We start from the raw sequence: 55,894 nt of genomic DNA, 5'->3' as shown, positions 1-55,894 counted from the left end.
AAAGCTGTTGTCTGCGTCGGTGGATGGGTGAGGTCTCAGGTAGGTGGTTTAACGACCAAGAAAAACCGGAGATCTACCGGAGACTTCCCAATGGAGTTGTCAAGCTAGGGCAGGCTGCTGCTGTGCCGGGTGGGCCGGTTGGTAGGGCCGGTTGTCGCGGATGAGCGCCGTTGAGGGCCGCGGCTTCCCTCGCCAAATCGGCGATCATGGTGGCGGTGAGAGCCTCGCGGGGCAGGCTGATGTGCTGTGGGTGGGCAGTAGCCGCAGCTGCGGCGGCGATCTTGTCGGCGTTGCGGATTTTCCTTGCGCGCAACCAGTATTGGAGTCGGGTGGCGCCGCTAGAATCGGACTTCCGACCTTCGGTGACTGTGCTTCGGGAGTGGGAATGGACGTCGAACCGCTGTCCGGGCATCGCCTGTTCCGCACCAATGACGCGGAGGAGGCGCGGGTGCGGATGGGCCGAATTCTGCGGGATCATCGGCTCGATCCGGGGCCCGGCACCATGGACGCGCGGTGCGATTTCATCGGCTTCGGGGACATCGGCCTGGCCTATCTCGGGTACGGGGTCCAGGTTCGGATCAGATCCGAGCCGACAGAGAGCTTTTGTATCGTCCAGATCCCACTGGCCGGCCGGGTCCGAGTTCGCACAGGTGCTATGGATATTGCCTCCGACACCACTGTCGCGTCGGTCCCCGATCCGGATGCGCCGCTGGATATGAACGCGCACGACCGCAGCCGGCATCTGCTCGTCCGGATCGACCGGGACGCGCTCGATACGCACCTGCGGCGGGTACTCGGCCGGTCGCCGGATCGCCCGCTGCGGATGTCGCCGACGATGCAGTTGCGCTCACCCGCTGTCCGGTCCTGGCTCGAAACGCTGCGCATGCTGCACCTGGACGCCGCAGGTCCGGGCCTGCTCCGCGACTCGCGGTTGCGGCCGCAGTTCGAACAGTTGATCATGTCGCAACTCCTGCTGGCCCAACCGAACAGCTGCTCGGAGCTGCTGTTCGGCGGTAGCGTCGCGAACTCAACTCCGCGGCCCATCCGCCGAGCCGAACAATTGATCGCCGACCAGGCGCGGGATATGCCTTCCGTCGCCGATATTGCCGCGGCAGTGGGGATTTCGGTGCGAAGCCTGCAAGAAGGGTTCCGGCGGTATCTGGACACCACCCCGACCGAGCGGTTACGCGAAGCCCGGCTCGTCGGGGTGCACGCCGAACTCGCCGCAGCGGACCCCACCACGACCACGATCGCGGCAATCGCCGCCGACTGGGGTTTCTGGCACCTCGGGCGGTTCTCGGCCCTGTATCGCAAGCGCTGGGGTGTGAGCCCGTCCACGACCCTGCGCAGCTGAGACGGATCCGCTCGCGTCCAGCGGACATAACTCGCGCGGCGAGGATAGTCACGGCGTACCCGAGCCGCTGATCATGAGGAGGCCGGACTGCGAGGCAGGCTCTGGAGTTTGCCGGTTCAGCCCGGGACGACCGGCTCCGAAGGGACACTCATGTTTTCACGCTCACTGCCTCGCCGTTCCGCGATCGCGGCGACAGCCGCGCTCGCGGCCGTCGCGTGCGGCACGGTCATCTCAGCTGCTCCGGCCTCGGCGGCTTATGACTGCCCGGGAGGAACATTCTGCGGCTTCGACCACCGCGATGGCACCGGCATGTTCGTCCAGATCGACGCGAACTGTCTGCTCCACGACATCGGCAACGGCGGTGTCGGCGATCGTTTGACCTCATATTGGAACCGCACCGGAAAGACCGTCGGGGTCTACAACTGGAACGGTCAGCAGTGGCAACTGCTCGCCTCCGTTCCCGACAACGGCCGGGGCAATATGCCGGCCGGTGGCGACAACCAGGCCGACGCATTGAAGGTCTGCGACTAGGAATGCTCGCCGACGAGCAACATCGAAGTGGCGTGCCCGGATATGTGTCACAGCACGAGATCCCCTGCGCCACCGGAATAATGGGGAGATCTCCATGTTTTCTCGCACCGCACACGCCCTTCGACTGGGCGCTCTCACCATCGGTATCACCGCCGCCATCAAACGTATCCTGCCCGCTTGGCTTTTCGTGCTCGGCGCGACTGCCGCTCTCACCATCGCCGGTACCGTGCCCGCATCAGCTGTGCCACCCAGCTCGGTGGATCTGCAGACCGATTGGGGTGTGCATCAGCGCCTGTCCGGTACGGACGATAACCCGATCGGATTCAAAGTCAAGGTCACCTGGCGTGAGACCAACGCGGCAAACACGATCATGTCGTTCAACGGAGTCGCCAACACCCTTACCTTCTCCGGTGAGGTCGTGGACGGCCGGATCCAGGGACGATTGATCAGATTCACCATCCGCTGGTCCGATGGGAAAACCGGTGTCTACCAAGGAACCTGGTTCGACGATGGCTACCTGCGCGGTAACGCCCAAGAGATCGGCACGGGCCGGACCGCCGAGTGGTGGAGCCAGTACAACAACTGGAGACTGACCCCAGCCGCCTAGGTGGCGCACATGGATTGCATGACGCCCTTCACGATCGGCGTGCCGTAGGTCGTCGGCGCGAAGGCGAGAGTTTGGGCGAGGGACAGCGGGGTGGTGACCGGCGATGCCACGCCGGTCCAGCCGAGCGCGGTGTTGCCGACGCTGAGCAGCAGGCTGGTGATGTCGAGGGCGAGGGTGGCCAGGTCGAAGGCGTGTTCGACGCGGACGTCGGCGAGGGCGACGGTGTCGAGCGCGGTGCCTTCGTAGAGGTCGAACCCGAAATTGGTGAGGAAGGTCAGCACGCCGTGATCGATGGCGTCGACCAGCGGGCCGAGTTCTTCGGTGCGCCGCATGAGGGCGATCTTGGCGACGCGGTTGTCGCGCAGGAACGTCTGCACGGCTTCGGCGGTGCTGTCGACCGCGATGTGGTCGAGCGGCTGCGTTTCCAGGTAGGAACGGGTGCGCTCGACCAGCGTGGACATGGTCAGTTCGGCGACCGGCGTGCAGCCGCCGTCGGCGCGCATGAGCGTGTTGGCGAGGTCGATGATCGGCGCGGGCAGCGCCACCCGCTCGGTGACCGGCTCCTCCAGCGTCAGCCGCGGATACCGGTTCGGTGCGGCGCAGGTGGCGGCGATGTGGTCCTGGACCTCGCGCGCCAACGTCTTGACCCCGTTGAACGCCGCGCCCACCAACGGTTTGAGCACGATCCCGACCGTGGGCACCAGGCTCGCGGCCAACTGCGCGGGAATCTTCACGATCCGGGTCGCGAGAATGAAGGTTTCGATCGCGTCGTTGACGGTGAGCTGGGACACCGACACGGTCTGGTCGATCCGCCCGGTGCGGACGGCGTCGAGGCTGTTGACGAGGTAGGTGACGATCGGATCGTCCAGGAATTCTGTTCGCGGATTGACCGTCTCGGGATGCACCGGCAGCCCGTCTCGGTGCACGCGGACGGCGGCCAGTGTGTTCCGGAATTCGGCGACCCGCTGGTCGAAGACCGTGATCTGGTCGGCCGGCATGGCGGTGCGCAGGGCGGTGGCCGCGGCCCCGACGATGTCGTCGAAGGTGGGCGCGCCGACACCGCACGGCGCGTCCGTCACCGGCGTGGCGGCGAGTGAGTCGGTCTCGGCCCGCGCGTCGGCGGGGACGGCGGTGGTGAGAACGGTGGTCAGGGCGAGCGCACCGATCAGTGGCGCGAGGAGTCGCGGCATCCGCATGGCGAGCTACTCCGTCGGTCGGTCGGCCGTTGGTGCGGCGACGAACCAACGCGAAACATTGAACTGGACAAACGTTCAGTTCGGTGTCTTCATGGAACCGGTCGTGGTTTTCGGTCGGTGATCGATTCGACATACGGCACGCGAACACCCGATGACTTCACCGCGCCCGGCGCTCAGTTGGTTCCATGCCGACAGCCCCGATCGAACTGACCACCGCCTCTTGACATAAACGGGAGCCATGACCGGACGTTCCGCGCGGACGGCAACGGCCCGAGATAGCCTCGGGCCGTTGCTCTTCGGACTGTCGTGTCTGGCCGCCGGCGGGGGTGCCGACAGCCTTCGAATACGCCGCTACTTGACCGCGTTGGCCAACTGATCGGCATATGGCGCAGTGAGTTTTCCGACGATGGGAAGCTCTGCGCGGACACCGCCGGTGTTGTTCGCCTGGACCATGGCCATGATCCAGACGACGACTGCGAAGACCGCGACTGCGAGTCCGGCGAGGCTGAAGATGATCCCCAGGACTCCGAGGAGCGAGCCGACGATGCTCAGAACAATATTGACCACCGAGACCGCCCCGAAGAAGACGATCGATTGCGAGGCATGGAATTTCACATCGGGATCGTTCTTTCCCACGAATAGGAAGATGATTCCGGTGAGCCACCCCAGTGCGTACGACAGGATCGCGCTGGTCTTTTTGTCCAAGCCGGCGGACTGCGGTTGGTTCGTAGGAGGTTGTGAAGATGTCATGCGATAAGTAGACGCCGCGCACGCCACCTACCGATCCCAGGTTTCAGCACGAACCCACAGGTCGCCGGCCAGCCGGCGACCGGAATCCTCACTGAAGGTCGCCTGCCCGCGCCAGCCAGTTCGATCAGCGCGCTATGCGGCAGAAGCGGATGTTCGTGCTGATCGCTGGCGGATCCGTGCGAAGGTGCCACGTTCTCGACTACTCAGTCGAGACAGAACTCGTTGCCCTCGATGTCCTGCATCACCAGGCACGACTCGTTGACTCCATCGGCGCGCAGCAGTCGCACGCGTACCGCGCCGAGCGCGACCAGTCGTGCGCATTCGGACTCGAGTGCAGCCACGCGCTCGTCACCCACGAGCCCGGTGCCGACCCGCACGTCGAGATGCAGCCGATTCTTCACGACCTTCCCCTCGGGCACACGCTGGAAGTACAGGCGCGGGCCCGCACCTGAGGGATCAATACATGCTGAGCCCCGGTGCTCGTACCCCAATACCTCAGACCAGAAACGAGCGACGCGCTCAGGTTCCGCGCAGTCGAAGGTGACTTGGATCTGTCTAACCGACGCCATCGGTCCACCATAGAGGCGGAGTCTTCCGTCGTCTCCACTTCGAATCGTCACGCTCACTATGCGACACACTGACCGGGCCCGTCGTGATCACCCTGGCGCGACCGTCCAGCGGGGGCTAGGAGAACGAAACCAACACCCTTGCGAGACAGCCCGGATGGGTTGTCCAGCAGGGCAGCGCCTCAACTCAGCGGGGCCATCCACGGGACCGCGTTGTGAGCAAAGCTCTGCTTGACCGGCACCAGGTCGGCATGATCATCCAAGGCCGTGATCGTGACCCCCACCAAGCCGGCTTCATCTCCCTTGGACGCGACCGAGGAACCGCACTTCGGACAGAACCCGCGGCGGATCTGCGGGAAGGTCTCGAACCAGGTCGGTTCCCCACCCGGACCGGTCCACGCGAATCCTTCCTCCGGGAAAGACACCCACGACATCACAGGGGCACCTGAAAGCCTCTGGCAGTGCTCGCACGAGCACAGATGAGGGAAGTCCGGGTCGCCGGTCGCGGAGAACCGGATATTGCCGCAGAGACAGCCGCCGTTCACATCGCTCCTTTGCTGGACACCATGTCGTTTCATCCAATGGCGCGCGTTGTTGATCGCCACGAGTCGGGCGGCACACGCCCACTGATCCAGCCACACCGTCGATCGGCTCGAGGTTAGTTCAGAGAAGCATGTGTGCGATGCCCATTCTGCGGCTGGACCCGATGCAGGTGCCACGTCCGGAAGACCGGGGCAACCTCAAACCGGCCACACTGTGAGCCGATCGAGCGGGGACGGCTATTGTTCGCGAGCTACTCCGCGCGAGCGGTCCTGTCCATGCCCGGTGCCGCCTCGCACAACACCCGGGACATGACCAGGCGGCTGCCGGACTGCCGCTTGCGGGTGCTGCGCCTGCCCCAACCACAACAGTCTTTCCACCTCCGACAGACGCCCCTTTTCGTCCAACTCCCTGAACGCCGCGTTCCGCGCCTTGTTCAGGTCCTGCAAGGCAGCCTCACGCTCCTTCTCCGCTGCCGCGCGGGCCTCGGCTGCTGCACGCTCCACGCCGGCAGCGTCGGCCGCCTCTCGGGCCGCTTGTTCCCCAGCATCGGCGGCCTCCCGCTGCGAGTACTGGTCGGGCACCGGGAATTCCCGCGCCACCCGTTCGGCGGCCTCCCGTTCCACCCGTGCCCGCTCGTTCTCCGGCGTTCGGTGTGCTTGCCTGGCACGCTCGGCTTCCTCTCTGGCCTGCCGGTCGCGTTCGACCTGCCGCGGAGCCTCCGCCCGACCACACGCAGCGGCTTCGCGGAACTGCTGCATCTTCCGGAACTTCTCGGCTCGCTCACGCGCCTTCGCCAGCTCTGCGATTTTCTCCTGCCGCTTCGCCTTCTCCTGCTGCCGCTGCTGCCGCGCCTTCTCGCCGACACCGGGCAATTCGAGCTGCTGAACCAGCTCCAGGCTCTTACCCAAGTCGATGGCCTGCACAGCCAATTCTTGCGATACCTCAATGTGCTGGAATCGGCCCTTGAAATCCCGCTCCATCTGCTGAAGCAAAGCACGGATTTCCTGCGGGATATGCTTTCCCTGGACCGTTACCCAAGCGCCGGAATTATATCTTCCCGTCTCGAGTAGATGCCGGTCTATGGCGATTTGCTTGCGCGTCTCTTGCGTGTCATCGACACGACCGGACTTATATTCGGTGAAAGCACGTTCTCCACGCTCGGTATACACGCGCGCCTGGTCGATACGGCGGTTCCCTTCCGTGGTGTATTCTCTGCGCTCGCGAACCCACCCGTTTTCGCGGGTCTCGCCGCGCATCTGCGCCATACCCCGATGAAACCGCTCCCCCTTCTGGGGATTGTCCCGGCCACGCTGTCTGCTCTGCGCCTCTTGTCGGCGGAATCTCTCGCGGTTTTCCTCCCGGCGTCTAGCATCGTCGTCGGACATAGGTCGGCCACCCCCGTGGAGCAGAAGTCAGGTGAGAGATGTTGTGGTATACGCCATCACCGGCGAGAGTGGGTTTTCCAGTCGTCCCAGTCCAGGCCCATGCTGTGAGCTTCCATCGTTACGTCCGAGCAACCTTCCTCGATCGCCCACTGCACGAGATAGAGCGCACCGAAAACGCTATCGGTGTAGCCGAAACGCAGACTCGGGCCGATCACCTCGTATATCGGAGCGCTGGTGCCAGGAGCATCGAACCATTCCGCACCCGCCTGCCGGACGAAATACTCACCAAGGAAACGAGCGTACTGATCGACGGTATCGGCATTCTCGGGCGACAGTGTAGTTAGTGCGTCGAGAAAAACGGCGTCGGCCGCTTCTTCGATATGGGACAGAAATGGACGCTCCCACCATGGGCACGGTGACAATTCCGGGTGCACATCCGGAAGCGTGTCCGTAAGGAATTTCTGTATCTGCGATTCCATACGCTCCGGCGCAATCCACGCGGCCCATTCCTGCCGCTGCCGCACCAGCTTTTCGTCTACCTCGATTTCCACACCGAGGTCCATAATCATCTGCTCGTCATTCTCCACATTCACTCCCTCTCGTTGTGGTCCGAACAGGTCAGTCTCGCGCCCGCACGGACACCGGGCAAGCGGCGGGTGGAGGTGGGTGTCACATCATCGCTCTACATACAGCCGTTCCTCGGGCAACCTCGGTAGGCAGTCGGGTGCGTCACCAGCGACGGATACGCCGTCTGTGCGGTGCCGTACCCCTTCGTCCTGGACGAAGATCAAAGCGGCAGTGAAGCATGCCGCGTAGTGCAAGTGGTAGCCGCGCAGCCGCACGATCAGGTGCACATCCGGTTCGTTCGGTAGCGGGGATGTCATCACATACCCCGCTTTCTGGCGGGAGTGCGCATAGGCGGACCTTCCGTACAAGGGCGTCGCATCAGAGCGAAGACTGTTGTCGCTCAGTAGATTCGAGTCGGTTCGGGGAAGAATGGCGGCGGGTTCGGTTGGGCACATCGATGTGGAGTCCCGCCCGCGCATCCTTCCCCCTTTTGGGTGCCCCGGCACGGGCGTGCTGCCCCTGCGGTGCAAAGGGCAGACCAGGGGACACGCGGGTGTGCCGGGGCGGTCTGGGTGGGTCAAGTGCGGTTGATGTGCTGGCCGATGATCGCGGGGATCAACAGGTCCAGAAAGGTCAGGTCCTCGGCGGCGGGAATGTTCTCGATGATCGGATCGAGTACCGGGGCGGCATACAGCCGTCCGGTGTGCGGACCGGCAGCAGTGCGGGCACTGCTGATCAGCTCCAAGACCACCATCGCCATCACACGCACGCGGGTGGTGTCGGTCATCCCGTCCCGCACGGCGTCCGTGGTGGCGGCAACGAGGGTGCCGATAACGTCGGTGAGGACGTCGAGTTCGGCGTCGGCGCGCTCGGCGTCGCGGTCCCCGATCATCGACCGGCCTGCGGCGGCTGCGTTGGTGACGGCGCGGACTGGGCGGCGAGGTCCGGGTATCGGGCGGCGAATACGACGCGGATACCGATCCACGGGCATTTCTGGCCTCCGAGTGCAATGTCCAACGGGGAATCGTGGTCGGCCATACGGCCGTGGACGACCTTCACCATCTGCCCGAAACAGTTCATCGACGGGCACCTCACCGACAACACCTCACCGGTCTCATGGTGGAAGGTGAACAGGCCGCATTGTTCGACGGTGATCCACGGCCCACACGCCGGGCCGCACCCGTGCGGCACTGCGGCCGTGCTGCTGTGGTCAGGCATACGCCATCCCCCGCCGTCGCTGCCGCACATGCTGGGCGGCGCATCCCCGGATCGCTTCGACCACCACCCGCCCCGATGGCCGGTAGGAATCGCGGGGCGGGTGCACCCAGGCCCGGAACAAGCCGGGGCGCTGCCCGGGACCAGGCAGCGCGATCTCTCCGGCACGCAGGATCGACACACCCAAACGCGACATCTCCGCGAACAACCGAATGTCCTCCGGCAAGTCCGGGCCGGTGAGGAACGTCCAGCGCTGCGAACGCGGGTGCGTCAGTACCGGCCCGACCTGCTGGCCATGCTGGCGCATCCACGTTTTGACCTCCGAGCCGATGAACGCGGGCATCATCACCCCGCACACCCGGCCCACGCGGAGCGTGATGCGGCCCAGATGCGGCGGGCGAACTTCGGCGGGCAGGTCACACACCCGCCGGTAGAAGTGACACACCGACAACGGTGTGTGCCCAGGCTGTTTCGATGAATTCACGAACGACTCCCCTGCTCGATGCGTTGGTGTGCGCCCGACGCCGAGGCCGAACCGCCGGCTGCCCGTCATCGGACGACCAGCAGGGCCGGGATGAGAACCCGGTGCACCCGGCGTCGGGGCTGAATCGAGGGTGGCGGAGATTGTCGGCCGGAACTCGCACAAAATCGGCACACTGCCGAGTTTGGTTGACGTGGGGGTTCTCCGCATTGGACGCTGGGCATATGACCGGCGAGTCGAGAACAGCCATCGGTGTGCGGATTGCCGAGGTACGCAAGACGCATGGCGTCACTCAAGTGTCGCTGGCACGGCGGGCGCGTGTGTCGTCATCGTTACTGCAAAAGGTGGAGCGTGGTACCCGGCCAGCTAGCCCGTCGCTGATCGCCGCGGTTGCGGCGGCGTTGGGTGTCAGTGTGATCGACCTGACGGAGCAGCCGTACTGGTCGCGTAATGCTGCACCGGACTCAGAGCAGTCGGGTGTTCCCGGGCTTCGGCAGGCGTTAGTAGAAGGTGACGATCCGGACATCGATACCGCTGTTCGGGGGCTGGTCGAGCTTCGAGCGGCGGTCGCTGAGATCAAGGAGTTCGACCGCCGAACAAAGCATGCGGAAGCAGTGCGGGCCTTGCCCGACGTGTTACGCCACCTGCATCGGGCCAGTCATGATGTAGCCGCGTCGGATCGCCCTGAAGTGTTCGAATTGCTCTCTGCTGCCTACTCTTACGCTGTAGTGGCCCTGTACCGGCTTGGGCATCTCGATTTAGCGCACCTGGCGGATGAGCGGGCGAGGCGGGCGGCATCGCTGGGCGGAGATCCGCTGCGCGCGGCCGTAAGTGAGTGGAACCATGCTCTGATCCTTCTCTTCGATGGGTCGTACAACGCAGGATTGCGGAGCATCGACCGGGCGGCGGCGCTCGTCGACCTGGCGCCGACGGACTCGAGTTCATCAGCGGTCCGCGGCGCTCTGCACCTACGGGCTTCGGTGTTGGCGGCGCGAAGTGGCGACGGCGAACTTGCCGACGAGCACTTGCGCGCGGCTGGTGATCTGGCGATGCCGTCACATGAGGCAGCGAACCCTTACGGGACGAAGTTCGGTGCCGCGAACGTCGATATTCATCGTGTAGCGGTGCCGGTCGAACTGTGTGACGGCACCACGGCTGTGTCGAGAGCCGACGGCATTCACCTCCCGGCTGGCACGGCACCGAGCCGCAGCGGCCACTACTGGATCGATCTATCGCGGGCGTGGTTGCTGCATGGCGATCGGCGGCGTGCGCTGGAGTCGTTGAATCAGGCACGACGAATCGCACCCCAGTTGACCCGATACCACCCGCAAGTTCACGAGACGGTTCACGCATTGGCAGCGCGTGACTCGCGCACCACTAGTAGCTTGGCGAACTTCGCCGCCTGGTGCGGGGTAAGGGGCTGAGCTGATGGAAAACACGAACGAACACCAGAGCCCGGTACTGTACGCACTCGTAACGGGTTCACCCGCTGCACGGGATGTCGGCAAACTGGTGGAGTTGGCCCAACGTGACGGCTGGGATGTCTGCGTCATCGCCTCCCCAGAAGGTCGGCGATTCATCGACGCTGCCGCGTTGGCTGCACTGACTGGTCACCCAGTTCGCAGCGAGTACAAAGACCCTGACGCGCCGGACGTGCTGCCGCCTCCAGACGCGATGATCGTGGCTCCGATCACCTGTAACTCGCTAGCCAAATGGGCGGCCGGGATCTCGGACACTCTGCCGCTGGGTCTGCTGGTCGAAGGTGTCGGCAAGCAGCTGCCCATCGTCGCAATGCCCTTCTCGAACTGGGCACAGATCAGGTTTCCTGCCGTACAGGAAGCAATGGCCGAGCTCGAACGATGGGGTGTCACGGTTCTGGTCGGCGACAAGGTATACCGCCAGCATGATCCTGGGACGGGAGAACGGTACATAGACCAGTTCCCTTGGGCGCTCGCATGGAAGACCCTTGTAGACAGGTGGTCGCGGACGCCCTGACCGGTCCACCGGCGAACTGACCAGACGACCCGGAGTACCGGTTGTTACCGTGGCCTATGGCCAGCGAATCCTCGGCGGCGCTGCACCGGCGTGACCAGCTCCGCGACTTCCTCCGCACCCGTAGGGCCCGGCTCACGCCGGAGGACATCGGCCTCGCGGCGGTGGGGCGGCGGCGGACGCCCGGCCTGCGGCGGGAGGAGGTCGCGATGCTCGCCGGGGCTAGCATGTGATTAGTAGCCCCTTACCCGTTGGGGAGTGAACGTCATGGCAAAACCGCAGGTCACAGCCGGTAATGATCTGGTGTTGGATATCTATGCGCGGGTGTCGCGGGTGGGTGATGAGCGACAGCGGTCCACCGGCGGGCAGGTAGATGACTGCACGGTGCGGGTGCAGGATCTGGGTGCGACCGTGGGGCAGGTGCATGTCGATGATGGGCGTTCAGCGTGGAATCCGAGTGTGCGGCGGCCGAAGTGGGATGCGTTGATGGCGCGCCTCGAGTCCGGGGAGACCGGTGGGGTAGTGGTGTTCGACATGGCCCGGTTCTCCCGTCGCCCTATCGAGGGTGAACGGTTGATCCTGGCCGCTGAGCGGGGCTTGGTCGTGCTCGACAGTGAGGGCGAATACGACCTGGAAACAGCTAACGGCCGCAAAGCATTTCGTGACCAGCTCAACGCGGCGGCCTATGAATCGGATCGCCTGTCGTCGCGAGTGAAGCGCGGCAAACGGGTGAAAGTGGCACGCGGGGAGTCGAATCATTCACACCGCCCCTACGGGTACGAACGCGACGGGATCACCGTTCGCGAGTCCGAGGCAGCGATCGTGCGGGAGATGGTCGCCCGGGTGCTTGACAAACACGCAGACATCCAAGCGAAAGCGCAAGCAGCGGACCAGGACACCGCGACAGCGGTAAAAGAGGACGCGATCGGCTATAAGACGATCGCGGCGGATTTGAATCGGCGCGGGATCACCACCCGCACCGGGCGCGCGTGGAGCGGGGAAAAGGTCAAGCGGGTGGTGTTCAACCCGCGTTATGCCGGGTTCGTGACCCACCACGGCGAGATCGTCACGACGATGACGGATGCGAATCCGTTGATCACACCGCAGCAGTGGGAGCGGCTGTGCGCGCTGCGTGACACCACCCCGGTAGGTCGGCCCGCGACGGCGGACTACGTGTGTTCGGGGCTGGTGCACTGCGGATTGTGTGGGAAGGGTTTGACTGGCCGTCCCCAGTACGGGCGCAACTACCCTGATGGGGAGGTGCGCCGCCGGTACATATGCCAGAAACGTCAGACCGGGGGCGGCTGCAACCGTGTCTCGGTCGATGCACGGACCCTGGACCAGGAAGTGGGCGCGCTGGTGGTGGCGATCCTGTCCGATCCCCGTCATGCCGATGCATTGATCGCCGCCGCTGACGATCTGGCCAAACGCCGCCGCCCGATCGCGGATGCGCTGGCCGAGGCGCGTGAGACCGCGACGGTGATGTCGGCCCGGTTGGGCAAGGGCGAGATCAGCCTCGACCGCTACGACACGGTGATGGCCGGGGTCGATGCCCGCATCGCCAAGCTCACCGCCGAACTCGACGCCCTCGGTGCCGAGGACGACATCGAGGACTCCCCGGCGGTGCGGGCGGAGTCCGCGCAGGCGTGGTCGCAGCAGTGGGCGGATGCGGGCACCGCCGACAAACGCGCCATGATCAAACGCGCGCTGCACGGCAGCCGCCTCGTGGTCGATCCGGCCACCATCGCGGGACCGACGTTTGACCGGACCCGAATCCGGCTGGTGGACAAGAACACAACCGCACCCCGAGCTCAGGACGGCCCCGGTGCCCGCGACAGGGATGACGCGGGCACCGGGGCCGGGGACGGTGCTGCTGTGGCCTGACGGGGCCTGTCAGGCGGCGTTCGGGTACTGGTGCGGGTCTCCACCGTTGTTGGTGGCGGCCCGTTTCCGTGCCCGGACGCGGTCCAGGACGGCGGCGATCGCGTCGAGCTGGGCACGATCGAGGGGCTCCCGGTCAGCGACCACGTGCCGCCAGTGGTCGATCCGTTCGGGGTCCAGCGCCACCACCACCGGCCGGTCCGGGTCGGGCGGTGCGGAGTCGGGTTCAGCGGGTTGTCCGGTCATGGCGGGTTACTCCCTCACGGTCGGCAGACGACGGGGTGTACTCACCTACTTCCGCCGAAAACGCGACTTCGGGACACGCACCCGGTATGCATTTCGTCACAGTCGGTTTCATCGCCGCTGCGAGAGCGTCTCTACCGCACCGGATGTCGGCACCTGGCGGGCGAGCGCGGCGGTCTGCCGAGAACGGCCGTGCGGGCAAGCGCATATCCGAGCAGACCCAGCGTCGTGGGGAGAGCACACACCCGCACATAGTCACCAGCAGAAGCAGGGCACCAGAAGCCGCTACAGAATCAACCAGAACTACGAGGCCGATCGCAGATACGTGACCGCGCACGGATGTCTATACGTTTGATGTATAGACAATCCACGTTGATATCCGCGCGGATATCCCGCCGGTGAGCAGCGGATACGCGGAGCCCGGGTAGGTCGTTCTAATCACCTCATCGAAAGATGCAGGAAAACCCACTATGGGACGTGCCACGGAAAATTCTCATCGACCCACTCACCCACCACCCCCCACCGGCACAGGGCTGCTCGCCCTGCCGCCGCGCCGGACAGCTTCGCGGACGCGGCCCGTACCCTCGCATCGGCCGGGAGGAACAGAAGCGCCCGAGCCCGTTCGCACACCGAACAACACCAGACACCCGGGATTGGGGACGGCGAGTATTGGACGGGCGGCGAGGACAGCCGAACTCCCGCACGCGGTTAGCAGTCAACACGCAGCGCGACGCACGGATGTCTATTCATAATAATTGAATAGACAATCCTGGATAACACCCGCGCGCGGATGTACCCCGCCACCTGCGGATACACGGGGGCGGGTGGGGTCATTTGATCGCCCCCCGCATTTCCCCCCGCATTTCCCCACGCATAACCCCACGTATTGACCACGACCGGAAACCAACACCCCACCCTCGCAGCAACAAGACCGCTAACACAGTTGCGCTGGTCTAAAGTCTGCCCGGAATGTACTGGCTCCACGACGATTGCCGGTTGCCTGCACGGAGGTCATCGAGTCGTTGCCGCAACCGGTGGGCGTGCTCCACCGAAGTTGTCGCTCGTCGGAGTGGGCCAGTTACCTGAACAAGGTCACGCATGTCCAGCAGCACCTGGTACCCAGACCACTGCGACAAGTCGTAGCCGTACTCCTCGATGAAGTTCCGAACCCACGTCTCGTCACGTCCGTACCGCACCGCGGCATGCCATGTCGGAATCAAGTCCACTTCTCGTGGGCCGATGCTGACCCAGTCCCAATCTCCGAGGATCGGCCGAGGTGGATTGATTCTGTTGTCCCACAGAAGATTTCCCGCCCAGGCGTCGCCATGGATCAGTCCGACGCCTAATGGCCAATCTAGTTCGGTCAGTTGCGCGCGAACCTGGTCAATTCGACTCAGTAACCACGCACGCTCGTCCTCGCTGATGACGCTCACCGTGCTGTCCACGAGAAGCGCTCCGTGCAACGATTCCAACGGCGTCCAATGTTGAAGTTCGATTGTCGGCGTGGGCAAGTCATGCAGCGATCGGAGAAGACGGCCAAGCTCCCTCGAGGTCAGCTCCGGGGTATCGGCCACTTGTCGGTAGTACTGCCAGAATCCAACCGTGTACCCGTTGACTCGCACCGGTTCGACGCCGGAGAGCGGAGCCGTCGCGCCGAATTGGTGCTGCGCGGTCAACCATTCGGCTACTGCGTAGATCCGTCTCGGCCTGTCGAAGTCCGCCTCGTTGGCGCCGACCCGTGCAACAACTCCGTGACGTGGCAGGACATAGACAGCGTTGCTCGAATGGTGGATCAACTCCGCCCCGGCGGGATCGAGCCCGCAGACTTGGCACGCGGCGGATAGCGCCGCGTACTCCTCCAACGACATGCCAGCCCTACCCGACTAGTGCGACTGTGGATCGAAACTCGTCTTCGACCTGCTGAACGATAGCCAGATCAGCGTACGGTGCCAGACGACGACGGACAATGTTGATCAACTCGATACCGCGAGCGCTGGTCAGGCCGCGAGCAACGCGCATTGTGTCGAGGAGCACCCGGCACGCTTGCTCGACCTCCACACTTTGGCCTGTTGCGGCCTCGTCGGAATCGGGTACGTACGACGCCGCCAGCGTCGCCGCTGCCAACACTTGCCGACGCTCCATCCCCGCAGAATCCGCCAGAACCACAGGTGCGCGTCGCTGTACATCCACAGCACGTCGCCCATCGTGCGCCACATACATGAACTCGGCCGACAACTGCCGATCAGTGAAGAACCGAATCCAATCCGGCTCGTCATCCGGACGTGCACGGTTCAACCGCCGCTCTGCCTCCAGCATCGCTTGTGCGCCAGCGGTCATATCGCCATTCAACGCATGCGCACGCGCTAACACTGCATTGCACCGCGCGGTACTGCTCGGTGAACCCGATTGCTCTGCCGCGCGTACAGCCGCCGCGCCGAACCACAGCGCCTCCTTCTTACGGCTAAGGTAGTGCGCCTGCATCGACATGTCCGTGAGGATATGCGCCCCCAGCGCGGCATTGCCGCCTGCCTTCGCAAGCCGCAGAGCCTGTCGAAAGTACTTCTGTCCCAACCCCTGTCGAGCTGAATCGAAACACATAAAGCCGCTCAGGTCGCACAGCCGCGCCGCGACTGCATACAGCTCGGACGCGATACGACTGTCGTAAGAGCCACGCAGCGCCGGTCCGACTACGTCATCGAGAAACCGCGCAAGAGTCGCGCGTGCGTAGCCCCCGCCGAGGTGGTGGTCCGCATTGGAGAACACGTCGCACATCGACCACATGACCTCGATATCGGCGTTGCCAACACGCCGATGGCTTTCGCCTGTGGCAAAGACCGGAACAGTCTCGTCCAACCATTCGCGCACAGGATCGAACACGTCACAGCCGACCCATGGCGCGTTAGGCTCGTCCGCTACCAACGAAATAGTCGAATCGCATTGTGGCGCTTGCGCATTCATGTCGGCCCACATGCGTTCGAGGACACCGCCGGTCTCCAGCGCTTCGTCCATCCGCTGTGCGAAATCTCGTGTTGGACGCCGTTGAGCCTTCTCTATCTTGCAGATCAGCGAACCACTGTCGTGACTGACAGCGCCGAGCCGGTTCAGCGACATCTTCCGTAACAGTCGCCAGTGCCGCAGTTCCGCGCCGAAGAACTGTTGCGCCGACTCCATAGCGGCCAGCTCGCGCGGTTGTTGGGCCATCGCTTCATCCTCTTTGACCTGGTCGTTTGAGACCGGCTTCGGTGCAGCCTCGGATGCGGACAGATTTTCTGTCCGCATCAAACATATACCGACCTCCGTGCGGCTGGTCACAGACTGAACCTGCGTCCGATGCGGGGCCGATGCCGACTCTTACCTACAACATTTCGCAGCACTGAGGGGGCACGATGTCGAACCCAGATCTACCGGACCGGACACCGTTCGTTGGTCCGCCTATCCCATGGCCGGTTGACCGCCGTGCCGATGTGATCGAGCGCTGCAGGAACGCCCTACACGAGTGGACACCCACCGAGCCAACCTCCACGCAGCAACGCGACTCAAGGGATTGAACTCAATGGAGCACATACCGTTCGGGGACACCCCGTTGTCCCGCTGCCACTTCTACCGGCGGGTGTGCGATCTGCCCGCGAACATCGACCCACCTCAACTCGGCCGAATCGTAATGAAGGTCGAACATGTCGGGGCGTTGACTATGCCCGCACACCTTGGCCAATCCGTGAAAGTCCGTATGCAGCAACAGGATTCGAACCTCGGCCCGGTGGTATCTCATCCACGCCAGAACAGGTGGACATTCTTGATACGGCCGGACATCCCCGATGACGTCCGACTGTTCGCCGAGATGTATCGCCTCGACGTCTCGGTAGTGCGAACCGGTGGCACCGTCGCTTTGCCGTCGCCAGCCGACAAAGGCACGCAGTTCCGGCGCTGGATCGAACCGCCCCGCTGCACATTCCGGCCATCCGGACTTGCGGTGGTCGACGCGATACGCGCTTGCTCAGGTCGGTACCGGCCCGTGCGGAGGCGGACGGCCCATGAGTGAGCGTAGGTGCGCGCCGCCGATGCAGGAGCGGCCATGAACACAAATACTCTCGCTCCCAGAGCAATTGGTGTTCTATCGCTTGAAGTCAGTGGCCCGCACCTGTTGCGGGACGAACGAGTGATCGCCGAGTTGGCGCAGCGACGCGGCTACACCCTTACGGGACTGGTCACCATCGGTGACGACACGTTCATGCCGACAGTCCTCATTGTCGGGACGGCACGCGGCAAGGGAGCGACCGCGGTCATCGCGCCGAGCATGGCCCACTTCAACAGCCGCGTCCGGGCCATCGCTGTGGCGTGCGACCTGATCACACCAACCAAGTTCGTGGCCTGCACCAGCACCGACCGATTACGGGAGACGTCATGAGTGAACAGGCTTCCCCGCTACCAGAGGATCCAGACGTTCATCTGAGCGTGTACCTGCATGGTGCACGGTTCGACTTCGCCGCATGCCTCACCGCCGCGCTCCTGTTCATTCAGGACTTCCGCGCTCACCACTACCCAGATGCGGTGCAGGTCATCCCTGGTGACACCGCTGAACTAACTAGGTTGCCCAATGAACGCCTCTACCTCGAGCCGTAGCCGCCCTCACCTCGACCGACCACACTTCCAGACCAAAGGCCAGCGGTGCGCAATGATCGGTACATCGAATTCCTTTGCCTATCAACAGAAATCCGAGGCAACCTACCTCGACGTGGCCGCCAACGACCACGGTCAGGAGAAGGGGCTACTCGTTCAACGTGCCCTTGCTCGGGTTGCCGATGCCGACCCGCACGTCATCGAGATCGGCCCCGGTGGCGGCGCGGCCGTCACGTTCCTGGCATCCCAACTGGAGGCCGAGCCCCGCGATGTTCGTCTCACCCTCATCGAGGCACCTGGCATAACGTCGCACACTCTCACCCAGGCCATTGACCGTTTCAATACTGTCGGTACGTGCGCACTGGTACGCGGGTGGGCGCAAGACATCGCGACGTTGGTCTATGAGCCCGTCGATGTCATCAGCGCGTCAGCGCTGCTGCACGAGATCTACTCGTACGGCGGTGCCTACAGCGGCCTGCACACGATGATCCGGACCTTCCCGAGTGTGCTGAAACCCTATGGGTTCTTCGTCTACCGCGACGTGTACGCCGTCGACGCGCCATCGCTGCACGAGCCCGCAGTCCAGTCCTACAGTGCCCCATCATGGTTGCAGTTTCTGCGCCTGTTCCTGCCGCACTACCTCCACCACGGCACCCACCCCTACCACCATCACGACGACGAGGTCATCGTCCGCCAGAACTCGCGCATCGTCGCCGCCTCGGAACTCGACCCCCGCGTCTGCGCCGTCATCCACGGCCCGATCGGGCTGTTCCGTGAAGCGCAACGCCACTACATCACCCTGCGCGACCACGTATGGCGTTCGGGAATCCTGGGGTTCACGCCCATACTCGACGGCCAACTCTCGGGGGACTGGATAGACTTCCGCACCGGCCACAAGCGCGTGCACTTCGCATTCACCGACAGCGCGTGGATGTCGACCAACGACCGCGCCAACATCCAGGCGGTCAGCGAATCCTACGGTGACCATCACGTGATCGACGGTGACATCTTCGACGCCGTCACCGATGTCGCGCTGAACCTGTTCCTCGCAGCCGTCGAACGCGGCAACAACGACTGCGGACAGATCTGGAGTAGCTGGCTCGAGCGCGAAGGCCGCGAAACTTACGCCTACCTCACCGCCGACGAGCTACTGACGGCATTCGCCGTCCACTCCGCCGAGACCGACACGGGCATGCCGTCCGTTCTCATGCCGGTACAACCCACCGATGTCTTCGTCCGAGAACGGCATTACTACAACCGGTTCCTCGGCAAGAACCTCGCCAACCCACTCAGCGACGCCAAACAGATGGTGTTGTTCCAAAACATCCCCGTCACCGACTCCGAGGCCCTACAGCAGGCACTCGGAACGATCCGCCAACATTGCTCCAAACCCAGCCTTGCCCGCGTTCACACCGCCATCCACACGAGAGGATGATTCAACCCATGCACTTGATCGAGGTCGAGCGTAAACGCGAACTCCCCGACCCCAGTTCCCTCCGTCAGCGGCTCACCGAACTCGGATACCGCGAGGCCGGACACCTCACTGAGGTCGACACCTACTACAGCCGCCCCGATGTCGACTACATGAAAACTGTTGAGTGCCTCCGCATTCGGCAGCGAGATGGGTTCGCCGAAATCACTTACAAGCCACCGTCGAATGCCAGCACCCACAGCGACGCCGACGTGATCGCCAAACGCGAAACCAACGTGGCTCTCAGTAGTCCCGACCAAGCCGCAGCGGCCAACCAACTGCTCGCCGCAATCGGCATGGTCGAACTCGTTCGCGTTGAGAAGGCTCGCACCATCTACGAGCATCCCGAACACGACGACGTCATCGTCGCTATCGACGCCGTCACCCATGCCGGAACCTTCGTCGAAACCGAGGTCACCGCCGCAGACACCTACGCTGCAACCATCCATCTCGAAGAGGTCGAAAACGAGCTCGGCATAGCCGATTACCCGGTTGTCGGCCTGCCCTACCGCGATCTCGTCATGTCCGCAGCCCACTAGGGTCAACGGCCGTGGGGATGGGTCGCACCCTGAAATAGCCACTCCAGGGTCCGTCCCGTTTGGAACCGGACCCGGATCCTCGGGAAGCCAACGCAGTGGAAACAGCCCAATCGGGTTGTTTCCACTGGGCCATGTAGTATGCACTAATAACGCGTCAGCCGGGGTGGGCGTGTCCTGGTACACGTGGCTGGAGCAGGGACGCGACATCACTGTGTCGGCGGAGGTGCTCGACGCGATCTGCGCCGCACTGCGCCTGTCCGGTCCGGAGCGGACACATCTGTACCTGCTCGCCGGTCTCAACCCGCCGCCGCCGGGCTCGACGCGCGACGCCGAGGTCACCCCGCAGCTGCGCCGGCTGCTCGACGCGTGGGGGTCGCGGCCCGCGGTGCTGCGCGACCGCTCCTGGAATCTGCTCGCGGTCAACGACACCGCGCGAACCGTCTTCGGTTTCACCGATGCCGACCACAACTGCCTGGTCTCGTTCTTCACCAACGCCAGGTACCGCGGCATGCACGTGGAGTGGAGCGCGATCGCGCCCGCGGTCGTAGCCGCTTTCCGCGCGGATGCGGCGCATCACCCCGGTGACCCCGAGTTCGGCCGGGTAATCGGCGAACTCACCGCCGCGAGCGGTGAATTCGCCGAGCTGTGGGCCCGCCACGACGTGGACGCCCCGAGCCAAGCCGTGAAGGCGGTACGCCACCCCGAAGCAGGCGACCTGCTGTTCGACACGACCACCCTCGCGGTGGCCGACCACCCGGATTGGTTCCTGGTGCTCTACAACCCGCAACCCGGCACCGAGACCGCGCAGCGGGTCGACAGGTTGATGCGGATCAGGCTCGCCGCCCCGGCCTGACCGTAGCCTGGTGGTGCCACACCTAGGTCAACTGGACACTGTTACGCGGACCGGGCCTTCGGCACGCTGATCCTCATGACGCACAGCAACTCCCGATTCGACGGTCAGGTCGCGCTCATCACCGGCGGCTCGAGCGGCATGGGACTGGCCACCGCACGACGGCTGCTCACCGAGGGCGCGCGCGTGGTCATCACCGGCCGGGACAAGACTCGGCTGGACGCCGCGGTCGAAGAATTGAACGGTGACGACCGCGTGGTCGCGATACAAGGCGACGCGGGGCGCGTCGCCGATCTCGACGCGCTGGCCGCCGCCATCCGCGACCGGCACGGACGCCTGGACGTCGTGTTCGCCAACGCCGGGGTGGCGTCCTTCCGGCCGCACGCCGAGATCACCGAGGACGAGTTCGACCGCGTCGTGGACGCCAACTTCAAAGGTGTGTTCTTCACCATCCAGAAGGCGCTGCCGCTGCTGTCGGAGCACGCGTCGATCGTCATCAACGCGTCGTGGACGCTGCATCGCGGTCTGCCCGGAGCCTCCTTGTACGCGGCCACCAAAGCGGCCGTGCACAACCTTGCCCGTACACTCGCGGCGGAGCTGGGGCTCAAGGGGATTCGGGTCAACTCCGTGAGTCCGGGATACATCGAGACCCCGATGTTCCACGACAACGTCAGCCCCGATGCGCACGCCGCGGTGCTCGCCGAAGTGGCCAGCCGCCGGTTGGGCACCGCCGACGATGTGGCCGACGCCGTGGCTTTCCTCGCGTCCGCCGAGGCGTCCTACGTCAACGGGCAGGACCTGATCATCGATGGCGGACTCGTCGGGGCCATATCCCGCGAGCTGATCTGACCGGCTCGAGCTCGGCCGATCCCGGCGAAATCCGGTTGACGTCCCGTTCGGGCCGCTCAGTACAGTGGCCCGGTGATTCGCACCGCCGCGCTGGCCCATGTCCGGGATCGTCGCCTGTTGCAGGCGCGCTCGGCCGGCAAGGACGTCTTCTACATGGCCGGCGGCAAGATCGACCCCGGTGAGACGCCCGAGGCGGCGCTGCACCGTGAGGTGCGCGAGGAACTCGGTGTCGGCGTCGTCTCTTTCGACGAGCTCGGCGTGTTCCACGCCGAGGCGTACGGGCACTCCCCCGGCACCCGGCTGCACATGACCTGCTTCACCGCGGAACTCGACGGCGATCCGCGACCCACCAGCGAGATCGCCGAACTCCGCTACTTCACCGTGAGCGAGTACGCCGCCATGGACCACGTGGCACCCGGCTCGATGCTGGTCTTCCGCAAGCTCCACGAACTCGGCTTGGTCGACTGGTAGTCCGCCCCCTGTCACGCCCGTCGCGCACGCGCCGAAAATCGGTGGTGGCGCGGCAGCGTGCGGCGATACGGTGACGCGACCTCGGAGGCCGATGGTCCACCGAACTCGAGAGGAGTGGTTTATGTCCCGGCGAGCGCCGAGCGCGCCGCACCGTGTGGATTCGAACGACCCGTTCGGTCACGACTGACCAAGCCGGAACGCCGTCGGCACCGTCGAGGCGCGCTCGGTCTTCTCCTGCTGCATCAATCACCGCTCAGTGAGGAGTACCCGGGTGTCGAGCAACACCTCTTCGTCTCATCGCGGTCCCAGCCCGTCGCTGCGGACCGACACTTTCACCTGCGTTCGCTGTGGGCTCGTCGTATCGACGCTCGCGCCCGACAGCAGCAGGCGCAACCACTGCCCGAGCTGCCTGAATTCGCGGCACACCCGCGACCAGGTCGGTGGCGGCCCGTCCGACTGCGGGGCGCGCATGGCTCCGCTCTCGATCGCCGTGTCGCGCGGCGGCGAGTGGGCTGTGGTGCACCGATGCACCGGCTGTCACGAACTGGCGCTGCACCCGGTGTCCGGCGACGACAACCAGCTGATCTTGATGCGCATCGCCGTTCGGCCGCTGGCCGAGCCACCGTTCCCACTCGAAATATTCGCGGATCTGTGAGGCGCGCGTCATGCCACGAAGGAAATTCGAGCGGCGCCGCCCGCAACGTCCCAAAGAGGTACTGCACGGGGTCGGTGGCGAATCCGGCGATATTTTCCGCTGCGTCGGCTGTAGAAGGGAGATCCCGGTGCGTGCGCCCGGGACCGCGCATCGCAATCACTGTCCGCACTGTCTGGCCAGTAGGCATGTCGATCAGCGAGTGCCGGGTGACCGCGCCGCCGCATGTCGCGGGCGGATGGCAGCGGTGAGCATGTCCTCGCGCGCAGACGGGGAATGGCTGCTGGTGCACCAGTGCGTGGCCTGTGGCCGCGTCCGGGCGAATCGCATCGCGGGCGACGACGACGCGGTGGCGCTGATCCGCATCGCGTTGCGCCCGCTGTCCGATCCACGGCTGGGCAGGCGGGTGCTGCTGTCGCTGTGACCGGCACCCTCGGGCCGAGTCCTGCTCGGCCCGAGGGTACGGGCTCAGACCGCCGTGAACCGGGTTGGCAGCGCTTCCAACCCGCGGATCACGACATTCGGCTTGTACGGCGGGGTGTCCGACAGCAATTCGATGTCGCGGACCTTCCGCAGCAGCACCTCGAGCAGCACTTCCATCTCCAGCAGCGCCAGCGGCGCACCGAGGCAGTAGTGGATGCCGAGGCTGAAGCCGAGGTGCTTCTTGGCGGGATTCATCGGATCGGCGTACCGGGCGACGTCGATGCGATCGGGATCGGTGTAGGCCGCGTCGTCGCGGTTGGCCGAGTTGATCAGCACCACCACGCCCTCGCCCGGCTCGAAGTCGTGACCGGCCAGCGTGATCGGGCGGGTCGCGGCGCGCGTGGTGATCTGCACCGACGGCTCCAGGCGCAAGAGTTCATCGGGTGCCGAGGTCACCAGTTCCGGGCGTTTGCGCAAGGTGTCGATCGCTTCGGGGTTGCGCATCAACTGCAGCATGCCGGTGCCGATCAGGTTGGCCGTCGTCTCGTGCCCGGCCACGAACGTGGTGATGCAGGTGGCCAGCAACTCCTGCTCGGTGAGCACGTCTCCCCGGTCCTCGACCTGGGACAGCGCACTGAGCAGGTCGTCCTTCGGGTCGCGGCGGCGCTCGTTCAGCAATTGGCGGAAGTAGCCCATGAATCCGCGCGAGGCCGCGCTGCGGGCCTTCAGCGACTCCTCGGGCAGCGTGTAGTCGTGGTCGAAGCCGCGCGCCAGATCCTGGGACCACCGGTGCACCTGGTCGTAGGCGTCCGGCGGCACGCCGATCAGCTCGCACGCGATGATCAGCGGCAGCGGGTAGGCGATCATCTCGACGAGGTCGAATTCGCCTGCCTCCAAGGCTTTGTCGACCAGTTGCTCGGTGAGCTGAAGAATCCGCGGACGGAGCCTGGTCACCATGCGCGGGGTGAAGCCCTTGGTCACCAGGTTGCGCAGGCGGGTGTGATCCGGCGGCTCCATCCACAGGAACGAGGTGGGCAGTTCTTCGGGCGCGTCCTCCGGCGACACCGTGGGATGCATCATCGCCGCCTCCTCCGCGTGGCTCCACGCGGTGGTCGACAGGACGGCGGCGCAGTCGTCGTAGCGGGTGAGCACATAGTGGCCCAGCGGGGTCTGGTGCAGTCTGCCCGCCTCGCGCAACACCCGGGCCGGGGTGTAGGGATCGGGCCTGCCTTCGGGTCCGAAGAGTTGGATCAGGGCGGTTTGGATGGCGGAATCCTGTTCCGCGACAGCCGTACCCGCGGTTGACGAGTCCATGTCGAGTGGTCCCTCCTCTACGGAGCACCTGGTGGATGCTGCCGGTCGTGCGACAAAGGTCAGTGATCGGAATGGATGCGATGGCTCGGGTCCGGCGGCGACGACGAACCCGCCCGAACGGCTCCGGGACTGCTGAAGTTCATTCCCGGCGCGCCAGTTCGCGGGCGCCTGGGCAGCAGAACTCTTCTCGCCATCGACGGGTGCAGTAGGGCCGTCGGCGGTTCGACCAGGTTCGCCACCCGCAAGAAAGTCCGCGACACCTGCGGGTCGACGTGCGCGGCGCGATGAACGCGGGCGACGTAGGCGTTGGTGAGGCGCGTGCGCACCGTGCGCGGCCCGGCCACACCCGGATGCGCGAGATCCGCTCCGGCAGACAGCTGCCAGGCGACGTCGAGCGCCTTGTCCGCCGCCGCGTAGAACCGCGCGGGTAGATCGGGCGTCGGTCCGCCCGCGCGCAGACAGGCGCGCAGCGCGACGGCCTGCTGCGCCGCGACCGCCATACCTTGGGCGTAGAGCGGATTGAAGCTGCACAGCGCGTCACCGAGCAGCAGGAAGCCCCGCGGCACCGCCGCACGATGCCGGTAGCGCCTGCGCACCGGAGCGCGGAAGCGGTGCGGTACCGCGTCGCCGAGCGGTTCGGATCGCGCGATCAGTTCGAAGATGTCGGGCGCGGCCAAGGAGGCGGCGAAGCGGGTGAAGCCGTCCGGGTCGGTGGGTGGATGGTCGCCGAGGATTCCGGCCAGGGTGACGTGCCAGCGGTCGCCTTCCACCCGGACCGCTCCGCCGCCGCGGCCGTTGGCACCGGTCGAGATGATCACCGACGAGTGCCCGTCGAGCTGGCCTTCGATCCGCCGGTAGAACCGCGAGGCGTAGCCGAGGTCCACCTCCAGCCGCTGCTCGTCCGGTGACTCGGCGCCGAGCGCGGTGAGCCACACCGCCGCCCGGGAGCCGCGGCCGGTGGCATCGATCACAAGTTCGGTGGCATGCGTCTCGACGCCGGAATCACCGGACACGGAGACCGCGCGCACGCCATGCGCGTCACCGACCAGTCCGCGCGCGGTTCCCGCCACGAGCCGCACCGGGGGTAACGCCGAAGTGCGTTCGCGCAGCAGTGCTTCCAGCAGCGGGCGAGTGGCGATCAGGGATGTGAGCCCGGTGGACGCCGGCGCGGCTCGCAGTCCGCCCACATACCATCGGGTTCCGACCAGGGCTTCGGCCCGGGTCGCGCCGCGGGCGGTCATCTGGTCGGTGAATCCGGGGAACAGTTCCTCGATGACGGTGCGGCCACGGTCCAGCAGCCCGTGCAGGTGCCGTGCCTGCGGCACGCCTTTGCGCATACCCTCGGCGTCGAAGCCGTCCCGCTCGAAGACCGTGACCCGGTCGAAGTGGTCGGCGAGCACCCGGGCCGCCAGCAGCCCGGCGACGCCCGCGCCGAGCACGACCGCGTGCCGTGTCGCGTTCACATCGTCACCGGCAGCGACACGATGCCGCGGTGGATCAGACTCGGCCGGTAGTCGATCGCGTCGGTCGCCGGTGCGAGCTTCGGAGCGCGAGCCAGCAGCGCGCCGATCGCGGCCTCGGCCTCGATCCGCGCCAACGGCGCACCCACGCAGTAGTGGATGCCGAGGCTGAAGCCGAGATGCTTGCGCGCCGGGCGATTTCCGGCGTAGCGGGTGATATCGAAGCTGTCCGCGTCCGGATACACCCGGTCGTCCCGGCTGGCCGAGGCCGTGAGCACCACGACCCCGTCGCCGCGCCGGAACTGATGCTCGCCGACCGTGGTGTCGGCCAGTGCGACGCGAATGGTGAACTGGGTGGGGGCGTCGTAGCGGAGCATTTCATCGAGCGCGGGCGCGATCAGCTCGGGGTTGTCTCGCAGCAGGGCGAGTTGGCCGGGGTTGCGCAGCAGCGCGAGCATGCCGTTGCCGATCAGGTTGATCGAGGTTTCCATGCCCGCGACCAGGGTGAGCAGGGCCATGCCGATCACTTCCGGTTCGGTCAGCTGATCGCTGTCCGCGGCGGCCGCGACCAGCGCGCTGAGCAGGTCCGGCGTCGGGTTGCGCTTCTTCTGCTGGACCAGCCGGGCGAAGTACCCCATGCACTCCATGGCCGCCGCGGTGCGGGCGGTGACATCCTCCGGGCCGAGCAGCGAGTCGGGGTCGCTGCCGCGCGCGATGGCCAGCTGCCATTCCCGGAACTTCGCGCCGTCGGCCGGGTCGGCGCCGAGCAGCCGGACCGGAACCATCGCCACCGCCAGCGGCACCGCCAAACCGTCGAGCACGTCGAGTTCGCCACGCACGAGGGCCGCGTCCACGATCTCCCGCACCACCTGCCCGGCGACCGGCGCCATGTCGGCCATCAACCGCGGGGTGAACGCCTTCGCGACCAGCTTGCGGTAGCGACCGTGCTCGGGCGGATCCATCCGGACGAACGAACCGGGTATCGCGGCAGTGGTGTCGCGGAACGGGCTGATGCCCGCCGCGTAGCCGTGCCCCCAGTCGGCGCCGGTCAGAATCGCGGCGCACTCCTCGTAGCGGGTGATCAAAGTGACCGGCACGTCGCCGAATGCGTACGGGAACAGCGCCGCCGCGTCTCGCACTCGCCGGTAGGCCGGATACGGGTCGGCGCGTGCGCTCGGGTCGAAAGCATCGAAGGTGACATCGGGGGGCGTAACGGTGTTCATCGGGCCTCCATCCGGACACGCAGTTGCGACATGCCGCGCACGACCACGTTCGGCCGGTACGGCGGTTCCTCGAGCAGGGACAGCGACGCGACCCGATCGGCGATCGCCCGCAGCACCGCGCGCATCTCCAGCCGGGCCAGCGGCGCGCCGAGGCAATAGTGCAGACCGAGCCCGAAGGACAAGTGCCGCTCGGCTTTTCGCCCCCGCGCATACCTCGCGATGTCGAACTCGTCGGCCCGGGGGAAGGCCGCCGGATCACGGTTGGCCGACGCGAGCAGCACGATCACCGCCTCACCCGGCGCGAACGTCTTTCCGGAGACGGTGATCTCCTCGTGCGCGGTGCGCGTGGTCAGATGCACCGGGGCGTCGTAGCGCAGCACCTCGTCCACCGCGGGTTCGGACAGCTCGGGAAAGCTGCGCAGCCGCTCGAACTGCTCCGGGTGACGGATGAGTGCGAGCACACCGTTGCCGATCAGGTTGACCGTGGTCTCGTGCCCGGCAACGACGAGGATCAGCAGGGTGCCGAGCAGTTCGGTGCGCGTGAGCCGGGCGCCCGCGTCGTCGGCCTGCACCAGTGCGGTGATCAGATCGGCGCGCGGGGTGCGGCGCCGCTGTTCGACCAGGTCGCCGAAGAATTCGAGGAAGGCGTGCACCGCGTGGGTGCGCGCGTCGAGTTCCTGCTTCGACAGCAGCACGTCGGGATCGAGGCCGCGCGCAATGCTCGTGGAGATCTCCCGGACGTGCTCGTGCGCCTCGGCAGGCACGCCCAGCAGCTCACACACCATGGTCAGCGGCAGCGGATACGCCAACGCCTCCAGCACGTCCACGTCGCGATCGGCGAGCATCTTCGCCATCAGGTCGTCGACCAATCGCTCGGCGCGCTCCCGCATGCCGCTGACGGTGCGCGCGGTGAACGCCTTGCTCACCAGCCCGCGCAGGCGGGTGTGCTCCGGCGGCTCCATCCAGAGGAACGATCCGGGCAGTTCGACCTCGCTGTCGCCGTGCAGTAGATCCGGTTCCTCCGCATGACTCCAGCGCGGGTCCTGCATGATCGCTTGCGCCTCGTGGTGGCGGGTCACCAGGTGGGTGTCGTGCGGGCCGGGCACGAACGGGCCCGCCGCCCGCAGCACGCCGTAACTGCCGTAGGGGTTGTGCCGCATATGCGCGGCGACGCTCTCGACGACCGCCCGCTGGACCGGGGTCGATTCCTCGACCGCGGAATGGTCGGAACTCACCGGCGACTCCTGAATAGAAATGGACGCGGCGCGGAAAAGGACATATCATCCGCCGGATCGCTGCGGACAATTCCGGGACGCGAAAGAAATTTCTCGTCCATCGTGGTGCTCGCCACCGGCCCGGCGCGGCGGCGATTACCCGTTCCTATCGCCCCATAGCCGAAATACTTTATCGGGCAAAGTGATCGGCTGATCGCCCCTGTTTATCGCCGTCGTCAATTCACAACGAGTTCAATGCACCGTCATAATTCGCTGTTGTCGTGGCAGGTATGAATTCCGCGGAATCGGCCGTAACCCTGCACGGCCGCCTCGCCGAGATCGCCGCCGCCCATCCCGCGGTGGCCGCCACGTTCTGGTCGGTGTCGGAAACCGTCGACTACGCCGAACTGCACCGGCTGTCCCTGGTGGCGGCGACGGCGCTGGTCCGGCACGGTGTGCGGCGCGGCGAACCGGTAGGCATCCTCAGCCCGAACGCCCCCGAGTTCCTCACCTGCCTGTTCGGCGTGACCGCGGCGGGCGGCGCCGCCACTCCCCTTCCGCTGCCCGCCGGCGCGCGGGCCGCGAGCGGCTACCCGCAGAAGCTGGCGGCCGTCATCGCGGCGGCGGGCATGCGCACCGTTCTGGTGTCGCATCGCTTCGCCGACCTCGCCGCGCTGCTGAGCGACGCGTTGGACGTCGAACTGATCGACAGCGCAACGCTTTTCGAGTCGGACCCGCCTGCGGCCGAAGCACTTCCCGCACTCGGGCCCGAGGACCTCGCCGTCATCCAGTTCACTTCGGGCAGCACCGCGACCCCCAAGGGCGTTCGCCTGACCCACCACAACGTGCTCAGCGGCCTGGCAGCGATTCGCGCCGGCATCGAGTTGAGCCTGGACGACCAGGGCGGCTTCTGGCTTCCGCTGTTCCACGACATGGGCCTGTTCGGCACGCTCTCGGCCGTTCTGCGCGGCATTCCCGCACACGTGTGGTCCCCCATCGCGTTCGTCAAGGACCCGGCGCGCTGGCTCGGCGAATTCGCCGCCAGCGGCGCCACCATCACCGCGATGCCCGATTTCGGCTACGAGTCGCTGCTGGCCGCCGTGCCCGCCGACCGGGTGCGCGACTACGACCTGAGCCGCTGGCGGATCGCGTTCAACGGGTCGGAGCCGATCTCCCGGGACGTCGTCGTCGCCTTCTGCGAGCGTTTCGCGCCCGCGGGATTCCGTCCGGCCACCATGTTCGGCGTCTACGGCATGGCCGAAGCCACCCTGGCGGTCACCTTCCCCCCGCTCGGCCGGGAACCCGTCTTCGAGTGGGTCGATCGGGCGAAGCTGTCGGATGACGCGGTCGCACAGAGTGTTTCACCGGATGCGCCGGGCGCTCGGCCGGTCGCCGGAGTCGGAGCGCCGGTACAGCGGCTGCGATTGCGCGTCGTCGCCACCGACGGGGATCGTGCGCTGCCCGACGGGGAAGTCGGCGAGATCCTCATCCGGGGCGACGCGGTCACCGACGGATACCTCACCGCCGACCCGTCGCGAGTGGCCGGGCTGTTCGCCGACGGCTGGCTGCGCACCGGCGACCTCGGATACCTGCGCGACGGCGAGCTTTTCGTCACCGGCCGGTGCAAGGACATGATCACCGTGCGCGGCGTGAACTACTACGCCCAGGACGTCGAGGCGGCCGTGCGCGGCCTCGACGGTGTGTACAAGGGCCGGTGCACGGCGGCGATCGACCCCGACGCGGACGTGATCGCGCTGATCGCCGAATCCGAGCGCACCGGAGCAGCCGCCGACGCGCTGACCGAGGCGATTCGCGCCCGGATCTCCGCCGAACTCGGCCTGGCCGCGGTGCGGGTCCACTTGGTCGCGCCGCGCAGCATTCCCCGAACCAGCAGCGGCAAGCTCCAGCGGCGCGCCGCCCGCGATCTCATCACGCACCGCCGGTAATCCCGACCGAACTGGAGTCCTTCGTGCACAGCTATGACGTCTTCCGCCACTACGAGCGCCTGCATTGGAAGCTGGCCGACCTCGATCTCGACGCCGTCGACAAGTCTCTGGTCCGTCCCGAGTACATCACCCTCGCCAAGAGCGCGACGATGGGCGAATCCAACGTCATCGCCGCGGTGCACGGGTTCATGAACGAGTTCGTCGACGACTACGACTTCTCCACGTTCGCGGTGGTGTGGGGCTACCAGGAAGTGCAGCACCACTACGCGTTCCGGTCCTGGTTGGGCGCGCTCGGCGAGAAGGTGGACGACAAGGCCGTCGACTCGATGCGCGAGCCGTACGCGCCGGGCACCACCCCCTCGGCGACCCTGGCCACGAACATCATCTCCGAGCTCACCGTCAACCACATCTATCGTGCGGTGGCGAACTGGGTCGAGGAGCCCGTGCTGAAGGGGTTGCTGCTCAACGCCGGTCGTGACGAAGCGGGCCACGCGCGCGAGTTCATCCACTACGCCACCGAGCGTTTGCGGCGGCGTCCCGAGGAGCTGCCCTCGGTGCTGGAGACCCTCTACGTGTACAGCTCCGAGGCCAAGATCAAGCACCCGGTCAGCACGTTCAAGGCCGGGATCAGCGAGCTCGGCGACCACGAGACCATCGACACCGGGTTCGAGCTGTTCCTCGAGCAGGTCGCCGCGGAGGGTGAGCTGGACGTCCTGCACGACAAGGTCCGTCGCACCTTCGGCAACATGACCGGACTGGATCTGTCCAGCAACGCCAAGGTTCGCCGGGCCCTGGCCGACGCGATCGCCTGACGCCATGGACCACGACAGCGCCTTCGGCCCGGACACCGTGCACGGCGGGGTGGACACCGTCCGGGTGCCCTGGTCGGTGATCCCGGACTACCGCTGCTTCGGCTGCTCGCCGCACAACACGACCGGTCTGCGCCTGCGTTTCACCCCGCATCCGGACGGGCTGCAAGCCCGGTTCCGGCTCGGGCGCGAGTTCGAGTCCTACCCCGGCGTCGTGCACGGCGGATTGATCGGGGTGATCTGCGACGAGGTGATGGGCAACCTCATCGTCCTGGCTCGCCACCACCCGGCGTTCACCGTCACGCAACGCACCCGTTTCCTCACACCACTGCTCGTGGGTCGCGAATACCACTGTGTCGCGACACTGTCCGGCGCCGAGGACGACCGCCCGATCCAGGCGTCCGCGGAGATCCGGGACGCCGACGGCCTGGTGTGCGCCAGCTCCACCGCGGCCTACCAGCCGTTCGCGCTCGACGACGTGCGCCATCAGCTCACCCTCGGCGACGACGAGGTCGCCGCGCTCTCCCACGCCCTGTCCACCGGAACCGCCCTCGCACCGAACGGAGTCCACCCATGACCACCACCCACACCGCCGACGACATCCTGCGCACGGTCACCGGGATCGCCACTGCCGAGACCGGCATCCCGGAGTCGGAACTGCGTCCCGACCTGGACCTGCGCGGCATGGCGGGCGTCGACTCGGTGCGCGTGCTGCGCATGGTCGCCAAGATCGAACGCGCCTACGACATCGAACTCGAGGACCAGGACGTGTTCGGCCTGTCCTCGTTGAACGACGTCGTCACGGTGGTCGGCAAGGCGCTGCGCGAGGCGGCGGCGTGACCGTCACCGATCAGCCGGTCACCGCCGACACCAACCAGCACTACGACCTCGACCCGGACGTCTTCGGCCAGTTCCTCGACCCGCTGCGCAAGTACAGCTCGGCGCTCTACGAGTCCGAGTCCGACACGCTCGAGCAGGCGCAGCGGCGCAAGCTGCGATTCGTGGCCGACCGGCTCGGGGTGACCGGCGGCGAACGCCTGCTGGACGTCGGTTGCGGATGGGGCTCGCTGATCCTGTTCATGGCCGCGGAATTCGGCTGCGAGACAACGGGTGTCAGCCCGGCGCCACGCCAGCACGAGTACATCGCCGAGCAGGCGCGCGCCCGTGGCCTCGCGGATCGGGTGCACACCAGGGTCGGCCACTTCGAGCGGCTGGAACTGCCGCCGCGCGGATTCGACGCGGTGACGCTGCTCGGCTCGATCGTGCACATGCCCGACCTCGGCGCGATCTTCCGCCGGGCCCGCGCGGTGCTGCGTCGCGGCGGCACGCTGTATGTGTCGGAGAGCTGTTTCCGCAACGCGGCAGCACGCACGGCGTTCGACGCCAAGGACGGCACCGAGTTCGTGCGCGAGGACATTTTCGGCTGGGGCGATCTGCGTCCGCTCTCGGACCTGGTGACCGCCGCCGAGGACGCGGGATTCTCCATCATCGCGGTGGACGACCTCACCGAGCACTATCGCCGCACCATCGACGATTGGATCACAGGAGTCGATGCCGCCGCCGAACGCATCGACGCACACGGGCCGGGCTTGGCCGCGAAGCTGCGGCACTACCTGGAGATCGCGAACGCCGGATGGGGTTACACCACCAAGCATTACGCGCTGACCTGCCGGAACGCCCGCTGAACGGGAGGAGCGAAAGATGAACATCGAATCGGCGCTGATTCCCGTGGACGAAGTCGCCGCGGCTGTGGACGGGTTCCTCGCGGCGTCGCCCGCCACGCGGGCCTGGGATGTGGAGACCGCGTTCGACTGGTCCCGCGCCGACGCGGGCCGGCTCACCGAGGGCCAGCGGTCGGCGGTCCAGTTCGTCACCCTCATCGAGGACCACCTGCCCGGCTACTTCGACGTCTACCACCGGTACTTCCCGGTGGACGACACCGTGGACCGGGAGGCGTTCATCCACAACCGCGAGCTCTACCACTTCACCGTCCGCTGGGCATTGGAGGAGGACACGCACGCACGCGCGCTGACCCGCTACCAGGAAGCGTCCGGCATCGCCGAACGCGGTGCGCTGCGCACGGAACTGGCGATCGAGGGGCAGAAACCGTTCGACCTGCCATATCGGCATCCGGTGCAGTTCTTCGCCTACGCGCTGGTGCAGGAGAAGGCGACGCAGATGTACTACCAGCACCTGCGCGAGGTGGTGAACGACCCGGTGCTCGCGGCGGTACTGGCGCGGCTGTCGCGCGACGAGGCGCGGCATTTCAGTTTCATGGCCGACGTGGTCGGCCGCTACCTACGCGTCCATGGCGACGCCACCGTGGAGCCGATCCGCGAGGTGATCGCCACCTTCCGCATGCCACTGGCCGATACCATGCGCGGCTACTGGCGATGGGCGCTGAAGATCGCCGACGTGGCCGCCTACGACCACACCGAGGCCTACGAGCACCTGGTGAAGGTGATCGATCGCGCGGTGGACGCCCGCAGCGATCGCCTCGACGAACTGGTGCGCTTCGTCGACGAGTGCCGATCGCTGGCGTGAACTCGTAAAGCCGAAGGGCCCTGTCTCCGAACGGCTTCGGAGACAGGGCCCTTCTCGGCGTTCAGTTCTCCGGCTGCAACACCAGGATCGTGGTCGAACCGTGCGCGATCAGCTTGCCGCTTGCGTCGGTGATCCGGCCCTCCGCCGTAGCCGTGCGCCGTCCGACGTGCACCGCGTTGGCCTCGCAGGTCAGCCGCGAGCCGTCCAGCGTCACCGGCCGGATGAAGTTCACCTTCAGCTCGAGCGTCGTATAGGCCACGCCGTCGCCGAGTTTCGTGAAGACCGCGCTGCCCATCGCCGTGTCCATCAAGGTGGCCAGCACCCCGCCGTGCACGGTGAACATGGCGTTGATGGTGGCCGGGTTCGGGTCGAGGTAGTACCGGGTGTAGCCGTCGCCCGCCGTCTCCAGTCGAATGCCCAGAGACGCGCCGACACCGAGATTCTCGCGAAGCCCCCGCTCGAAAACCGTGGTCAGTTCGGTGACACGGGACGCCACGGTCCCGTTGGCGTGAGTGTCGATGCTGGTCATGGCTTTTCCTCCCTGGCGAACGTTGCCCCGCTATTCGATCAGCACCCGATGAACTCCAGCCGACACCACCCGATTGCATACCGGGTTTCGATCGGCCGATAGGACGTGCGACCCGGGCGGTTCCACCGATCCATTGACACAGTGAAATACTGTCTATATCTTTAACTCATCATGCCAGAGTGCGGCGACCACCGACTCGGGCACCGTGGCAACCCGCCGGTGCCGCTGGAGGCGCCCCATCCCACGGCAGGTCGGATTCCGCCATCCTCACCGGTACGCGATTCACCGGAGCGAGCGCGGTACGTTTCGGCACCACGACGACGCCCTCTTCACCGTCGCGTCCGACACGCTGCTCCGGGCCACAGCGCCCGCCGGTGCGGCGTCGTCAGCATCACGGTCACAACCCGGAGCGGCACCAGCAATGGCGCCTTCTACACCCCACACCCACCTCGGCGGATAGGTCACCTCACCGTCACGCGGCGATTTATCAGTCGTCGGTCCGGCCCGGTCCGGCCGACGTCGGCGAAGCGCTCGCCGACGCCGGTACGGAGGCACCGCGGATCAGGGAGCGATCGTGGCCGAGTCCTGGGCACGATTACTCGCGAGCTGGGCTGCGCGCGGTGTCCGAATCGCGACGGGCATGCTCCGCCACCCAGACGCCGACGCCGATCGCACCGGCTACCGGCCACGACACCACCCCGGTGACCGCGGCCGCCCCGAGCCCGCCGAAGTAGAGCAACGACTCCCGATCCGGCACCCGATTGCGCACCGCCGCGGTCGCCGACGCCACACCGCCGGCCACTGTGCGCGGCCCGGGCGGAAGCGGGACGCGCGCCATCCGTACCCCGACCGTTGGAACCGGGACGGACAATCCGGCGCGCTTGGTGGTCGGGGGCGGCGATGCGGTTTCGGTGTCCGGCCCCGAACGTGCCGTCTCAGGTGACCCGGAGCCGGTTTCGCGGACCTTATGGGCTGCTCTCTTGGACATGACCGCTCCTTCCTTCGTCCTGAACCTCATCGCTGTGTATGTGATCCAGCCAAGCCGGGCTCGCGCCGCGTGGCAACCCCTTCGGGGTCCGGATGCTCGCGACGGCAGCGAGTGTGGACCGCCATACGGACGGTGTCGTCGACCGTTCGCATGGCTATGAACACGCCGCGGATCGGATCCACGCCCTCAACGCGGCTGATCTTTCGAGTCGAAGCGTCGGCACGTCAATGGCTACAAAGTTGCTGCACTCCACGATACCGCGAACGGAGGCGTCGGGATTCGCAGTTCTCCCGCCTGTAAATGGGCTATTTGGCGCATTCCGGTCTAACCACTAGATGTCGCTGGTAATTTGCTGGCGGTACAGATGGATTCAGTCCACTACTCGACGAATGCGGCGAACTACCCCTGGAGGTCAAGGTCGTGACTCGTCCGTTTCTTCGTATCCTCGCCAGAAAACGCAGCGGTTCGGCCCGCGCCCTCGGTGCGATCGGCGGTATGGCATTCACGCTGCTGCTGGCGACGACGGCAACCGCGGAGCCGATATATCCGCTGCCCGATCCAGACCCGTTCTACGCGGCCCCAGCCAATGTGGCGGCGCACCGACCAGGTGACGTGCTCGAGGTGCGGCCTTTGCCGCCGCTGGCCTCCTTCCCCGGCGCCGCCGTCAGGCTGGTCGAGTTCCGGTCCACCAATTCGCGGGGCGCGCCGATCGCGGCGACCACCACGATCGTCACCCCCGCCTTCCATCGCCCCGACATGCCGCTGCTGTCGTATCAGCACTTCATCAATTCGCTCGGCACCGGCTGTGCGGTATCGCACCTGCTCTACGCGAACGATTTCAATCTGTCGATGGCGACGCCGATGTTGAACGTGCTGCTGCAACAGGGCTGGAGTCTGGCGCTGCCGGACCATCTCGGTCCGCACTTCGCACTCGGCGCCGGGCGTTTGGGCGGCCAGATCACGCTGGACGGCATCCGTGCGGCGAGACAACTGCCCGAACTCGCCGTTGAACACAGCCCGGTTGCCTTGGCGGGCTACTCCGGCGGCGGTCTCGCCACGGCCTGGGCGGCCGCGCTGCAGCCGTCCTACGCTCCGGACCTGCGCCTGGCGGGCGCGGCCATCGGCGGCGCCCCGATGAACCTGAAGGCGATGGCGGAGGGGCTGGGACTCAACCCGCACCCGGCCTTCGGCTTGGCCATGGCGGCGGCGATCGGTCTCGAGCGGGAGTACCCGGACCGCGTGCCGATCAGCACGAATCTCAACGCTCGCGGCCGCGCGCTGCGTGATGCCATGGCCAACAGCTGCACCAACGACATCCTCGCCATCGGCGCGGGCGGCAGCGCGCGCGATTTCGTCGACAGCCCCTCTGTCTTCGACAACACACCCGACGCTTGGTCGGTGGTGGAGGAGAACAGCGTGGAGCTCTACGGCGGCGCTCCGCAAACCCCGATATTCGAATGGCATTCGCCGAGCGACCCATTGATTCCGATCAGGGCCATCGACAACACCGCCGGCCGCTGGTGCGCGACCGGGGTGCCGGTGCAGGTGGTGCACGTGCCCGCCTTCGACCATCTGTCCGCGGCGGCCATGGGCGCCCCCGCGGTGGCGACGTGGCTCGAAGGCCGAGTTCGCGGAGAGCCCGCGCCTTCCAACTGCTGACGAATCCAGCCCTTCGGTGCCTGTCGGTCGCACGACCGCGACAGACGTTCTCCCTCCGGGCCGGATGACATCAGGCGGCCGGCACGAAGCCGGATTGCGTGGAGCTATGCGGGGTAAGCCGCGATTAGAAGCAGCTGGCGCACGTGCTCGGACAGGACTGAGCCCGACGCGCCGTCCAGGACCGGAACCGAGAGGAATGACGATGACCAAGCAGCAGGAAACGGGCACCATTACCGGCACGAAGGACAAGGACTACAACCTGATCTGGTTCGTCGAGGCGTCCCTGGAGAACGCGTTGCGCCTGGATACGTTCATTCAGGATGCGGAACGGGCTGACGACAGCGAGCTGGTGGAGTTCTTCCGCAAGGCGCAAGCCGACAGCCGGAAAGGTGGCCGGCTCGGAAAAGAGCTTCTGGCCAAGCGTCTCGCGAAATCCGACATCTGACGTTTCAGACGATCGGCGGGGAGGGCGCAGCCTGTGGGGCCGCCCTCCCCGCATCCTGGATGCTGGCTACATCTGACGAATCTCGCCGCCGAGCCGAGGAGCAGACATGCGTGTGGTTGTGGTCGGTGCCACCGGAAACGTGGGAACGAGCGTGCTGGAGGCGCTGTCGGCCGAAGCAGGGATCACCTCGATCGTCGGCATCGCGCGGCGCGTGCCGGGCAAGCTCCGGGACGGCGTCGAATGGGTGCGCGCGGATGTGCGAACCGACGATCTGGAATCCCATTTCCATGGAGCCGACGTCGTCGTGCATTTGGCATGGTTGTTCCAGCCCACCCATCAGCCCTTGGTCACTTGGCGCGCGAATGTCGGCGGCACCGAACGCGTTTTGCGCGCCGTGGCCGCGGCACAGGTTCCCGCTTTGATCTACGCCTCGTCGGTCGGCGCCTACTCCCCGTGCCAGGACGACGAGCCGGTGCCGGAGAGCTGGCCGACCGATGGATGGCCTCCTGCCGCGTATATGCGCGAAAAGTCTTATGTCGAACGACTTCTGGATCGTTTCGAGGCCGAGGAACCGGACCGGCGGGTGGTTCGCATGCGACCGGCGTTCATCTTCCGGCGGGAGACCGCCAGCCAGCAGCGGCGTCTGTTCGCCGGACCCCTGCTACCGAATCGCCTGATCCGGCCCGGACTTCCGCCGATCCTGCCGATTCCGCGCGGCCTGCGATTCCAGGCGGTCCACAGTGCCGACATCGGCCGCGCCTACACCTTGGCCATCACGACCGACGCGCGCGGACCGTTCAATCTCGCCGCGGAACCGGTGATCGACCACGCCCGGTTGGCCGAGGTGTTCCAGGCTCGGGTGGTGTCCGTGCCGCCCGCGGTCGTCCGCGCCGCGCTCGCCATGGGATGGCACGCACGGACCTTGCCCGCCGCGCCGGACCTGTTCGACGGGGTGATGCATCTGCCGATCCTGGACACCGGGCGCGCGCGAGCCGAACTGGGTTGGACGCCACGGTTCACGGCGGTCGAGGCCCTCCAGCACTTGCTCTCCGGTTTACGTGCGGGGGCGGGCGAGGACACCCCGCCGCTGGCTCGCGACGCGGGCGGACCCTGGCGATGGCGCGAGTTCGCCTCCGGCGTGGGCGGCCGTGAGCTAGGAGTCGGCTAGTTCTTCGGCCGAATCGTGGCCTGCGGCGGCGGCGCGGCGTAGGAAATCCGCGATGAGTTCGAGTTCGGCGTTGCTGTAGCCGTCGCACAGATGGTCCATGCGTCCGTTCATTCCGGCGAACAAACCGTACAGCTCCTGGTTGCGCTCACGCAGCGCGACGATGGCGACCGCGCGCCGGTCGCCTGCGGCCGGATCACGCTCGCGGGCGACCCAGCCGCCGCGCTCCAACCGGTCCAGAATGCCGGTCAGCGTGGCCGGATGCAGAGCGGCGCGGCGGGCCAGCGCGCTCGGTGTCAGCGGGCCGTACCGATTGATCAGGTCCAGGCAGGTCCAGTCGGCGTCCTTGAGTTCCACCTTGCTGCCGAAGCGGCGGTTCAGCACGGCGAGTTGACCGTTCAGCTCCCGCAGCGCCTCCTTGACGGCGTTGGACAGCCGACGATGCTGCCGTTCGGCCGCTTTGCCGGTCGCTGCGCTCACGCTGCCACCCTCCTGCCTTTCGTATGGATTCCATATCTTACGTGTCAGGTTGTCGCGGTCGGTCGACCCCGACCGGGACGATCGCAGGCGAAAGTGTTACGGACCTCATATCAAATGAACTCCGAACTATGTAATATGAGTTTCGTAATATCTGCCTCTATGGACGCCACGTCCGGCGCCCGTATCGAACCCGAAGGAATCTCATGCGTCTCGTCGTCTTCGGAGCCAACGGCCCCACCGGTCGCCTGCTCAGCTCTCAGGCCCTGACCGCAGGCCACGACGTGGTCGCCGTCACCCGCAGGCCGTCGCAGTTCCCCCTCGAGCACGAGCGGTTGACCACGCTCGAGGGTGACGTCTTCTCCCTCCCGTCGGTCGAGGCGGCGGTCAACGGTGGCGACGCGGTGTTGTCCACCTTGGGTGTCCCCTTCAGCAAACAGCCGATCACGACGTACTCGGCCGGCGCGGCGAATATGGTTGCCGCGATGCGCAAGCACGGCATTCGCCGTCTCGCGGTCGTCTCATCGAGTGCCGTGGCGCCCCAGCCGTACGCGGACGCGGGCTTCCTGTTCAATCGGGTCCTACAGCCGTACATAACCCGCGTCATGGGCAGGACGTTGTACGACGACATGCGCGCGATGGAGTCCCTGCTCACCGCGACCGAACTCGACTGGACGATAGTGCGCCCCAGCGGCCTCTACACCTCCCCCACCGTCACCGACTACACCGTGGCCGAAGGCCATGCCGAAGGCCGGTTCACCTCCCGCGCGGACCTGGCCGCCTGCCTGCTGCGACTCGCCGAAGGTGACGGGCACATCCGCCGGACGGTCAGTGTGACAACGACTTCGAACAACCCCGGCCTGCTCCAACTGATCCGTACCGAGGCATTCGGCAAGCGTTGAGCACGGCGGCCACGCCGGGTCACAGTCGCGTAGCGCCGCCCCCCCTTCCAGCCCATCCGCTCGCTGCGGACAACGAGCGGCATCATTCGTCCACGAGCGGATGGGCATGGCAGGGCTACTTCGCCGGGTAGGGCGCGTTGATCGTGGTGAAGTACTGGATCGCGGCGCCGACCGCCACCGGGGCGGTGACCAGGATCTGGCCGGCCACGGTGCCGAGAGCGCCGACCGCGGCGACGCCGACCAGACAGCCGACGGCCGCGGCCGGGATGAACGGACCGAACAGGCCCGCGATGGTCCCCGCGGCGATGGTCGCGCCCGCGACGCCGCCGAGCACGCAGCCGACCGCCGCGCCACCGAGCCCGCCGACCAGGGTGCCGATGGTGGCGCCCATGCTGATGGTGCTGGTCATGCGGGACCAAGCGGCTTGTTCACGGTCGTACTCGGTCTTCCACGGCGCCTTGTCCTCGAACGGCAGGGCGACCGGCTTGTAGACCGCGCGGTCCATCGACAGATCCGGCGTCAGCGTCGCCGTGCGCCCGGAGATCTCGGCAATGATCGGGAACTCGAACTCGTCGACGGTGAACGTCAGCGGTGTCCCGGCTACGGTGACGCCGTCTCGGGACCGGACCTTCAGCGTCCGGTCCTCGACCACCAGTGCACCGGAGTCGATCTCGATGATCGAGGACGTGTCGGTGGCGTGCGCGGTGAACGAGATGGGCTGGTCGTTGCCCAGGTCGGCGTACGCCGTGCCCGCGACGGCGGTCAGGGCGGCCAGTGCCAGGGCGGGCACGGCAAAAATCCTCGTCAGCATGGTGATTTCCTCATCACGATCTCGGTCGCGCCGAGTGCGCGACCGAGATCATTATTGATAATGATTATCGTTATCGACAACTTCCGATGAAATCCTTTGCGGCACAGGATGGCTACCGATTCCGGTCGATGAACCGCTCGCCGAGCAAACGATAATGGTTATCATTACGTGCCGCTCGAAGCTTGGAGGGTATGTGGGACATCTACTGACGGCACAGAGCTCGGTCGGCTCGATGAGCACCCTGCTCTCCGCCGGGATCCGTGACGGGGCCATGACCCCACGCCCCACCGGTACGGGTAGCGCCGCCATCGCGTTCGCGGTGGCCGACAGCGCGGGTGTGCCGACCGCGATCTCCGGTGCCGAGCACTGGGCCGACGACCCGCACGTCGTCGAGCACACCCTCGCCGAGCCGGGCACGCGGGTACGGGCCGCGACCGACAACCGGCCCCGACTCGGGGTGCGGCGCGTGCGAGCGGCCGCATGACCGGGCTCGGGGTGTTCGGCACGTTCCCGCTCTCGGTGCGCCTGCTGCTGGTGAACCAGCTCGTCGGCAACATCGGGTTCTTCATGCTGGTGCCGTTCCTGGCCGAGTATCTGCGCACCGATCTGGCGCTGTCGGCGGCGGTGGTCGGTGTGGTGCTCGGCGTGCGCAATCTCAGTCAGCAAGGCCTGTTCCTGGTCGGCGGATCGGCCGCCGATCGCCTCGGCGCGCGCGGCGTGATCATCGTCGGCGCGAGCATCCGTGCGGCGGGATTCGCCTTGTTCGCCGTCGGCGGCTCGCTGCCGGTGGTCCTGCTCGCGTCGGTGCTCACCGGCTTCGCGGGCGCGCTGTTCAACCCGGCGGTGCGCGCCTACATCGCCCGCGACAGCGGCGAACGGGCGGCCGAAGCGTTCGCCCTGTTCAACGTCTTCGGCAATACCGGCTCGGCGGTGGGACCGGTAATCGGAACCCTGTTGGCCGGCCTCGGATTCCGGTTGACGGCGGTTGCCGCGGCCTGCGTCTTCGCCGGATTGACCGTCGCCCAGCTGATCCTGCTGCCCGCTCGACCTGCGCCGCCCCGGGACACCGCGCTGCGCGCGGATTTCGCGCGGGTGTTCGCCGATCGCCGGTTCTGGGCTTTCGCGCTGGCGCTCATGGGCATGTTCGCGCTGCAGAGCCAGATCTATTTCCTGTTCACGCTGCAGGTGCAGGAGCTCGCCGGGCCGGCCGCAGGCCCGGCGGCGGTGGCGGCGCTGTTCGTCGTCGAGACGATAGCGGTGGTGGCGCTGCAAGTTCCGATCACCAGGATGCTCGCCCGGCGCACCGACCGAGGTTCAGCGATGGCGCTGGGCATGGCCGTGCTGGGCGCGGCGTTCCTCCTCCCGCCTGCCGCGGGACTCGTCCTGTCGCCGCACGGCGATGGTCCGGTCGCGGTCGCGGTGGCGCCGGTCGTGGCCGCCGCGGTGGTACTCGCGCTCGGCGTGATGGCCGTGCAGCCTTTCGTCAACGAGGCGATCCCGCGTTTCAGCGGACCCGACCTGACCGGAACCTACTTCGGCGCCTTCTATCTGGCCTCCGGCGTGTTCACCGTGGCGTCCACCAGCCTCGTCGGCACGGCCGTCGACCACGCGGGCGGACAGCTGACCTGGCCGCCCGCCCTGCTGTGCACGGGCATCGGTTTTCTCTCCGCCCTCGCCGTACTGCTGCTGCGCGGGCGCGGCTGCCTCCCCGAGGCCATCACAGCGCATCCCCGACCGATCACCGCGACGTCCGGTCGCACGGCGAAAGGCGAATCCGCCCGATGACTGTTCACGATCAGGCTGACTGGGCCGCGCCGCCACGATTCGCCGCGGAGGTGGCGAACCGATGATCACCGTGGACGACGTGGCCTTCTCCTACGGCGGCCGGATCGTGCTCGACGGTGTGGGCCTGGTCGCCGAGCCCGGCGCCACCGTCGGCCTCATCGGCCCCAACGGCTCGGGCAAATCCACACTGCTGCGTTTGCTCTACCGCGCGTTGCGGCCGCGATCGGGGAGGGTGGTCATCGACGGCACGCCGGTCGAGGCCCTGCGCGGCCGGGCGCTGGCAGCGCGACTGGCCGTCGTCGCCCAGGAGTCGCCCGCCGAGACACCGATCACCGTCGCCGAGACGGTGCTGCTCGGCCGCGCCCCCTGGGCCGGTGCGCTGCACGGATATTCGCGCGCCGACCGCATCGCCGCCGCGGCCGCGCTCGATCGCGTCGGCGCCCGTCATCTGGCCGATCGCCCCTACACCGCCCTCTCCGGCGGAGAGCGTCAACGAGTGCTCATCGCGCGGGCGCTGGCACAGCAGGCCGACCACCTGCTGCTCGACGAACCGACGAATCATCTCGACATCGGCTATCAGCACGAATTACTCGGTCTGATCCGGGATCTCACGACGACCACCACCCTGGTCGTCTTGCACGATCTGAACCTGGCCGCCCGCTACTGCGACCGCCTGGTGCTGCTGCACCGAGGCCGGGTCGCCGCCGCGGGCCCGGTCGAGGAAGTGCTGACTCCCGGCATCCTCGAACCCGTCTACAAGGTCGCGGTCCACATGTCGGCCGCGTTCGGCGCGACCCAACTGCTGTTCGGTCCCCGCCGCACGGTCTCCCCGGCCGAGGCGCTCGACTCCGGAAAGGCGGCCGCCCGATGACCGCGACCCTGCCCGGCACCGAAGACGCCGACGATCTCGACCACGCCCGGCACCGCGCGACCACCGCGCTGTGGCTCGGCGGGCTCGGCGCCGCACTGATCGTGCTGCTGGTCGTCGCCACCGGACTGGGCCCGGTCTGGGTGCCGCCCGGCACCGTCGCGCGCATCGTCGGCCACCATGTCTTCGGGGTGCCCGCCGTGGCGGACTGGGCACCGGCCCACGACTCCATCGTCTGGCTGGTACGAGTGCCACGCGTCCTGCTCGGCGCCATGGTCGGCGCCGCACTGGCCGTCACGGGCGCGGTACTACAGACCTTGGTCCGCAACGTGCTCGCCGACCCGCACATCCTCGGTGTCACCTCCGGCGCCTCGACCGGCGCGGCGGTGTCGCTGCTGTTCGGTGTCACGGCGGGCACCGCGGCCGCGCTGGCCGCCAGTGCGTTCGCCGGTGCGCTGGCCGCGACGGTGCTGCTGTTCGCCATCGCCAGGATCAACGGGCAGATGACGTCGCTGCGGCTGCTGCTGGGCGGGGTCACCATCGGTTACCTGTTCTCCGCGGCCACCAGCTTCCTGATCTTCGCCTCCGACAACCAGGAAGGCGCCCGGACGGTGCTGTTCTGGCTGCTGGGCTCGCTCAGCTCGGCGGGCTGGTCGTCGGTGGGCACCACGGCGCTGGTCACCGCGGCCGCGACCGGTGCGCTGCTGCTGCTGGCACCGCGCTTGGACGTGCTCGCCGCGGGTGACGACACCGCCCGCGCCCTGGGCATGTCCCCGGTCCGGCTCCGGATGCTGGTGCTCGGCGTGGTCGCGCTCGCCATCGGCGCGGTCGTCGCGGTGTCGGGTGCGATCGGCTTCGTCGGCCTGATCGTGCCGCACGTCGCCCGCCTGTGCGGCGGCGGGACGCACCGCAGGCTGATCCCGCTGTCCGCGGTGCTGGGCGCGCTGTTCCTCGTCGTCGCCGACGTCGTGGCCCGCGTCGTCTTCGCGCCTCGCGAACTACCGCTGGGGATCGTCACCGCCGTCGTCGGCGCGCCGCTGCTGCTGGTACTGATCCGCCGTTTCCGGCAGTCACCCACCTGAGAGCCACTCATCCGGAGAGGAATACCGATCACCGTGTCCATTCGTCCGCCCCGAGCCACCCGGCTCGCGCCGTTACCTGTCGCGCTGCTCGCCGCGGCGCTGCTCACCGGCTGCGGCAGCCCCGCTCCCACCACCGTCGAAGCGTCGGAGGGATTTCCGCTGACGATCTCCAGCTGCGGCCGCGACGTCACCTTCACCGCCGCGCCCCGGCGCGTCGTCACCGTCGGCTCCGTCGCTGCTCCGCTCATCGCGGCCGCGGGCGCGGCCGACCGCATCGTCACCCGCACCTTCGAAACCGCGCCGTTCCCCGGTGCGTACGCCGGGGCGCTGCAGAACATCGAAATCATCGCTCCCACCGGCGAACTCGCGCGGGAGGAGATCATCAATCGCACGCCCGACCTGGTCGTCAGTTTCGAGGGCGCCGCGGTCACGCCCGATGATCTGGCGCGGGTGAACATTCCGCTGCTGGTGAGCCGGGGCTACTGCCGCGATGCCGCGGGAAGCTACGACGACATCTTCGCCGACATCGAACTGTACGGCCGGTTGTTCGGCACGTCCGCGGCGGCGAACGCCGAGGTCAGCGCGTTGCGACAGCGGGTAGCGGCGGTGGCGGGCCGCCACGGCGCCGACCGGGCGGCCCGAGCTGCCGGGGCGCTGATCATCTCGCGTGACGGCGCGAAGCTCAGTGCCTACGGCAGCGCGAGCACGGTGGCGACGCAGATGCGCATCCTCGGGCTGGACAACGTGTTCGGAGACGTCGCGAAGCGGAATTTCGAGGTCAACACCGAGACCCTGATCCAACGCGATCCCGAGGTGATCATCCTGCTCACCCAGGGCTCCCAGACCCCGGAATCCGCGCGCGAGGCACTGCGTGCGCGCCCCGAACTGGCCGGGCTGCGGGCGATCCGGGAAAACCGCGTCCTCGCCGTCCCGTTCGGCTATACCGGTCCGGGGCCGGTCGCCGTCGAGGGGCTGGAAGTGCTGGACCGCGAGCTCGGAGCGCAGCGGTGAGCGCGCCCGCGGCCACCGGCTACCGGCTCCGCGTGGCCGGACCGGAGGATCTCCCCGGCGCCCGCAGCGTCATGCTGGACACCTTCTACGAGGTGTTCGGCATCGGGTATCTGCCCGAGCACCACCACGACGTCATCGACCCGGAGACGGTGTACCTGCGCAACCCGCTCAACCGCCTCTGGGTGGCCGAGCACGAGGGCCGCATCGTCGCCACCACGGCGATTCGCGCTCGCGGCCCTCGCCATCCACCGCACCCCGAGTGGCTGGTCGAACAGTTCCCCGACCAGGGCACCGCACAGTTGTTCCGGGTCTACGTCCGCCCGGAACACCACCGGCGCGGCCTTGCCACACGGCTGGTCCGGGCAGCAGTCGACTACGTATCCGCGACACCGGAATTCGAACGGCTGTACTTGCACACCGACGCCAGGACACCGGGTGCGCTGGACTTCTGGCTCACCTTCGGCGAGATCGTCCACGACGCGCGCCTACCCGGTCCCGGGTTCCAGACCGTGCACCTGGAAATCCCTTTGACCCGCCCGTAGCTCTCCTGGCCACCGAACACCGAAGCGGCAGAGGACAATCGGTGTCGCGGGCCACGTGGCCTGCGACACCGATCCCGCTCCCGCGCGAGGCACTCGAAGCGAGCGGGCGTTCGCTCGACGCGTGAGCCGCTATCCGCGTACCCCCGCCAGCACTTCCTCGACGCGGGCGCGCAACGACCGCCCCGCCGCGTGCAAGGGTTCGGTCGAGCGGAGCGTGCGGCTGAGGACGAAAGCGCCCTCGAGCGCGGTGAGCACGGCGAGGATGAACTCGCGGGCCTCCGGGGCGGGCAGGCCGCGGCGGACGAAGTAGCCGGTGCCCTCGTCGATCCAGGCGGCCATGACCTCGGCGGCGACTTCGCGCAGCGCGGGTTCGCTGTCGGCGACCTCGCCCGCGACCGTGCCGACCGGGCACATGTTGATCCAGCCGGTCTGCTCGATCTGCTCGGCGGCCGCCGCGAACGCGGCGGGGACCGCCTCGCGCAGATCGTCGTGCGGATCGAGCAGCAGCGGCAGCAACTGGATGTACGCGGCACCTGATGTGCGCAGCGCCGCGGCGGCGATCTGCGGTTTGCCTTCGGGAAAGTGGTGGTAGAGCGAGCCCATCGGAGCGCGGGCGGCGACGGTGATCTGCTTGACGCTGGTTCCCGCGTAGCCCTGCGTGCGCATCAGCTCGGCCGTCGCGGTGACGAGGCGTTCCCGGGTACTGGTTGACATTCTCTCGGTCACCGTTCCAGACTAGAGCAAACACTCTAGAGCGATCGCTCGGATGGAGGCGGACATGCCTGTTGTCGAATTACCCGCGGGCCGGATGCACTATGTCGAACGGGGCGAGGGGCCACCGGTCGTCCTGCTGCACGGCCTGCTGATGAACCACACGCTGTGGGACGAGGTGCTCGACGCACTTCCCGCGGGCTTCCGGTACGTGCTGCCGGACCTGCCGCTCGGTGCTCATCCCCTGCCGCTGCGTCCCGGCGTCGACCTGAGCCTGCGCGGCCTGAATCAGTTGGTCGCCGATTTCCTCGCCGCGCTGGAGCTGCGCGACGTGACGCTCGTGCACAGCGATTGGGGCGGCGCGCTGTTCCTCACCGCCTACGGGCTCGACCAACGCGTCGGCAGGTTGATCGTGCTGCCGTGCGAGGCATTCGACAACTTCCCGCCCGGTCTGCCGGGCAAGATGGCCACCGTCGCCACCTACCTCCCCGGCGGGATCTCGCTGGCGCTGCGGCAGTTACGCGTTCGGTGGCTGCGCCGCTCGCCGCTGCTGTTCGGCTGGATGGCGCGGCGCCCGCTGTCCGACGCGCTGGTGCGCGGCTGGACCGAGCCGGGGCTGCGGAATGCCCGAATCCGGCGGGACCTGCTCGCCTACACCAAGTCGGGCTTCCGCAAGACGGAACTGATCGCGAACACCGAAGCGCTGCGCGACTTCCAGGGTGAGGCGCTGATCCTGTGGTCGTCGGCGGGCAAGGTGATGCCCCGCGAGCACGGGCGCAGGCTCACCGCACTCATCCCGAAGGCGAGGCTGGTCGAAATCGATGACGCGTACGTCCTTTCCATGCTCGACCAGCCCGCCGCGGTCGCCGAGGCGATGTCGGCGTTCCTCGTCGGGCAGCACGCCTCGCCGGAGCCGCCCACCCGCTGATCGCGTGGTACTCACGCCTCGACGGGCACCAGCGCCGGTGGCGGTATGACGATCTTCGGGGCCTCCGACGGTTCGTCGGTCGTGCGCCGCCGTGTCCGGTGGTATGTCCATTGCAACAGGCCGAGCCCGATGAGTCCGGCCGCGGTGGTCGCGATCCCGATTCCGCTGCCGGGTGGACGCCAGTCCACGACCAACTCGGCGCCGTCGGTGCCCGCCGGTACGTCCACGGTGAGGAAGACGCCACCGATCGTGCCTGTCGCCAACTCGCGCCCGTTCAGCGTCACCCGATGCCCCGGCCAGGCGAGCCGGGCGAACACTATGCGCCCACCACTCGCCGAGCTGACCACGGCCCGGGTCGTGATGTCGTCGAGGGAACTCTCCGACTCGGCGGTCACTCCCGCGGTGTGGGCGATCGCCCCGTCGCGGGCGGACGCGAGCCCGTCGGCGCGTTCCAGCACCCAGATGTGATGCTCGTGTCCCGGATAGTCGGCCCACCGCCAGCCCGGGGGCGCTGGGCGGTCGCGGGCGTCCGGGTACTGCGTGCGGTGCAGGACCACCCGATCGACCTTCATCAGGTCGACGATCCGCGCCCCGGTGACGGGTTCGGTCGCGAAGGCACGGCGGAACGCGTCGGGGCAGGTGCTGCCGTCCCACGCCATGCACAGCATGCCTGCGAAGGCGGCGTGCCCGATCGGCGTATAGGCGTTGACGTAGTCGAGTCCGAGCGCCTTCGCGTAGTTGCCGATGGCCAGCGAGCCGTACGCGCCGGCCAGGTTGCGGTCCTCGGGGCGCACGGCGGCGCGGTCGGCCAATTGCAGAGTGAGGCCGTCGAAATCGGGGAAGGCCGCGCGCATCGCCGAGCGCCGCTCCGGGAAGTCGTAGGACATCGGCGTCATCGGCGCACCGGCCACCTGCGCATAGGCGATGGGGAACATGGCGAGCACGGCCAGTGCGCACGCGGCGGCGGCGCCCCGGTGGCGGGCCAGCCATACGGCGGCGGCGCCGAGCGCGCCCACCGCCAGCGCCCCCGCCACGTGCCGCAATACCAGTTCGGGAGCGGCCGAGACCGACCGCACGAACAACAGCCCGATCAGCACGGCGGCGGCCGTGGCACGGCGGCGCGAGGCGGCGAACGTGCCGTAGCGGCTCAGCGCGACACAGACCAGCACGAGCAGCACGATGGCGAGCATCGGCAGCACCCGGGCAGGCCAGCGCAGCGGACCGATGGCCCCGGGCCCGGCCGTCCACATCAGCACCGCCACCGCGAAGAAAATCGGGCCGCTGAAATCCCGTACGGCGGTGCGCGCGGCACGCCAGTCGACGAACGCGAGCGCCGGGATGAGGAACCAGGCGATGTAGACCATCGGCAACGGCTGGACGTGACCCCACCAGGCGGTGAACGCGGGGGTCGTGCTCGGCAGGCTCGCGTTCAGCGACTCCGACCACGGCACCGTCAGGAACGGGTCGTTGTGGATCTGTACGCTGCCGCGCCAGGTCACTTGCGAGGACAGGATGCCGGACAGGTTCGCGATCGCCGCGGTGAGCGCCGCGCACCCTGCCGCGAGGCACAGCCGCACCGCGGGCGCCCACCGGCGCTGATGCACGACCTCGCCTGCCGCGACCGCCACGATGATCAGCGCCGATTCCACCGCGGGGAAGGCGTATTGGACCGTGAGCGTCAGGTAGAGGAAGACGAAGACCGGCAGCGGTCCGCTCCGGCCGCGGGTGTACTGCACCGCCGACGCCCAGGCGTGCACCATCCAGGCGGTCGCCACGTGCGGCGTGAACCAGCTGGCCTGGTCGAAGAACAGGAACCAGCCGCTGAGCGGGAACGCGATACCCGCGACGGCGGCCCATCGTGGACGGGCGCCGTAGGCGAGGCAGATGCGGAACACGCCGAGCGCGGCGATGATCGAGAAGACGAGCTTCACCGCCGTCGCGTAGGCGGCGAGATCGTCCATCGACGGCGCGAGGAGATAGACGAGCAGCTGCGGCGGATTGAACAGCGCCGCCTCTTCCAGCGTGTAGTTGCCCGCCATCCACTCGTGCGGGACCAGCGCGGGAAAGCGGCCCGCACGCAACAACTCTCCGAGCATCACCCACATCGGGGCGTATTGCGCCTCGGTGTCGTCGGTGTAGTAGTGCCTGGCGTCGGCCAGCAGCACCGACACATATCCGGCGATGACTCCGACGACGGTCGCCGCGCCCCAGACGTAACGCTCTTTTCTCGGTCCGGATGCCGCGGCAGTACTCACAAGGCGCGCAGTTTAGCCGCGCCGGGTGAACACGCGACGACCGGTTCGCGCCTTATGTCCCAATACTCGATGTCGGGCGCTCCATCGAATCTCCGCGATTCACGCTTCGTCCGGCACACCGAGGACTCCCCGGCCGATCACGCCGGCGATCACCTCCGTCGAATACGCCATGAGTTGACCGGCTTGGGCATCGCGCAGGTGGCGTTGGATCGGCGATCGCTTGAGATACCCCGAAGCGCCGCCGATCCGGACGCCCAGCTGCGCCACCTCGACCGCGACCTTGTTCGCTAGATACTTGGCCCGGGAGAGGTTGTCGAAGAACAGCGGGATCCCGTTGTCGGCCTGCCACAGCGCTTGCTCGTAGAGCGTGTGTGCCGCCGCGAGCCGGATCTGGGCGTCCGCGACCTCGTATTGCACCCACTGCTGGTGCGCCAAGGGCTTGCCCAGGATCTCCCTGGCCCGTGCGTGCTCGACCAGCGCCTCCAGTGCCGCATCGGCGATTCCCAGCGAGATCGCGGGCAGACCGGCCGGGATCACCGCGAAATCCCCCGGGCGCGGAGCGCGACCGCGGTACTCGGCACGCAGAACGGTGTCGTCGAACGCCAGCAACTGACTACGCGTCGCGCGCAGGCCGAGGGTGTCCCAGATCGGGATGATCGACACCGTATCGTCGGGGACCACGCCGAAGAACGCGGGCTCCCCGTCCACGAGCGCGTTGACCAGCAGATAGTCGGCGATCTCACTGCCGGACACGAACCGCTTCGCCCCGCTGAGCGACCACCCACCCTCGATCGGCACGGCGATCTGCTGCGGCTGGAGAAAGCGGTTTCCGCTGGCCGGTTCCGACAGCGCGTTCGCGAAATGCCTGCCGGCGCGGAACTCCTCGGCGAAGAACGATCCCGATGTGTCGGTGGTCAATTCCGCGAGGGCGACACCAGCCCCCGCGTGCATCGTCCAGATCGTCGCGGTGGACGGATCGGCTTTCGCGAGGATGCGGACCAGGCGCCCGAGCCCTTGGTAGCTCAGACCGGTGCCACCGGCCGGCTCCGGCAGGACCGCCCGGTTCACCCCCGCGCCGTGCAACGCGTCCAGATGCTCCACGGCGAGTTCGGCGCGCTCGTCGTAATCGGCCGCCACGGCGGCGAACCCGGCCGCCAGGTCGGCCACCCGGTCGAGCAGTTCCCGCTCGCTGTCGCGGACCGGAAGAAAGAAATGCGCGTTCGTCACGAAATGCTTTCTGGTCGGAGCGAATCGGCGGACGAGACCGCCGCATGGATTCGTTCCGAGAGTACGCAGTGCCAGCGGCGGCTTGCCTTGACATCGACGAGAAGGTTTAGCGTTGCGGTGACGAAGACGAGGGAGGACGGATGCGCATCGGCGAACTGGCGCAACGGGCGGGCACCAGCACGCGCGCCCTGCGGTATTACGAGGAGCACGGCCTGGTCCGGCCGCACCGCGCCGCCAACGGGTACCGCTCCTATGACGACGCGGAAGTGCTGATCGTGGCGAATATCCGCGAACTGCTCGGCGCGGGCTTCGACCTCGACGAGATCCGCCCGTTCGTCGCCTGCCTGCGGGCGGGTAACGGCTCCGGCGACGTCTGCCCGGACTCGGTCTCCACGTTGCGGCGCAAGCTGGCCGAGGTCGATTCGTACCTGGAACGGCTGGAGCACGTCCGGCGTCACCTGAACGACCGGCTCGCGGCGGCCTGCGAGTTCGACCGAATCGAGGAGCAGCGGTGAAATTCGCGGTCAGCTACAGCACACCCTTCTTCGGCGTCGACCCGGATCGGCTGATCGGCTACGCCCAGCACGCCGAGCGCTGCGGATTCGAGGGGATCTACCTGCCCGAGCACATCGCGTTGTACCCGGGCGCCACGGTCGGGCCGATGGAGATCACACCGTCGGTCCCGTTCGCCGACCCGCTCGACGCGTTGAGCTTCGTGGCCGCCGCGACGGACCGGATCCTGCTCGGCACCGCCGTGCTGCTGCTGCCCTATCACCATCCGGTGGTGCTGGCCAAACGCCTCGCGACGATCGATGTGCTGTCCAAAGGACGGATGCGCCTGCTCACGGTCGGGTTGGGCAGCCTGCCCGGTGAGGCGCAAGCCGTCGGCGTCGATTTCGCCGGCCGCGGCCGCCGCGCCGACGAGGCCATCGACGTGCTGCGACTGCTGTGGTCCGGCGACGCCGACGGAGTGAGCTTCGACGGGGAGTTCTTCCGATTCGAGAACCTGTGCAGTTTTCCGAAACCGTTCGGGGGCGAGCCGTTGCCGATCCATGTCGGCGGATCGAGCCGTGCCGCGGCGCGGCGCGCCGGGTCCCGCGGCGACGGCTACTTCCCGGGCGGGATGCTCGGGCCGGCCGAACGCGCCACCCAACTGGAGATCGCCCACGCCGCGGCCGGAGCAGCGGGTAGGACCACCGAGGCGTTCGACTACACGCGTTGGGGCTCGATCGACATGCCGGTCGATCGGGTCGAGGGACTGGCCGAAGAGGGTGTCACGCGTGTCGTGGTGAGCGCGAGCACCGGCGACCTCGAGCGCGCCCGCGACGAGCTGTCCGCCTTCGCCGATCGATTCGATCTTGCGAACGCACGAAAGTAGCGTTCGCGCAGGCATCCATGGCGGGAACCTCCTCAGACGGCGTGGCCCGCAACCAGATCCGCCACCGAGTGATAGTGCAGTGTCTGCGCGGGATGCCGCACCACGGCGGCGTCCTCGGGTTCCAGCAGCAATCCGACGTGATCGCCGAAGTCGTAACGCTCGCGGATCCGGGCGCTGAACCAGCTGGGCACCGTGCTCAGCACCGGAATGCCACCGGGGCCGGGATGCCAGTCGCAGTGCACGAATTTGTCGATATCGTCGCCGGTCTCACCACCGAAAAGCCGGGCCAGCGAGAGCTGTTCGCTGCTGAGCACATGCACCGCGAGCCGGTCGGCGCGCTGCGCGACCCGGTAGGTGTGGTTCTTCTTGGACAAGCCGATCAGGAACCGGCGCGGCTCGATGCTGACCTGCGTCGCGAAGCCGACCAGACAGCCCGCGCGCCTGCCCTCCGCCTGCACGGTGACCAGCAGGACGGGATAGTCCGCCGCCGCGACCACCGCGTCGAACACTGCGGTCCGGTCTTCGGTAGCCATCGGTCCTCCCAGCGTGATGCGACGTCTTTCCCGGATGCCCGCGCGATCATCACGCAAACATGCCGGACGAGCAGCGCTCACCCGATAACCGCGGCGGCAGGTCGTCTGAGACGCCGACGCCGGCAGGGGTGGGGCGCCCGTGCGACGGCCGTGTAGATCAGCTCATTCCGATCCACATCCCGTGGATGATAGTCCACCACAACGGCTTCCGCGCCGACACTGAAAATGCATAGTGGCGGTCGCCACATTGCGAGCGGACCTACGCGCGCCCCCGGCCGCACCGGGGGCGCGGATCCGCCGCTAGTCCGCCGGTTCCAGGTACACGGGAAGCCTGGCGTGCCCGTTGGAGATGAAGCTGGACACCGTGCCGAGTTCGGCGGGTCCGGCCGCCAGGCGCATGTTCGGGAAGCGCCGGAAGAGGGCGGGCAGGGCGATTTCGGCTTCCATCCGGGCCAGCGGCGCACCCAGGCAGTGATGCGCCCCGTAGCCGAAGGCCAGGTGCTCCTTGGTAGCTCGCCGCACGTCGAACTCCTCGGCGGTGGCGCCGTGCAGGTTCGGGTCCCGGTTGGCCGCGGCGTAGGACGCGAGAATCGGCTCGCCCTTGGCGATGCGCAGGCCGTCGATCTCGATGTCGTCGGCGGCGAAGCGCAGCGGCAGGTGCGCCACCGGCGCCTCGTAGCGCAACGCCTCCTCGATCAGATCGGTCCAGGTCGCGCGTCCCTCGGTCACCTCGGCGCGCTGCTGCTGGTGGGTCAGCAGCGCGAACACGGCCTGGTCCAACAGATTCACCGTGGTCTCGTGCCCGGCGCTGATCACGAGCAGCAGCGTATCGATCAGCTCCTGCTCGGTCAGCTGCGAGCCGTCCTCCTCGTCGCGGTGCGAGATGAGCAGGCTGGTCATGTCGTCGGCGGGGTTCTCGCGCCGATGGGCGACGAGCTCACCGAGGATCCGGTACATCTCCAGGTAATTCGCCTGCGACTCCTCCGGTCCGAGCGAAGTATCGAAGATGCCGTCGACGCACTTGCGCAGGCCGGCGTTCAGGGATTCCGGAACGCCCATCAGCACACTGATGACCTGGATCGGCAGCGGATAGGCGAACCCTTCCCTGAGGTCGACCGCTTCGCCCTGCGGTGTCGCCGCGAGCTCGGTCAGCAGATTCGCGGTGATCTGCTCGATCATCGGCCGCATCGCCTGGGTGCGGCGGTGCGTGAACGCGGGCGCGACCAGTTTGCGCAATCTGCGATGGTCCGTGCCGTACGCGGTGAACATGTTGTTCACGGCGACCCACAGGAACAACGGCCAGTCCTGGGGTATCTCGCCGTTGATGAACGCGGGCCAGTGCTGCTTGGCATCCTTCGACACCCGGGGATCCGCCAGCAACCGCTTGAGCACGCCGGCGTCGGTGACCGACCACGCCTGCACGCCGCCGGGCAGTTCGACTCGGGCCATCGGCCCGCGCGCACGGATTCGAGCGGACTCACCGTGGATGTCGGCGCCCGTCGGGTCGAGGACTAGGGGCTGTGTGTCCATCGGGACTCCTTAGAAGACGGTCAGCGGAGGGGATTTCGGAAAGATGACCGGCAGCGACACCAGAGCGCGGTGGAACGGGCCGGGCCGCCAGTTCAATTGGCCGGGCTCCACGGCCAAGCGCAACTCTGGCAACGCGTCGAGGATCTGATCGATGGCGTCCTGGACCACCAGGTACGCGGCCGATCGGGCGGGACAGGCGTGCGGGCCCACGCTCCAAGCCAGATGGGCGCGGCTATCGGTGCGTTGACCGACCCCGATCGCCGGATCGTTGTTGCAGCCGGCCATGCTGATCACGACCGGCTGATGCGCGGGCAGCCAGACGTCGTCGATGAGGATCGGCTGCCTCGGATAGCTGATGCAGTAGTTCGCCATCGGCGGGTCGTTGAACAACACTTCGTCGAGGGCGTCGCGGGTCGAAAGGCTCCCACCGAGGAAGTCTCCCGCGAAGCGTTCGTCGGTGAGCATCAGCAGCAGCGTGTTGACGATCAGGTTCTGCATCGGTTCGATTCCGGCGCCGTAGAGCGTCACCAGCTGATGGATCATCTCGACGTCGTCCAGGCCCGCGGTGTGCTGCAACAGCCTCGAGGTGATGTCGTCGCCGGGCTCTTTGCGCTTCATCTGCACCAGTTCGAACAGCGCGTCGGTGAGCATCGCGTTGCCCTTGTCCGCGTTGACGCCCTCGAAGATGGCGGCCATGCCGGTCGCGACCTGCTGCCCGATGTCCGGCGGGCAGCCGATCATGGCGTTGAGCACCGCGAAGCTGACCGGGAATGCGTACTGACTGATCAGATCCGCCGCTCCGTCCTGGCAGAAGGCGTTGATCAGCGGAATCGCGATCTGCTCGATGGTTCCGTGCAGCGCGTGCAGATCGACCCCGGCGATGCTGGCGACGTTCGCCTGCCGGTAGCGCAGATGCGCCAGGCCCGAGCTGCGCAGCGCGTTCGGACGCCACTCCAGCATCGGCAGCACCGGGCACTCGCCGGGGATGTCCTTCTGCCAGGTGCGCGGATCGGCCGGAAAGTGATCCGGATCGTTCAGGATGCGCAGCGCGGTGTGGTAGCCGATCACCAAGGTGGCCGGCACGTTCGGCGACAGCTCGACCGGAACGAGCGGACCGTACTTGCGGCGCATTTCACGGTAGGCCTGGTGCGGATCCTCCGCGTATTCCTGCGAATACAACGGGTAGCGCGGACCACCGGTGTCGATCGGCGACCCGTGCGGCACGGGGCACCCGCTCACGGAGGTGGACGGTGGGAAGTGTGGCGTGGTCAAAGACGAAACTCCAGAAGAACGAACTTTCGACGAACGCGATCGCACGGCGCGTGCCGCGACGGCGCAGGTCGACGTGATGCGTGGGAATCGGTGACAGGCCGGC

General features: G+C 67.1%; 62 protein-coding genes. 35 read left to right on the top strand and 27 right to left on the bottom strand.

Annotated elements, in window-relative coordinates; translation table 11 throughout:
- Positions 1–385 precede the first annotated feature (385 nt).
- The 3 genes from ON19_RS37805 to ON19_RS37795 all read left to right on the top strand — a co-directional run bounded on the left by ON19_RS37805 (position 386) and on the right by ON19_RS37795 (position 2,492).
- Entirely contained in the window at positions 386–1,354 is a 969-nt protein-coding gene (locus ON19_RS37805) for an AraC family transcriptional regulator (RefSeq protein ID WP_043704322.1), read from the top strand.
- Positions 1,355–1,504: 150 nt separating this feature from the next.
- Positions 1,505–1,885, top strand: a complete 381-nt coding sequence (locus ON19_RS41270) for a peptidase inhibitor family I36 protein (RefSeq protein WP_083899982.1) — start codon at positions 1,505–1,507, stop codon at positions 1,883–1,885.
- Between the two features lie 94 nt (positions 1,886–1,979).
- The gene (locus tag ON19_RS37795) at positions 1,980–2,492 is read left to right on the top strand and encodes a hypothetical protein (RefSeq protein WP_043704319.1); all 513 of its coding nucleotides are present in this window, start codon (positions 1,980–1,982) and stop codon (positions 2,490–2,492) included.
- On the opposite strand, the gene ON19_RS37790 is transcribed toward ON19_RS37795, so the two are convergent.
- The 10 genes from ON19_RS37790 to ON19_RS37745 all read right to left on the bottom strand — a co-directional run bounded on the left by ON19_RS37790 (position 2,489) and on the right by ON19_RS37745 (position 9,198).
- On the bottom strand, positions 2,489–3,688 hold the full coding sequence (locus ON19_RS37790; protein WP_043704317.1) for a hypothetical protein: 1,200 nt from the start codon (positions 3,686–3,688) through the stop codon (positions 2,489–2,491). The two genes, ON19_RS37795 and ON19_RS37790, sit on opposite strands and share 4 nt — an antisense overlap.
- Before the next feature lie 351 nt (positions 3,689–4,039).
- A complete protein-coding gene (locus tag ON19_RS37785; protein ID WP_043704314.1) occupies positions 4,040–4,393 on the bottom strand; it encodes a DUF4870 domain-containing protein in 354 nt (117 codons plus the stop codon).
- Positions 4,394–4,641: 248 nt separating this feature from the next.
- Positions 4,642–5,007 (bottom strand): VOC family protein, encoded by a 366-nt coding sequence (locus tag ON19_RS37780; RefSeq protein ID WP_043704313.1) that lies wholly within the window; start codon positions 5,005–5,007, stop codon positions 4,642–4,644.
- Between the two features lie 179 nt (positions 5,008–5,186).
- A complete protein-coding gene (locus ON19_RS39615; protein WP_227954886.1) occupies positions 5,187–5,609 on the bottom strand; it encodes a GFA family protein in 423 nt (140 codons plus the stop codon).
- A gap of 174 nt (positions 5,610–5,783) precedes the next feature.
- Positions 5,784–6,812 (bottom strand): hypothetical protein, encoded by a 1,029-nt coding sequence (locus ON19_RS37770; RefSeq protein WP_043704309.1) that lies wholly within the window; start codon positions 6,810–6,812, stop codon positions 5,784–5,786.
- Positions 6,813–6,988: 176 nt separating this feature from the next.
- The gene (locus ON19_RS37765; protein WP_157230079.1) at positions 6,989–7,519 is read right to left on the bottom strand and encodes a hypothetical protein; all 531 of its coding nucleotides are present in this window, start codon (positions 7,517–7,519) and stop codon (positions 6,989–6,991) included.
- A gap of 87 nt (positions 7,520–7,606) precedes the next feature.
- On the bottom strand, positions 7,607–7,816 hold the full coding sequence (locus tag ON19_RS37760) for a hypothetical protein (protein WP_157230078.1): 210 nt from the start codon (positions 7,814–7,816) through the stop codon (positions 7,607–7,609).
- 260 nt (positions 7,817–8,076) lie between these two features.
- Positions 8,077–8,391, bottom strand: coding sequence for a hypothetical protein (locus tag ON19_RS37755; protein WP_043704303.1), 315 nt, complete (start codon positions 8,389–8,391; stop codon positions 8,077–8,079).
- Complete coding sequence (locus tag ON19_RS37750) at positions 8,388–8,717, bottom strand: hypothetical protein (protein ID WP_157230077.1); 330 nt, start codon at positions 8,715–8,717, stop codon at positions 8,388–8,390. Before ON19_RS37750 ends, ON19_RS37755 begins: the two co-directional genes overlap by 4 nt.
- The gene (locus tag ON19_RS37745; protein WP_051169766.1) at positions 8,710–9,198 is read right to left on the bottom strand and encodes a hypothetical protein; all 489 of its coding nucleotides are present in this window, start codon (positions 9,196–9,198) and stop codon (positions 8,710–8,712) included. The genes ON19_RS37750 and ON19_RS37745 overlap by 8 nt, the downstream gene beginning before the upstream one ends.
- Before the next feature lie 221 nt (positions 9,199–9,419).
- On the opposite strand from ON19_RS37745, the gene ON19_RS41265 reads away from it, so the two are divergent.
- The 4 genes from ON19_RS41265 to ON19_RS37735 are packed head-to-tail and all read left to right on the top strand — an operon-like array spanning position 9,420 to position 13,071.
- The gene (locus ON19_RS41265) at positions 9,420–10,619 is read left to right on the top strand and encodes a helix-turn-helix domain-containing protein (RefSeq protein ID WP_157230076.1); all 1,200 of its coding nucleotides are present in this window, start codon (positions 9,420–9,422) and stop codon (positions 10,617–10,619) included.
- A gap of 4 nt (positions 10,620–10,623) precedes the next feature.
- Positions 10,624–11,190 carry a flavoprotein gene (locus ON19_RS37740; protein WP_043704296.1) on the top strand — a complete coding sequence of 189 codons (567 nt, stop codon included), beginning with the start codon at positions 10,624–10,626 and terminating at the stop codon, positions 11,188–11,190.
- 56 nt (positions 11,191–11,246) lie between these two features.
- Complete coding sequence (locus ON19_RS41260) at positions 11,247–11,420, top strand: hypothetical protein (RefSeq protein WP_438803656.1); 174 nt, start codon at positions 11,247–11,249, stop codon at positions 11,418–11,420.
- A gap of 34 nt (positions 11,421–11,454) precedes the next feature.
- Positions 11,455–13,071, top strand: a complete 1,617-nt coding sequence (locus tag ON19_RS37735) for a recombinase family protein (RefSeq protein ID WP_043704293.1) — start codon at positions 11,455–11,457, stop codon at positions 13,069–13,071.
- Between the two features lie 9 nt (positions 13,072–13,080).
- Here the strand turns inward: ON19_RS37735 and ON19_RS37730 are convergent, their stop codons facing one another.
- The 3 genes from ON19_RS37730 to ON19_RS37720 all read right to left on the bottom strand — a co-directional run bounded on the left by ON19_RS37730 (position 13,081) and on the right by ON19_RS37720 (position 16,623).
- Positions 13,081–13,314, bottom strand: coding sequence for a hypothetical protein (locus tag ON19_RS37730; protein WP_043704291.1), 234 nt, complete (start codon positions 13,312–13,314; stop codon positions 13,081–13,083).
- A 950-nt stretch (positions 13,315–14,264) separates the two neighbouring features.
- Complete coding sequence (locus ON19_RS37725; protein WP_051169765.1) at positions 14,265–15,179, bottom strand: aminoglycoside phosphotransferase family protein; 915 nt, start codon at positions 15,177–15,179, stop codon at positions 14,265–14,267.
- Between the two features lie 7 nt (positions 15,180–15,186).
- Entirely contained in the window at positions 15,187–16,623 is a 1,437-nt protein-coding gene (locus ON19_RS37720) for a helix-turn-helix domain-containing protein (protein WP_157230075.1), read from the bottom strand.
- Between the two features lie 760 nt (positions 16,624–17,383).
- On the opposite strand from ON19_RS37720, the gene ON19_RS37715 reads away from it, so the two are divergent.
- The 9 genes from ON19_RS37715 to ON19_RS37675 all read left to right on the top strand — a co-directional run bounded on the left by ON19_RS37715 (position 17,384) and on the right by ON19_RS37675 (position 23,184).
- Positions 17,384–17,716: a hypothetical protein gene (locus tag ON19_RS37715; RefSeq protein ID WP_156094918.1), complete on the top strand. Its 333-nt coding sequence runs from the start codon at positions 17,384–17,386 to the stop codon at positions 17,714–17,716.
- Positions 17,713–17,931 (top strand): hypothetical protein, encoded by a 219-nt coding sequence (locus ON19_RS37710; RefSeq protein ID WP_043704286.1) that lies wholly within the window; start codon positions 17,713–17,715, stop codon positions 17,929–17,931. The genes ON19_RS37715 and ON19_RS37710 overlap by 4 nt, the downstream gene beginning before the upstream one ends.
- Before the next feature lie 52 nt (positions 17,932–17,983).
- On the top strand, positions 17,984–19,363 hold the full coding sequence (locus tag ON19_RS37705; protein WP_043704284.1) for a hypothetical protein: 1,380 nt from the start codon (positions 17,984–17,986) through the stop codon (positions 19,361–19,363).
- Positions 19,364–19,371: 8 nt separating this feature from the next.
- Positions 19,372–19,938, top strand: coding sequence for a class IV adenylate cyclase (gene cyaB, locus ON19_RS37700; protein WP_086006795.1), 567 nt, complete (start codon positions 19,372–19,374; stop codon positions 19,936–19,938).
- 169 nt (positions 19,939–20,107) lie between these two features.
- The gene (locus tag ON19_RS37695; protein WP_227954887.1) at positions 20,108–20,791 is read left to right on the top strand and encodes a helix-turn-helix transcriptional regulator; all 684 of its coding nucleotides are present in this window, start codon (positions 20,108–20,110) and stop codon (positions 20,789–20,791) included.
- Positions 20,792–20,866: 75 nt separating this feature from the next.
- Positions 20,867–21,637: a glucose 1-dehydrogenase gene (locus tag ON19_RS37690; protein ID WP_043704282.1), complete on the top strand. Its 771-nt coding sequence runs from the start codon at positions 20,867–20,869 to the stop codon at positions 21,635–21,637.
- A 72-nt stretch (positions 21,638–21,709) separates the two neighbouring features.
- Positions 21,710–22,108 (top strand): NUDIX hydrolase, encoded by a 399-nt coding sequence (locus ON19_RS37685; RefSeq protein ID WP_043704280.1) that lies wholly within the window; start codon positions 21,710–21,712, stop codon positions 22,106–22,108.
- Between the two features lie 271 nt (positions 22,109–22,379).
- Positions 22,380–22,763: an RNHCP domain-containing protein gene (locus ON19_RS37680; RefSeq protein WP_051169764.1), complete on the top strand. Its 384-nt coding sequence runs from the start codon at positions 22,380–22,382 to the stop codon at positions 22,761–22,763.
- 10 nt (positions 22,764–22,773) lie between these two features.
- A complete protein-coding gene (locus ON19_RS37675; RefSeq protein ID WP_043704278.1) occupies positions 22,774–23,184 on the top strand; it encodes an RNHCP domain-containing protein in 411 nt (136 codons plus the stop codon).
- 44 nt (positions 23,185–23,228) lie between these two features.
- Here the strand turns inward: ON19_RS37675 and ON19_RS37670 are convergent, their stop codons facing one another.
- Genes ON19_RS37670 through ON19_RS37655 form a run of 4 tightly spaced genes read right to left on the bottom strand, consistent with a single transcriptional unit; the run spans position 23,229 to position 28,415 of the window.
- A complete protein-coding gene (locus tag ON19_RS37670; RefSeq protein WP_043704277.1) occupies positions 23,229–24,497 on the bottom strand; it encodes a cytochrome P450 in 1,269 nt (422 codons plus the stop codon).
- A gap of 59 nt (positions 24,498–24,556) precedes the next feature.
- A complete protein-coding gene (locus tag ON19_RS37665) occupies positions 24,557–25,960 on the bottom strand; it encodes an FAD-dependent oxidoreductase (RefSeq protein WP_051169763.1) in 1,404 nt (467 codons plus the stop codon).
- Positions 25,957–27,180, bottom strand: a complete 1,224-nt coding sequence (locus ON19_RS37660) for a cytochrome P450 (RefSeq protein WP_043704275.1) — start codon at positions 27,178–27,180, stop codon at positions 25,957–25,959. Before ON19_RS37660 ends, ON19_RS37665 begins: the two co-directional genes overlap by 4 nt.
- Positions 27,177–28,415, bottom strand: coding sequence for a cytochrome P450 (locus ON19_RS37655; protein ID WP_043704273.1), 1,239 nt, complete (start codon positions 28,413–28,415; stop codon positions 27,177–27,179). Before ON19_RS37655 ends, ON19_RS37660 begins: the two co-directional genes overlap by 4 nt.
- Before the next feature lie 269 nt (positions 28,416–28,684).
- Here ON19_RS37655 and ON19_RS37650 point away from each other — a divergent pair, with 269 nt between their 5' ends.
- Genes ON19_RS37650 through ON19_RS37625 form a run of 6 tightly spaced genes read left to right on the top strand, consistent with a single transcriptional unit; the run spans position 28,685 to position 33,693 of the window.
- Complete coding sequence (locus ON19_RS37650; RefSeq protein ID WP_043704271.1) at positions 28,685–30,340, top strand: fatty acyl-AMP ligase; 1,656 nt, start codon at positions 28,685–28,687, stop codon at positions 30,338–30,340.
- Between the two features lie 23 nt (positions 30,341–30,363).
- Positions 30,364–31,152 carry a ferritin-like domain-containing protein gene (locus ON19_RS37645; RefSeq protein WP_043704270.1) on the top strand — a complete coding sequence of 263 codons (789 nt, stop codon included), beginning with the start codon at positions 30,364–30,366 and terminating at the stop codon, positions 31,150–31,152.
- Positions 31,153–31,156: 4 nt separating this feature from the next.
- Entirely contained in the window at positions 31,157–31,726 is a 570-nt protein-coding gene (locus tag ON19_RS37640; protein ID WP_051169762.1) for a PaaI family thioesterase, read from the top strand.
- Positions 31,723–31,989, top strand: coding sequence for an acyl carrier protein (locus ON19_RS37635; protein WP_043704268.1), 267 nt, complete (start codon positions 31,723–31,725; stop codon positions 31,987–31,989). Before ON19_RS37640 ends, ON19_RS37635 begins: the two co-directional genes overlap by 4 nt.
- On the top strand, positions 31,986–32,834 hold the full coding sequence (locus ON19_RS37630) for an SAM-dependent methyltransferase (RefSeq protein WP_043704267.1): 849 nt from the start codon (positions 31,986–31,988) through the stop codon (positions 32,832–32,834). The genes ON19_RS37635 and ON19_RS37630 overlap by 4 nt, the downstream gene beginning before the upstream one ends.
- Positions 32,835–32,850: 16 nt before the next feature.
- Entirely contained in the window at positions 32,851–33,693 is an 843-nt protein-coding gene (locus ON19_RS37625; protein ID WP_043704266.1) for an acyl-ACP desaturase, read from the top strand.
- A gap of 61 nt (positions 33,694–33,754) precedes the next feature.
- On the opposite strand, the gene ON19_RS37620 is transcribed toward ON19_RS37625, so the two are convergent.
- Positions 33,755–34,222 carry a PaaI family thioesterase gene (locus tag ON19_RS37620; protein ID WP_043704265.1) on the bottom strand — a complete coding sequence of 156 codons (468 nt, stop codon included), beginning with the start codon at positions 34,220–34,222 and terminating at the stop codon, positions 33,755–33,757.
- A 595-nt stretch (positions 34,223–34,817) separates the two neighbouring features.
- The gene (locus ON19_RS42715) at positions 34,818–35,210 is read right to left on the bottom strand and encodes a hypothetical protein (protein WP_157230074.1); all 393 of its coding nucleotides are present in this window, start codon (positions 35,208–35,210) and stop codon (positions 34,818–34,820) included.
- Between the two features lie 495 nt (positions 35,211–35,705).
- Here ON19_RS42715 and ON19_RS37610 point away from each other — a divergent pair, with 495 nt between their 5' ends.
- The 3 genes from ON19_RS37610 (at position 35,706) to ON19_RS37600 (ending at position 38,482) form a co-directional block, all read left to right on the top strand.
- Entirely contained in the window at positions 35,706–36,869 is a 1,164-nt protein-coding gene (locus ON19_RS37610) for a lipase family protein (RefSeq protein ID WP_051169760.1), read from the top strand.
- Positions 36,870–37,071: 202 nt separating this feature from the next.
- Positions 37,072–37,314 carry a hypothetical protein gene (locus tag ON19_RS37605; RefSeq protein WP_043704627.1) on the top strand — a complete coding sequence of 81 codons (243 nt, stop codon included), beginning with the start codon at positions 37,072–37,074 and terminating at the stop codon, positions 37,312–37,314.
- Positions 37,315–37,420: 106 nt separating this feature from the next.
- Positions 37,421–38,482 (top strand): NAD-dependent epimerase/dehydratase family protein, encoded by a 1,062-nt coding sequence (locus ON19_RS37600; RefSeq protein WP_043704264.1) that lies wholly within the window; start codon positions 37,421–37,423, stop codon positions 38,480–38,482.
- Here ON19_RS37600 and ON19_RS37595 read toward each other — a convergent pair.
- Entirely contained in the window at positions 38,468–38,959 is a 492-nt protein-coding gene (locus ON19_RS37595) for a MarR family transcriptional regulator (RefSeq protein ID WP_051169759.1), read from the bottom strand. The two genes, ON19_RS37600 and ON19_RS37595, sit on opposite strands and share 15 nt — an antisense overlap.
- Before the next feature lie 203 nt (positions 38,960–39,162).
- Between ON19_RS37595 and ON19_RS37590 the strand changes: the two genes are divergently transcribed.
- A complete protein-coding gene (locus ON19_RS37590) occupies positions 39,163–39,858 on the top strand; it encodes an NAD(P)-dependent oxidoreductase (protein WP_043704263.1) in 696 nt (231 codons plus the stop codon).
- Between the two features lie 115 nt (positions 39,859–39,973).
- Here the strand turns inward: ON19_RS37590 and ON19_RS37585 are convergent, their stop codons facing one another.
- Positions 39,974–40,669 (bottom strand): DUF8020 domain-containing protein, encoded by a 696-nt coding sequence (locus ON19_RS37585; RefSeq protein WP_043704262.1) that lies wholly within the window; start codon positions 40,667–40,669, stop codon positions 39,974–39,976.
- A gap of 193 nt (positions 40,670–40,862) precedes the next feature.
- Between ON19_RS37585 and ON19_RS43220 the strand changes: the two genes are divergently transcribed.
- From ON19_RS43220 to ON19_RS37555, 6 genes are all read left to right on the top strand, one after another.
- On the top strand, positions 40,863–41,153 hold the full coding sequence (locus ON19_RS43220; RefSeq protein ID WP_043704259.1) for a hypothetical protein: 291 nt from the start codon (positions 40,863–40,865) through the stop codon (positions 41,151–41,153).
- Positions 41,150–42,454, top strand: coding sequence for an MFS transporter (locus ON19_RS37575; protein WP_043704258.1), 1,305 nt, complete (start codon positions 41,150–41,152; stop codon positions 42,452–42,454). The genes ON19_RS43220 and ON19_RS37575 overlap by 4 nt, the downstream gene beginning before the upstream one ends.
- A gap of 61 nt (positions 42,455–42,515) precedes the next feature.
- Positions 42,516–43,325: an ABC transporter ATP-binding protein gene (locus ON19_RS37570; RefSeq protein WP_043704256.1), complete on the top strand. Its 810-nt coding sequence runs from the start codon at positions 42,516–42,518 to the stop codon at positions 43,323–43,325.
- On the top strand, positions 43,322–44,404 hold the full coding sequence (locus ON19_RS37565; protein ID WP_043704254.1) for a FecCD family ABC transporter permease: 1,083 nt from the start codon (positions 43,322–43,324) through the stop codon (positions 44,402–44,404). Before ON19_RS37570 ends, ON19_RS37565 begins: the two co-directional genes overlap by 4 nt.
- Before the next feature lie 33 nt (positions 44,405–44,437).
- The gene (locus tag ON19_RS37560; RefSeq protein WP_043704252.1) at positions 44,438–45,415 is read left to right on the top strand and encodes an ABC transporter substrate-binding protein; all 978 of its coding nucleotides are present in this window, start codon (positions 44,438–44,440) and stop codon (positions 45,413–45,415) included.
- Positions 45,412–45,957 carry a GNAT family N-acetyltransferase gene (locus tag ON19_RS37555; RefSeq protein ID WP_043704249.1) on the top strand — a complete coding sequence of 182 codons (546 nt, stop codon included), beginning with the start codon at positions 45,412–45,414 and terminating at the stop codon, positions 45,955–45,957. Before ON19_RS37560 ends, ON19_RS37555 begins: the two co-directional genes overlap by 4 nt.
- A 129-nt stretch (positions 45,958–46,086) precedes the next feature.
- On the opposite strand, the gene ON19_RS37550 is transcribed toward ON19_RS37555, so the two are convergent.
- On the bottom strand, positions 46,087–46,671 hold the full coding sequence (locus ON19_RS37550) for a TetR/AcrR family transcriptional regulator (protein ID WP_083899977.1): 585 nt from the start codon (positions 46,669–46,671) through the stop codon (positions 46,087–46,089).
- A 64-nt stretch (positions 46,672–46,735) separates the two neighbouring features.
- On the opposite strand from ON19_RS37550, the gene ON19_RS37545 reads away from it, so the two are divergent.
- A complete protein-coding gene (locus tag ON19_RS37545; protein ID WP_043704620.1) occupies positions 46,736–47,596 on the top strand; it encodes an alpha/beta fold hydrolase in 861 nt (286 codons plus the stop codon).
- Positions 47,597–47,607: 11 nt separating this feature from the next.
- Here the strand turns inward: ON19_RS37545 and ON19_RS37540 are convergent, their stop codons facing one another.
- Together ON19_RS37540 and ON19_RS37535 are read right to left on the bottom strand one after the other, a co-directional pair.
- The gene (locus tag ON19_RS37540) at positions 47,608–49,851 is read right to left on the bottom strand and encodes a hypothetical protein (protein WP_051169758.1); all 2,244 of its coding nucleotides are present in this window, start codon (positions 49,849–49,851) and stop codon (positions 47,608–47,610) included.
- Positions 49,852–49,950: 99 nt separating this feature from the next.
- The gene (locus ON19_RS37535; protein WP_051169757.1) at positions 49,951–51,078 is read right to left on the bottom strand and encodes an acyl-CoA dehydrogenase family protein; all 1,128 of its coding nucleotides are present in this window, start codon (positions 51,076–51,078) and stop codon (positions 49,951–49,953) included.
- A 140-nt stretch (positions 51,079–51,218) separates the two neighbouring features.
- Here ON19_RS37535 and ON19_RS37530 point away from each other — a divergent pair, with 140 nt between their 5' ends.
- The gene (locus ON19_RS37530; protein WP_043704246.1) at positions 51,219–51,593 is read left to right on the top strand and encodes a MerR family transcriptional regulator; all 375 of its coding nucleotides are present in this window, start codon (positions 51,219–51,221) and stop codon (positions 51,591–51,593) included.
- Complete coding sequence (locus tag ON19_RS37525; protein ID WP_043704243.1) at positions 51,590–52,456, top strand: TIGR03619 family F420-dependent LLM class oxidoreductase; 867 nt, start codon at positions 51,590–51,592, stop codon at positions 52,454–52,456. Before ON19_RS37530 ends, ON19_RS37525 begins: the two co-directional genes overlap by 4 nt.
- 32 nt (positions 52,457–52,488) lie before the next feature.
- On the opposite strand, the gene ON19_RS37520 is transcribed toward ON19_RS37525, so the two are convergent.
- From ON19_RS37520 to ON19_RS37510, 3 genes are all read right to left on the bottom strand, one after another.
- Entirely contained in the window at positions 52,489–52,989 is a 501-nt protein-coding gene (locus ON19_RS37520) for a flavin reductase family protein (protein WP_043704240.1), read from the bottom strand.
- Positions 52,990–53,289: 300 nt separating this feature from the next.
- Positions 53,290–54,519: a cytochrome P450 family protein gene (locus ON19_RS37515; protein WP_043704238.1), complete on the bottom strand. Its 1,230-nt coding sequence runs from the start codon at positions 54,517–54,519 to the stop codon at positions 53,290–53,292.
- A gap of 9 nt (positions 54,520–54,528) precedes the next feature.
- Entirely contained in the window at positions 54,529–55,758 is a 1,230-nt protein-coding gene (locus ON19_RS37510; protein WP_043704234.1) for a cytochrome P450, read from the bottom strand.
- Between the last annotated feature and the right edge of the window lie 136 nt (positions 55,759–55,894).

It is taken from the genome of Nocardia abscessus NBRC 100374 (assembly GCF_000308455.1).
In the GTDB taxonomy this organism is placed as follows: domain Bacteria; phylum Actinomycetota; class Actinomycetes; order Mycobacteriales; family Mycobacteriaceae; genus Nocardia; species Nocardia abscessus.
The sequence above is the reverse complement of the archived record's forward strand: the minus strand, read 5'-3'. Positions and strand labels throughout refer to the sequence as shown.

Coding starts and splice junctions, on each gene's coding strand:
- ON19_RS37805 (WP_043704322.1), top strand. CDS start 386: ATGGACGTCGAACCGCTGTCCGGGCATCGCCTGTTCCGCACCAATGAC.
- ON19_RS41270 (WP_083899982.1), top strand. CDS start 1,505: ATGTTTTCACGCTCACTGCCTCGCCGTTCCGCGATCGCGGCGACAGCC.
- ON19_RS37795 (WP_043704319.1), top strand. CDS start 1,980: ATGTTTTCTCGCACCGCACACGCCCTTCGACTGGGCGCTCTCACCATC.
- ON19_RS37790 (WP_043704317.1), bottom strand. CDS start 3,688: ATGCGGATGCCGCGACTCCTCGCGCCACTGATCGGTGCGCTCGCCCTG.
- ON19_RS37780 (WP_043704313.1), bottom strand. CDS start 5,007: ATGGCGTCGGTTAGACAGATCCAAGTCACCTTCGACTGCGCGGAACCT.
- ON19_RS37770 (WP_043704309.1), bottom strand. CDS start 6,812: ATGGCGCAGATGCGCGGCGAGACCCGCGAAAACGGGTGGGTTCGCGAG.
- ON19_RS37760 (WP_157230078.1), bottom strand. CDS start 7,816: ATGACATCCCCGCTACCGAACGAACCGGATGTGCACCTGATCGTGCGG.
- ON19_RS37755 (WP_043704303.1), bottom strand. CDS start 8,391: ATGATCGGGGACCGCGACGCCGAGCGCGCCGACGCCGAACTCGACGTC.
- ON19_RS37750 (WP_157230077.1), bottom strand. CDS start 8,717: ATGCCTGACCACAGCAGCACGGCCGCAGTGCCGCACGGGTGCGGCCCG.
- ON19_RS41265 (WP_157230076.1), top strand. CDS start 9,420: ATGACCGGCGAGTCGAGAACAGCCATCGGTGTGCGGATTGCCGAGGTA.
- ON19_RS37740 (WP_043704296.1), top strand. CDS start 10,624: ATGGAAAACACGAACGAACACCAGAGCCCGGTACTGTACGCACTCGTA.
- ON19_RS41260 (WP_438803656.1), top strand. CDS start 11,247: ATGGCCAGCGAATCCTCGGCGGCGCTGCACCGGCGTGACCAGCTCCGC.
- ON19_RS37735 (WP_043704293.1), top strand. CDS start 11,455: ATGGCAAAACCGCAGGTCACAGCCGGTAATGATCTGGTGTTGGATATC.
- ON19_RS37730 (WP_043704291.1), bottom strand. CDS start 13,314: ATGACCGGACAACCCGCTGAACCCGACTCCGCACCGCCCGACCCGGAC.
- ON19_RS37725 (WP_051169765.1), bottom strand. CDS start 15,179: ATGTCGTTGGAGGAGTACGCGGCGCTATCCGCCGCGTGCCAAGTCTGC.
- ON19_RS37715 (WP_156094918.1), top strand. CDS start 17,384: ATGAACACAAATACTCTCGCTCCCAGAGCAATTGGTGTTCTATCGCTT.
- ON19_RS37710 (WP_043704286.1), top strand. CDS start 17,713: ATGAGTGAACAGGCTTCCCCGCTACCAGAGGATCCAGACGTTCATCTG.
- ON19_RS37705 (WP_043704284.1), top strand. CDS start 17,984: ATGATCGGTACATCGAATTCCTTTGCCTATCAACAGAAATCCGAGGCA.
- cyaB (WP_086006795.1), top strand. CDS start 19,372: ATGCACTTGATCGAGGTCGAGCGTAAACGCGAACTCCCCGACCCCAGT.
- ON19_RS37690 (WP_043704282.1), top strand. CDS start 20,867: ATGACGCACAGCAACTCCCGATTCGACGGTCAGGTCGCGCTCATCACC.
- ON19_RS37675 (WP_043704278.1), top strand. CDS start 22,774: ATGCCACGAAGGAAATTCGAGCGGCGCCGCCCGCAACGTCCCAAAGAG.
- ON19_RS37670 (WP_043704277.1), bottom strand. CDS start 24,497: ATGGACTCGTCAACCGCGGGTACGGCTGTCGCGGAACAGGATTCCGCC.
- ON19_RS37660 (WP_043704275.1), bottom strand. CDS start 27,180: ATGAACACCGTTACGCCCCCCGATGTCACCTTCGATGCTTTCGACCCG.
- ON19_RS37650 (WP_043704271.1), top strand. CDS start 28,685: ATGAATTCCGCGGAATCGGCCGTAACCCTGCACGGCCGCCTCGCCGAG.
- ON19_RS37640 (WP_051169762.1), top strand. CDS start 31,157: ATGGACCACGACAGCGCCTTCGGCCCGGACACCGTGCACGGCGGGGTG.
- ON19_RS37635 (WP_043704268.1), top strand. CDS start 31,723: ATGACCACCACCCACACCGCCGACGACATCCTGCGCACGGTCACCGGG.
- ON19_RS37625 (WP_043704266.1), top strand. CDS start 32,851: ATGAACATCGAATCGGCGCTGATTCCCGTGGACGAAGTCGCCGCGGCT.
- ON19_RS37620 (WP_043704265.1), bottom strand. CDS start 34,222: ATGACCAGCATCGACACTCACGCCAACGGGACCGTGGCGTCCCGTGTC.
- ON19_RS42715 (WP_157230074.1), bottom strand. CDS start 35,210: ATGTCCAAGAGAGCAGCCCATAAGGTCCGCGAAACCGGCTCCGGGTCA.
- ON19_RS37610 (WP_051169760.1), top strand. CDS start 35,706: ATGGCATTCACGCTGCTGCTGGCGACGACGGCAACCGCGGAGCCGATA.
- ON19_RS37605 (WP_043704627.1), top strand. CDS start 37,072: ATGACCAAGCAGCAGGAAACGGGCACCATTACCGGCACGAAGGACAAG.
- ON19_RS37600 (WP_043704264.1), top strand. CDS start 37,421: ATGCGTGTGGTTGTGGTCGGTGCCACCGGAAACGTGGGAACGAGCGTG.
- ON19_RS37590 (WP_043704263.1), top strand. CDS start 39,163: ATGCGTCTCGTCGTCTTCGGAGCCAACGGCCCCACCGGTCGCCTGCTC.
- ON19_RS37585 (WP_043704262.1), bottom strand. CDS start 40,669: ATGCTGACGAGGATTTTTGCCGTGCCCGCCCTGGCACTGGCCGCCCTG.
- ON19_RS37575 (WP_043704258.1), top strand. CDS start 41,150: ATGACCGGGCTCGGGGTGTTCGGCACGTTCCCGCTCTCGGTGCGCCTG.
- ON19_RS37570 (WP_043704256.1), top strand. CDS start 42,516: ATGATCACCGTGGACGACGTGGCCTTCTCCTACGGCGGCCGGATCGTG.
- ON19_RS37565 (WP_043704254.1), top strand. CDS start 43,322: ATGACCGCGACCCTGCCCGGCACCGAAGACGCCGACGATCTCGACCAC.
- ON19_RS37550 (WP_083899977.1), bottom strand. CDS start 46,671: ATGTCAACCAGTACCCGGGAACGCCTCGTCACCGCGACGGCCGAGCTG.
- ON19_RS37545 (WP_043704620.1), top strand. CDS start 46,736: ATGCCTGTTGTCGAATTACCCGCGGGCCGGATGCACTATGTCGAACGG.
- ON19_RS37530 (WP_043704246.1), top strand. CDS start 51,219: ATGCGCATCGGCGAACTGGCGCAACGGGCGGGCACCAGCACGCGCGCC.
- ON19_RS37520 (WP_043704240.1), bottom strand. CDS start 52,989: ATGGCTACCGAAGACCGGACCGCAGTGTTCGACGCGGTGGTCGCGGCG.
- ON19_RS37515 (WP_043704238.1), bottom strand. CDS start 54,519: ATGGACACACAGCCCCTAGTCCTCGACCCGACGGGCGCCGACATCCAC.